Consider the following 57671-nt stretch of genomic DNA (forward strand, 5'->3'; position numbering starts at 1 on the left):
CACCATCAGCCACACTACCTGCTCAGCCGGCAAGCGCCGATGCCGAATACTGGCTGCATCCGTACTCAGGATCGCTTGCTCGATCCACTCGTATGGCAAATGCTCGCCCAGCCTCTTCCAGTCCGGAGACTCGAGATGGTTGGCCAGGAAGTGAAGGGTATCGTCGAGCATCGCGACGAAGGGTAACAGCGATGCCCGGCGTTTACAACAGCAAAATAAAAATGCCGTTCAGTCTTAACTGAACGGCATTAGGCCGAGCGCGGTGCTTTTTGCACGCAAAAACCATCGCTGCGCAAGACCTTTAAAGCCTCGCGAAACCGACCATAAAAGCACCAAATCTTTCCAATAAGCGCGCTCGATGTTAGTGCTCACTCACGCCGTAGGGCAACGCGGACGGGGGCTGTGAAATGTCAAGGTCGCAGGGCGAAAAAAATGCCAAATAAATTAGATTTTCATGGCCCTTAAGCTATTGCAACGGGATGGGTACGGCACTACAATTAGTGTCATTCGATAGCAATGCACTAGATGTAGTGGTACCCGAGATCCTCAACCCGATTGTTCCAAAGCGCTCATAAGGCCTTGATCTTGCGTTATAAAAACCTTTTTTGACTGTGTTTCCCCTACCCGGCGGCACGCTCGGAAGGGGTATTTTTTTTGCTTTTTTGATTTGTTCGCGAACCGGTACCAACGGTTTTACCCATAACAATCGGCGGCGGCAAAACTGCACGTCGTTCCTGGAGAGACTCTATGCAAACTTCCCAAGACATTTCCATCACCAACCACGTCACACCAGGAGCGACGGGCACGGCAACGCAGTCCGGCGCAGCCATCGTCGCCAACGGCGACTACCGCATCATCCGCCGTAATGGCGCCGTGGTCGCGTTCGAGCCATCGAAAATCCAGGTCGCCATGACCAAAGCCTTCCTCGCCGTGAACGGCGGGCAGGGCGCAGCTTCCGCGCGTATCCGCGAGCTGGTCGAGCAGCTGACCGACAACGTCGTCTCGGCACTGGTGCGCCGCCAGCCTTCCGGCGGCACCTTCCATATCGAAGACGTGCAGGACCAGGTGGAACTGTCGCTGATGCGCTCGGGCGAGCACGATGTCGCGCGCGCCTACGTGCTGTATCGCGCCAAGCAGATGGAAGAACGCAAGGCCTTGAAGCTGTCGCAGGTCGGTTCGCTTGAGGTGGCGGCCCCGCAGATCCACGTGCTGGAAAACGGCGAGCGCCGCGTGCTGGACATGAACCAGGTCCGCGACCTGATTAACGCCGCCTGCGTCGGCCTGGAAAAGCACGTCGACGCCGACGCCATCCTGGCCGAAACGGTCAAGAACCTGTACGACGGCGTGCCGGTCGAAGAACTGCACAAGTCGGCTATCCTGGCAGCGCGCGCGCTGATGGAAAAAGACCCTGCGTACTCGCAGGTGACCGCACGCATCCTGCTGCACACGATCCGCAAGGAAGTCTTCGGCAAGGAAGTCGCGCAGGCCAAAGCCGCCGCCGCCTATGTCGAGTACTTCCCGCAGTACATCGCCAAGGGCATCGAAAACGAACTGCTCGACCCTGAACTGGCCAAGTACGACCTGGCCAAGCTGGCCAAGGCGCTGGTCGCCGACCGCGACCTCCAGTTCGGCTACATCGGCCTGCAGACCCTGTACGACCGCTACTTCCTGCACGTGCGCGATGTCCGCATCGAGATGCCGCAGGCGTTCTACATGCGCGTCGCCATGGGCCTGTCGCTGCGCGAAGAAAACCGCGAAGCGCGCGCCATCGAGTTCTACAACCTGCTGTCGTCGTTCGACTTCATGAGCTCGACCCCGACCCTGTTCAACTCGGGCACCCTGCGTTCGCAGCTGTCGTCGTGCTACCTGACCACGGTGTCGGACGACCTCGAAGGCATCTACGACGCGATCAAGGAAAACGCGCTGCTGGCCAAGTTCGCCGGCGGCCTTGGTAACGACTGGACCCCGGTGCGTGCGCTCGGCGCCCACATCAAGGGCACCAACGGCAAATCGCAAGGCGTCGTGCCGTTCCTGAAAGTGGTCAACGACACCGCCGTCGCGGTCAACCAGGGCGGCAAGCGCAAGGGCGCGGTCTGCGCCTACCTGGAAACCTGGCACATGGACATCGAGGAATTCCTCGACCTGCGCAAGAACACCGGCGACGACCGCCGCCGCACCCACGACATGAACACCGCGAACTGGATTCCCGACCTGTTCATGAAGCGCGTGATGGAAAAAGGTTACTGGACCCTGTTCTCGCCATCCGAGACGCCTGACCTGCACGACAAGGTCGGCAAGGCCTTCGAACAAGCCTACCTCGGCTACGAAGCCAAGGCTGCCGCCGGCGACATGCGCGTCTTCAAGAAGATCGAAGCGCTCGACCTGTGGCGCAAGATGCTGTCGATGCTGTTCGAAACCGGCCACCCATGGATCACGTTCAAGGACCCATGCAACATCCGTTCGCCGCAGCAGCATGTCGGCGTGGTCCACAGCTCGAACCTGTGCACCGAGATCACCCTGAACACCGGCCCGGACGAAATCGCCGTCTGCAACCTCGGTTCGGTCAACCTGCCTGCCCACATGAAGGATGGCAAGCTGGACAAGATCAAGCTCGAGAAGACCGTGCGCACCGCGATGCGCATGCTCGACAACGTCATCGATATTAACTACTACGCCGTCGAAAAGGCGCGCAACGCCAACATGCGCCACCGTCCGGTCGGCATGGGCATCATGGGCTTCCAGGACTGCCTGCACATGATGCGCATACCGTATTCGTCGATGGAAGCGGTGGAATTCGCCGACAAGTCGATGGAAGCTGTCTGCTACTACGCCTACCTGGCATCGACCGAGCTGGCCGAAGAGCGCGGCCGCTACGCGTCGTACGAAGGTTCGCTGTGGGACCGCGGCATCCTGCCGCAGGACTCGGTCAAGCTGCTGGCCGAAGAGCGCGGCGGCTACCTGGAAGTCGATTCGTCCGAATCGATGGACTGGACCGTGGTGCGCGAGCGTATCAAGCAGTTCGGCATGCGTAACTCGAACTGCGTGGCGATCGCCCCGACCGCGACGATCTCGAACATCATCGGCGTATCGGCATGTATCGAGCCGACCTTCCAGAACCTGTATGTGAAGTCGAACCTGTCGGGCGAGTTCACCGAGATCAACGCCTACCTGGTGCGCGACCTGAAGGCGCGCGACCTGTGGGATGAAGTGATGATCTCCGACCTGAAATACTTCGACGGCTCGCTGGCCAAGATCGACCGCATTCCTCAAGACCTGCGCGACATCTACGCCACCGCGTTCGAAGTATCGCCAAGCTGGCTGGTGGAAGCAGCATCGCGCCGCCAGAAGTGGATCGACCAGGCCCAGTCGCTGAACATCTACATGGCTGGCGCATCGGGCAAGAAGCTGGACGAGACCTACAAGCTGGCCTGGCTGCGCGGCCTGAAGACCACCTACTACCTGCGCACCATCGCGGCGACGCACATGGAGAAGTCGACTTCCCGTACCGGCGCGCTGAACGCGGTGAATGTCGACGGCGGGATGTCGGCCAGCGCGATGGCGGGGGCGGCTCCAGCGCTGGCGGCAGCGCCAGCGGCCGAGGTCGAAGACGGCGCCGCGTGCTACCTGCGTCCGGGCGACGACGGTTTCGAGGAATGCGAAGCCTGCCAGTAATAAGAGTTAAAGTAACCCCGTCGTTCCCGCGAAAGCCTAGGCGGCCCCGCGGTAACCCATAGACGGTTTTTAGGATAACAATGTATTGAGGCCGTCGCATCGCGGCAGCCCAACAGAGGAATACGACTATGTTGTCATGGGATGAAGAAACAACGCCAGCAGCCCGTCCGGTGCCGATGGGCGCCGCCGAGCCAGAGGCCGATGCTGCCCTGGTCGCCAAGCGCGTCAGCGCGGACGACAAGCGCATCATCAACGGCAAGACCGACGTTAACCAGCTGGTGCCGTTCAAGTACAAATGGGCATGGGACAAGTACCTGGCCGGCTGCGCGAACCACTGGATGCCGCAGGAAGTCAACATGCAGCGCGACATCGAGCTGTGGAAAAACCCGAACGGCCTGACCGACGACGAGCGCCGCCTGGTGAAGCGCAACCTCGGCTTCTTCGTGACCGCCGACTCGCTCGCCGCCAACAACATCGTGCTGGGCACCTACCGCCACATCACGGCGCCGGAATGCCGCCAGTACCTGCTGCGCCAGGCGTTCGAAGAGGCGATCCACACCCACGCCTACCAGTACATCGTGGAGTCGCTGGGCCTGGACGAAGCCGAGATCTTCAACGCTTACAACGAAGTCAAGTCGATCCGCGACAAGGATGAATTCCTGATTCCATTCATCAACACGCTGACCGACCCTGCCTTCACCACCGGCACCACCGAAAACGACCAGAAGCTGCTGAAGTCGCTGATCGTGTTCGCTTGCCTGATGGAAGGCCTGTTCTTCTACGTCGGCTTCACCCAGATCCTGGCGCTGGGCCGCCAGAACAAGATGATGGGCGCGGCGGAGCAGTACCAGTACATCTTGCGCGACGAATCGATGCATTGCAATTTCGGCATCGACCTGATCAACACGATCAAGATGGAAAATCCGCAGCTGTGGACGCCGGCGTTCCGCGAAGAGATCAAGCAGCTGTTCCTGAAAGCGGTCGACCTGGAATACGCGTACGCCGAAGACACCATGCCGCGCGGCGTGCTCGGCCTGAACGCGACGATGTTCAAGGGTTACCTGCGCTTCATCGCGAACCGCCGCGCAACCCAGATCGGCCTCGAGACGCTGTTCGCCCAGGAAGAAAATCCATTCCCATGGATGAGCGAGATGATCGACCTGAAGAAAGAGCGTAACTTCTTCGAGACCCGCGTCACTGAATACCAGACCGGCGGCGCGCTGAACTGGGAATAAACCTGCTCTATATAAGAGGGTGCTCGCACCCTCAGCCGAAAGCCCGCCGAGTGCGGGCTTTTTTACGTGTGCGAAATTCGCGCGACGTGCATATATTGCATTTTTTGCAAAGATATCGGACACTGCGGGCGACGGCGTCTGTACGCGCCGGCGACATCGACCATTTACAGGACTCGGATAAACTTGACATCCTCCCCCTCCCTAAAGGAAGGGGATTCCCACTACTGGCGTCTGATGCCCCAGACGGAAGCCGGGCTGAAACGAGCCAGCTTCTTATTCAATCCGCAGGATATCTTTCGACCTCGCCGACGGCGACTGCGGATTGGGGAAACGGTACCAGCGAATCATGCCCCGGCGCGTAATCGCATACTGAAACACTTATGGAATTTGACGATGCCCCAACAACAAAGTTCAAGAGATTTTTTAACCTGGATGGCTGCGAGCGCTACGCGCCCGACTCCTTTCACTCCCCGCCGTCAACGGCGGGGTTTCTCGGAGCAAATCTGATGAAAAAGAAATCGACCTTAGGCCTCGGCGCAATCGCGCTTGGAATGCTGATCGCGGGCCAGGCTGTGGCTGCCGATGAATACCACGCGTTGCTGAAGGGCCGGAAGTTTGCTGAAGTCGAAAGAGCCACCACTGCAAAGCTGGCGAAAGACCCGGCTGACGCGAATGCGATGATCGCGCGCACCAGGGCGATTCTTGGAATGCGCGACGGCCGCTATGAAGAGGCGGCGGCGCAGGCCGAGAAGTGCATCGCCAGACATCCGGACAATGGCGGCTGCCACCTTGCGCTCGGAAAAGCGCTGGGCAGTAAAGCGGTGGCCGGCGGGATTACCTCGGCCATCGGATATGCCGGCACTATTCGCGACGCATTCAAAAAAGCCGTCGACATTAACCCGCGCGATTATGAAGCGCGCTTCGCGCTGCTCGACTATTACATGATGGCCCCGTTCATCGTCGGCGGCGGAACCGGAAAAGCGGAAACGCTTGCGCGCGAAACCGCGACCCTGAATGCCGAAGCCGGAAAGCTGATGACCGTTAGTCTCGACCTGAAGGAAGATAACGTCGCCAGCGCCGAGGCGGGAGCGCTCGCACTCAAGCCGGGGCTTGACGATGCCATCCAGCAGCGCCATGAGGAGCAGCTGATGGCGATCGGCGCTACCCATTTGAACGGCAAGAAGTATGGCGACGCGACGCGGGTCCTCGGCGAAGCGCAAAAGCGCTACCCGGATAGTCCGTTGATCGCCTTCGTGGTCGCGCGCGTGCATCAGGAGCAGGGCAAGCATCGCGAGGCGCTCGCGATTTTGGATCAGGTCGTTATCAAGACTCCGCTGCCGCACGTCCACTACCGGATGGCAAAATCGCTGCAAGCAGTCGGCGACAAGCCGAAGGCGGCTGCGGCTTTTGAAAAGGCGCTGTCGTTTAAAACCGGGCTTGCAAAAACCATGCGGACCGATGCCGAAGAACAGCTCAAGACCTTGAAAATTTAACGGCCGCGATGACGTCGCATGTGCGCGCGCGAATTCATGCGCGCACATTGCGTCGTCAAGTTGTGGAAAAATCCCAACGGTTTGAGCAATGACGATCGCTCACGTCACCCGCGCATATGCCGTGCGCAAAAGCGCAAACGTGTCGCGCAAAAAGCTGACGCCGACGGCAAACGAGGTCGAATTTTTTCGGCAGGTTCGTTGGTTGCGATGACGTCGGCGATACCGGAACGGCGATGATCAGCGGTGTCGCTGATGATGCCAGGTCAGATCATCCCGCGCCGGAAAATGCGAGCAGGTTTACTGCCCAGCGCTGGTTTACTTTCGGGCCTGGCCGCACTACAAAGCACTCATCAAATCGTCGCTGCATCTTCGCTCTCGGCGATCATTCGAAAGCGCGTCCGCGCCCGCCTCTCAAAATTTTTTCGTGACTAATCAATGCATTGCGATTTCGCGCGCGCGAAACGAAGGTCGCGCCAACGCTGATTCGCGATCATGAATTTGCCGGTTCAACTCGGGCATTGGGCCTCGGACTCAGGTGCACCTTGTGCTGTCGTGCGGTGGTTCGCAGCGGTCGGGAATAGCCCCTCGCGCGTGGCTTCGGATGCGCCCGAAGTGAACCCGCGGGGGGTGTTCGCGTGCGTGAAAACGGTGACGCCAGTGCGCGTGAAATGCGCGGCGAAAAATGCGCATGCGGTCATCGCGATGCGCGCATGCGGACGCGCTTTGACGCGCGAATAAAGCGATTCTTTAATCCGCGCGAGCCGATGTCGCGCATCGCATTTTAAGAACCCGCACGAAACTTCGGTGCGCCAGTTGCGCACTGACAAGGTTTTCGTGTACTTTACGTGATTGAATTTGTCAAAACGTGAATGTGTGTTTTTGAACCACGCGCGATGGCAAACAAACCGATCAAAAATGGGACGCTGACTCCAACAGATATGCACTTAAAACATGCCGCGAAAACTAAGCCGCACTGCCCGATTTTTTCGGGCATGGCGGCTTTTTCGTTTCGCGCATCTGCAAGTGCGTGATGCGGGCAGCGTTCCGGAACAAAGAATTTGTCGTATCTGAAGTTTAGATTTTTTACCGTCCCGGCAAGAGTGGACGGAAACGACTATGGCTGAAGTGCTGCAATCGTGAGGAGCTGCAGCAGTTCAGCTGGTGCCGAATTCATTAGCGCAAACACAGAACCAGTTTGTGCCGATGAATAATTCGCCTGGCCTGACTATCGGTCGGACGGGTTTAAATCTTGTAAGTTGAATCTATCCCATCGAAGATGAAGGAGAACTCAAATGGCAACAGCCGCTAAGAAATCCGCAGTAAAGAAGCCGGCCGCAAAAGCCGCCGCCAAGCCAGCAGCGAAAACTGCAGCGAAACCAGCCGCCAAGAAGGCAGTAGCCAAGCCCGCAGCTAAGCCAGTTGCAAAGAAAGCAGCAGCTAAGCCAGCAGCTAAGCCAGCAGCAAAGAAAGCAGCAGCTAAGCCAGTAGCGAAAAAAGCTGCAGCTAAGCCAGCAGCGAAAAAAGCAGCAGCTAAGCCAGTCGCTAAGAAAGCAGCAGCTAAGCCAGCAGTTAAGAAGACCGCAGCTAAAGCAGCAGCTAAGCCAGTCGCTAAGAAAGCAGCAGCTAAGCCAGCAGCGAAAAAAGCAGCAGCTAAGCCAGTAGCTAAGAAAGCAGCAGCAAAGCCAGCAGCTAAGAAAGCAGTAGCAAAGCCAGCAGCTAAGAAAGCAGTAGCTAAGCCAGCAGCAAAGAAGACCGCTTCGAAAGCAGCAGTCAAGCCAGCAGCTAAGAAAGCAGCAGCTAAGCCAGCAGCGAAAAAAGCAGCAGCTAAGCCAGCAGCGAAGAAAGCAGCAGCCAAGCCAGCAGCGAAAAAAGCAGCAGCTAAGCCAGCAGCGAAGAAAGCAGCAGCCAAGCCAGCAGCGAAGAAAGCAGCAGCTAAGCCAGCAGCCAAGAAAGCAGCAGCAAAGCCAGCAGCCAAGAAAGCAGCAGCAAAGCCAGCAGCCAAGAAAGCAGCAGCTAAGCCAGCAGCTAAGCCAGCGGCTAAGCCAGCAGCGAAGAAGGCGGCAGCAAAGCCAGCAGCTAAGAAAGCAGCAGCTAAGCCAGCAGCAAAAGCAGCAGCTAAGCCAGCAGCAAAAGCAGCAGCCAAGCCAGCAGCCAAGCCAGCAGCTAAGCCGGCAGCGAAAGCAGCAGCTCCTGCAGTTAAGCCAGCGGCTCCAGCAGCCAAGCCAGCAGCTCCAGCGGCAAAGCCAGCAGCAGCTCCTGAAAAGGCAGCAGCACCGGCGCCAGCAGCTCCGGCACCAGCAGCGAAAACTGTCCTGGCTCCAGCAGCAGCATGGCCGTTCCCGACCAGCAGCCGTCCGTAATAGCCAGCTGTGCCTGGATAAGGCAAAATACCGCTGTGTGACACGTTTCACACAGCGGTTTTTTTTTGTGCTCCGCGAACAGGTTCACACCGCCACGCGCCTGCGCGGTCTGCAAACAATCAAGGAGTCCTTGTGCTTGTAATTCTTAAGTTGATCGTCGATGCGGTCGCCACCATTCTGGGCGGCATCCTGTTGCTGCGCTTCTGGATGCAGGCGATCCGCGTGCGTCCACCCGCCTCGGTGGCGCAATTCACCTTTACCCTGTCCGACTGGCTTGTGCGCCCCTTGCGCCGCATCGTGCCGGGTGTAGGCGGCTATGACTGGGCGAGCCTGATCGGCGCCTTCCTGGTGATTCTGCTGGCGACTTCGGTGGTGCTGCTCACCGGCGCTTCGGGCGAAGCGATGTTCCTGCTCGCGCTGTACCGCTTCTTCACATGGATCATTTATGGCTTCATCGCACTCCTGATCATCGAGGCGATCTTCAGCTGGGTGAACCCGCATGCCCCCCTGGCGCCGTTCGTGCGCGCCTTGAACGACCCGCTGCTGCGTCCACTGCGCCGCGTGGTGCCGCTGGTAGGCGGGCTTGACCTGTCGCTGCTGGTGGCCCTCATACTGCTGCAGATCGCCCAGGTTGTGCTGGGCATGGTATTCGGCTTCCGGTGAGCCGTGCGTGGTGCTCCGCGCTCCCTGGCGGAGTGCGGCTGGCGGTACAGATCCAGCCGAATGCGAAGAAGACCGAAGTAATCGGCGTGCTGGACGACGCGCTCAAGCTCAAGCTCAAGCTCAAGCTGCAGGCGCAGCCGATCGAGGGCAAGGCGAATGAGGCGCTGGTGCGGTATCTGGCCGAGGCGCTGTCGGTGCCGCGCAGCGCGGTGACCATCACGCATGGGCAGGCAAACAAACGCAAGCTGATTGAGGTCAGGTCTGAGACGTTGACGGTGGATGCCGTTGAAATGCTGTTACTTTTATTGATTCCGTAGGGGGGGGGCGCCGAGTCCTGCGCCCTGGTCCGCCCTACGGGTTCGGGCCGGTTACGGGTGCTTGTACCCGAACGCCGCCTCGAACTTCTGAGCGATTTCCTGCGCCGTGAACGAGTGGTTCTGCCCACCCTGATGCGCAATCTTGATCGCGCCCAGCAGGCTGGCCAGGCGGCCAGTGGTCGGCCAGTCCCAGTCGTTGGTAATCCCGTGCAGCAGGCCGGCGCGGAACGCGTCGCCGCAGCCGGTCGGGTCGACCACCGCCGCCGCGGGCACGCATGGAATCTCGAAACGCTCGCCCTTGGCGTAGATCTCCGAACCCTTCTCACCGCGCGTCACGATCAGCGCTTCCAGGCGCTCCGCGATCTGCGGCAAGGCCAGGCCGGTACGGTCCATCAGCATTTCGAATTCGTAGTCATTCGCCGCGACATAGCTGGCTTCGTCGATGAACTTGATCAGTTCTTCGCCGCTGAACATCGGCAACTGCTGGCCCGGGTCGAACATGAAGGGCACATTCAGGCTCGCGCAGTCGGCGGCGTGCTTGAGCATGCCGTCACGGCCGTCCGGCGCGATGATGGCGACGCGCACCGCACCGACGTCGGCGACGTTGTTCTCGTGCGAGAACTGCATCGCACCCGGGTGGAAGGCGTTGATCTGGTTGTTGTCGAGGTCCGCGGTGACGAAGCACTGGGCCGTGTAGGCGTGCCCGATGGTGCGGATCGCGCGCGTTTCGATGCCAAGCTTGCCGAGGCGGTCGAGGTATTCGCCGCCGTCCTGGCCGATGGTGGCCATGATCAGCGGGTCGCCGCCCAGCATCTTCAGGTTGTATGCGACGTTGGCCGAGCAGCCGCCGAATTCGGTGCGCAGGGTCGGGACCAGGAACGATACGTTGACCTTGTGCAGTTGGTCGGCCAGCAGCGTTTCGCCGAAACGGCCGTGATATTGCATGATTTTGTCGAACGCGAGCGAGCCGCAGATCAGCGAGGTCTTGGTCATGGATGAAGCCTTATGGGTAGAAAACGGCAATGCGATAGCCAGATGCTTTGACCTGGCTGAGTTCAAAATAGAGCCGGACCGGCTGCTCGCTGCGCGCCCCGAAGCCCTTGGCCGGCGCGACGTCCTTCGGCAGGTATTCGGCGGGTGCGAAGACGCGCCGCAGCACGGTCTTGTTGTCGGCGTCGGTCAGGGCGAGTTCGATATTCGGCCAGGCCTGGGCCAGGCGGCCCTGGTTGTGCAGCGATGTAGTGAGCAGGAAGGTGTCGCCGGAGATCGTCTCCAGTTCGCCCGTTTCGATCGCCAGTTCGTCGATCTGCGCAGGCAGTTCGACACGGCAGCCGAATATGGCGCAGGTGGCGACCAGCGCCGGCTTCAGTTGCGGGAACTGGGCCGCGAGCGAATTGCGGAAGGTGGTCATCGCCTGGATCAGCAGCGCGACTACGAGGACTGCGGAGCCGAAGCCCATCAGGATGCGGTGCGAGCGGCTGGACTGCTCCTGCAGTCGGCCGAGGCGCACGAATTCGGGTTCTTCGTGTTCTGGTTCGACCGGTTCCGCCATTGGTGCGGGACGAGGTGCTGGCGGCCGAGGCGTTTTGCGGCCGGCCTTGCGCGGAGCAGGGCGGGGAAGCGCCGGCGGTTCGACAGCTTCCTGCGGTTCTCCCGGCGCGGATTCACGCATCAGCAGTACTGCCGGGTCAGGGCCTTCGGTTTCGTCGGGCAGGGCCGTTGCGACGATTTCTTCGTCTGCGACTAATTCGGGTTGCTCGTCTTCCGCGGCCAGGTGCGGCGGGCGCAGGCGCACCTCTGCTTCAGGATGAGGCTCAGGTTCAGGCCCAACCTCCGAATCCGGCTCCGGCTCCGGTTCGGATTCCGTAACGGGTTCGGCTTCGGGCTGCGGCACAAGCGCGGCCGATTCGATCGCCGTATCGAAATCCAGCGTGTAGAACTGTTCGACGCTCTCCGCCGGTACTGGCTCTGGTGCGGACGGTTCTTCGGCGGCGGGGATGTCTGCTTCCGGCGGCGCCTCAGCTTCAGCTTCAGCTTCAGCTTCGACGGGGACTTCTACAGGGGGAGGTAATGGAGGTTCGACGGCGGCCGGTGCTGGTTCTGGCGCAGGCGCGTCCAGGTTGACCAGCATGGCATTACCGTCGAATACTTCTTTGCATGCGCCGCAACGCACGATACCCCCACGCAGCTTGAGCTGGTCCGCAGCGACCCGGAAGGTCGTGTGGCAATGGGGGCAGCGGGTGGCGAGCGCCATGCCCTTACTCGCCAGTTGAACGTGCCGGCGGTACGATGTCGCTTCCCATCCGGCCGTGCAGGGCGACCCAGCCATCCTGTTCGGCCCAGACGCCCAGCTTGATGAACGGCGCGTAGGCTGCAGCCACTTCCTCGGCCTGGCGCGCGAGCACGCCCGACAAGATCAGCGCTCCGCCAGGCGCGACGCGTCCAGCCAGCATCGGCGCCATCAGCTTCAATGGGCTCGACAGGATATTGGCCACCACCGTGTCGAAACGGCCGGTTGCATGTTCAGGCTTTGCGGTCGCCAGCTGGTCCGGCAGGTACCAGGTGATCTCGCAGTTGTTGCGCACTGCGTTGTCCCTGGCCGACTCGATCGCTTGCGGATCGATGTCGACGCCGGCCACATCGCCCGCGCCCATCTTCTTGGCCACCATCGCGAGGATGCCGGAACCGCAGCCGTAATCGAGCACGGTCTTGCCGGGAGCAGGGTGCGCTTCCAGCCATTCCATGCACAGGCGCGTAGTCGGATGGCTGCCGGTGCCGAACGCCAGGCCCGGGTCCAGTTCGAGGATCAGGCCGTCCGGATCCGGCGCCTCGTGCCAGCTCGGGACAACCCAGATGTTCTTGCCGATGTGGATAGGCGCGAACTGCGACTGCGTCAGGCGCACCCAGTCCTCGTCCGCCACCGCGCGGGTGGTGAACGGAGGGGCTTTATCGAGCTTGATGGCGGCTGCCGCTTCCGCGACGATCGCTGCCTGGTCGGCGTCGACGTCGGTCAGCGCAACCACGCGGCTGTGTTCCCAAGCCGCTTCCGTCGGCTCCATGCCAGGTTCGCCAAACAGCGGCTTTTCCTGGTCGGTGCCTTCGTCGGCGTCTTCCACCGAAACCGACAGCGCGCCCGCTTCCATCAGGGCGTCGGACAACGCCTCTGCGTGTTCGCGTGCGATCTCGATGACGACTTCGGTCCAGCTCATGCTTCTGCCTTGACTTCCGATTTGGTCGCGATGCTGCCTGCTTTCGGCAGGTCCGGCTTGTTGGCCAGCTTCTGTTCGAGGTAGTGGATGTTGGTGCCGCCTTCGATGAAGCGCGCATCGACCATCAGTTCGCGGTGCAGCGGGATATTCGTGAGGATGCCCTCAACCACCATTTCGGACAGCGCGATCTGCATGCGGCGGATCGCCTGGTCGCGCGTGGCGCCGTAGGCGATGACCTTGCCGATCATCGAGTCGTAGTGCGGCGGAACGTAGTAGCCGGCGTACGAGTGCGAGTCGACGCGGATGCCAGGGCCGCCCGGCGGATGCCAGGCATTGATGCGGCCAGGGGACGGCGTGAACTTGAACGGGTCTTCCGCGTTGATGCGGCACTCGATCGCGTGGCCCGACAACATGATGTCGCGCTGCTTGAAGCGCAGCTTCTCGCCGGCCGCGATGCGGATCTGTTCCTGGACGATGTCGATCCCGGTGATCATCTCGGTGACCGGATGCTCCACCTGGACGCGGGTGTTCATTTCGATGAAGTAGAACTCGCCGTTCTCGTACAAGAACTCGAACGTGCCGGCGCCGCGGTAGCCGATCTTGCGGCAGGCTTCAGCGCAGCGGTCGCCGATCTTTTCGATCAGTTTGCGCGGGATGCCCGGCGCTGGTGCCTCTTCGATCACCTTCTGGTGGCGGCGCTGCATCGAGCAGTCGCGTTCGCCCAGCCAGACGGCGTTCTTGTGTTCGTCGGCGAGGATCTGGATCTCGATGTGACGAGGATTCTCCAGGTACTTCTCCATATAGACTTCTGGATTGCCGAAGGCGGTGCCGGCTTCGGTCTTGGTCATCGCGACAGCGTTCAGCAGGGCCGCTTCGGTGTGCACGACGCGCATGCCGCGTCCGCCGCCGCCGCCGGCCGCCTTGATGATGACCGGGTAGCCGACCTTGCGCGCGGTCTGGATGATTTCCTTCGGGTCGTCCGTCAGGGCGCCTTCCGAACCTGGCACGCATGGCACGCCGGTGCGGATCATCGCCTGCTTGGCCGAGACCTTGTCGCCCATCAGGCGGATCGAGTCGGAACGCGGGCCGATGAAGACGAAGCCGGATTTTTCGACGCGCTCGGCGAAGTCGGCGTTCTCGGACAAGAAGCCATAACCCGGGTGGATCGCTTCGGCGTCGGTCACTTCGGCCGCGCTGATAATCGCCGGCATGTTCAGGTAGCTCAGGCTCGATTGCGCAGGACCGATGCAGACCGATTCGTCCGCCAGCTTCACGTATTTGGCGTCTTTGTCCGCTTCGGAGTGGACGACAACCGTCTTGATGCCCATCTCGCGGCAGGCGCGCTGGATGCGTAGCGCGATTTCGCCGCGGTTGGCGATTAGGATTTTTTCAAACATAGGTTCGGTGTTTCTGTGAGTGCCGGCCTGAGCCGGGAACAACATGGGAACGTCAGGAATGGCTGCGGCACCGGGTGCCGCACGCGCTGCTTCCTTAGCCGATCACAAACAATGGTTGACCGAATTCGACTGGCTGGCCGTTTTCGACCAGGATCTTGGTCACGGTGCCCGAGAAGTCCGAATCGATTTCGTTCAGGAGCTTCATCGCTTCGATGATGCAAAGGGTTTCGCCTTCCTTGATGGTCGAGCCGACTTCGACAAACGCGGCTGCGCCTGGTGCGGACGAACGGTAGAAGGTGCCGACCATCGGCGACGTCACGACATGGCCGGTTTCGACGGCGGCGACCGGCGCTGCGGCGGCTTCAACCGGCGCGCCGGCGTGCATCGGGGCCGAGTACTGCTGATGCATCTGGTGCGGCTGCATCATGACCATCTGGTTCTGTGGGTTTGCGGACGACTTGACGATGCGAACTTTGCTCTCGCCCTCGGTCACTTCGAGTTCGGCGATGTCCGACTCGGCTACGAGGTCGATCAGTGTCTTGAGTTTTCGTAAATCCATGTGAAACCCCTTGGAATTATTGTGTAATTAAGAGTATGCGGTGCGCCCTGGTCGGGCCGCCCTCGCAAATGCGTGAAGATGGCGAAGATTAACGCTTTTTAAGCGCAAAGTCGATGGCAAGGCGATATACATCCGTGCCCAGCCCACAGATCGTTCCCTGCGCTATGGCCGACAAAAATGAGTGATGACGAAACTCTTCGCGTTGGTAGATATTCGAAATATGCACCTCGAGAAAGGGGATCGCCACGCCCGCCAAGGCGTCGCGCAGGGCGACGCTGGTATGCGTCAGGCCGCCCGGATTGATGACGATCATGTCGACGCCGTCCGTTTTTGCGGCGTGAATACGGTCGATCAGCGCACCTTCGTGATTACTTTGATAGCAGGAAAGCGTCGCTCCCGCCGCGCCCGCCTGGGCTGTCGCTGCGCTTTCGATGTCGGCCAGTGTTGCGGCGCCGTACACCTCAGGCTCCCGGGATCCCAGCAGGTTCAGGTTGGGACCGTTGAGCAGGAGTAGCTTTTTTGCCATGTATAAAGGTCGTTTTCTGCGAAAGTCAGGCATTTTGCCGCCAACGATGGTCATTGGCAAGCGATAAAATTGCCCTTCTGAAATCGTACGGTCGTGCGTTTAAGAGCCAAGTGCGGCCAGGTCGGCCTTCAGTTCTTCGAACTTCAGGCGGCCAAGATAGGTCTTGCGGACCTGTCCGTCAGGCCCGATCAATACAGTGTACGGCAAGCCACCGCTGGCGTTACCGAATTCACGCGCCAGTTCGGTGCCGCGCAAGCCGGATACATACAGCGGGTAGGAAATTTTGAATTTCTCGGCAAATTGAGCAATGTTCGCGGCCGAATCGATGCCGATGCCAATGATGTTGATATTGTTCTTCACGCTGTCCTTGGCCAGCTGGTCCAGTTCCGGCATTTCTTCGACGCAGGGGGCGCACCACGGCGCCCAGAAGTTCACCACCAGGGCCTTGCCCTTCCACTGCGCGAGTGCCTGGCGCTGGCCTTTGGCGTCGTCCATCGACTCGGCAAACAGCGCACTGACTGGCGTATGCGGGCGGCCATCGGTCGGCGCGATGCTGGTCGTGACAGGGCTGGGTTGCTTTTTTTGTACGCCGACATAGGCGCCCATGGCGGCAAAGGTGGCGGCGATAATGCCGTACACGAGCAGGTTCTTCTTATTGATCATTTATTGTTCATTCAAATCGGATGAGGCTTCAATCAGGGCGCGCACCGCGGCGGCATCGGCGCGCGGCAAGCGACCGTCGGGACGCGGCTTGCGCGCGCCGCGCAGGTCGTTCAGGTCATACACTTCCGCGTGCACGCCTTCGCGCTTCCACATGAAACTGATGGTCTCGACCGGATCGTGGCGCGCGCCCTTGAAGTGCGGGGTTTCAGAGAGTTCTATATTGACGTCGCGGTTCAGCAAGAAGATTTCGACGTCTTTCGCGCTCTCAACGAACAATTGTAAATGAATATCGTCGTGCTCCCCGGCAGTACCGTTCAGCACGGGGCCGGTCAGGTAGGGCGAGAACGCGGACAGCGCCTCCATCACCTGCAGCGCGGCCTTGCGCAATTCGAGCAGGCGGACAGGCTGGGTGGCGGACTGGAACAGGGCAATGTATTGACGGACTTCTTCCTCGACCTCGAGGTTGTCGGGCATCAGGTTGGCCGCAGGCCGCTCGTCGCCCAGCACCTGGGTGGCGGCTTTGCGCTTGGCCGTGCCGTAGTCGGCGCCGTCCTGCGCGATCATGCGCGCAGCGACGGCAGCAATTTGCGAGCGCAACTGCTGGAGATCGTCGTTCTGGTTAGGCATCATGACGAGATCATACTCTTGAACGGAAAATGCCACCTTGTCAGGTAAAATCGCGTATTCCGACTTTTGCCACCACTACATAACATGCATATTCACATCCTCGGTATTTGCGGCACCTTCATGGGGGGGCTTGCAGTTTTGGCAAAAGAGGCGGGCCATAAGGTCACCGGCTGCGACGCCAACGTCTATCCACCGATGAGCACCCAGCTCGAAGCGCAGGGCATCGAACTGATCACCGGCTTTGGCCCGGAACAGACTCAACTGAACCCCGACCTGTACGTGATCGGCAACGTGGTTTCGCGCGGCAACCCGCTGATCGAAGAGATATTGAACAAAAGCCTGCCGTATGTATCTGGCCCGCAGTGGATTGGGGAACATATCCTGCGCGACAAATGGGTGCTGGCCGTTGCCGGCACGCACGGCAAGACGACTACCTCGGCGATGCTGGCCTGGATCCTGGAAGACGCGGGCTATTCCCCGGGCTTCCTGATCGGCGGCGTACCGATGAACTTCGGCATCTCGGCACGCCTGCAAGGCGCCACGCCGTCCGACTTCTTCGTCATCGAAGCGGACGAGTACGACACCGCCTTCTTCGACAAGCGCAGCAAGTTCGTCCACTACCACGCAAAAACCGCGGTACTCAACAACCTCGAATACGACCACGCCGACATCTTCCCCGATATCGGCGCCATCGAGACCCAGTTCCACCACCTGGTGCGCACCGTGCCGGGTGTTGGCCGCCTGGTCGTCAACGGCGATGAAGCGTCAATCGCGCGCGTGATGAAGCGCGGCTGCTGGAGCGACAAGGAATCGTTCGGCGGATCCGAAGGCGTCAACTGGACGATGGTCGAGCACCCGTCGGACGGTTTCGACGTCCTGTTTAACGGCGACGTGGTCGGCACCGTGCATTGGGGCCTGACTGGTAAACACAACCGCTCCAATGCGCTGGCCGCGATCGCAGCCGCCCGCAACGTCGGCGTGCCGCCCGCGCAGGCGGCCGAATCGCTGGCGCGCTTCGAGAGCGTCAAGCGCCGCATGGAAGTACGTGGCGTGGTTGACAACGTCACCGTGTACGACGACTTCGCCCACCACCCGACCGCGATCGCGACCACCGTCGCCGGCCTGCGCCAGAAGCTGGGCGCGTCGGGACGCATCCTGGCGGTGCTCGAGCCGCGCTCGAACACGATGAAGCTGGGCGCGATGAAGGATGCGCTGCCGGGCAGCCTGAAGGACGCCGACCTGGTGTTCGGCTTCGGCAGCCAGCAGGCGCTGGGCTGGAGCCTGGCCGACGCGCTGAAACCGCTGGGCGGCATCGCGCACAGCTTCGACCAGCTCGACTTCCTGCTCAAGGCCATTGTCGACGCGGCCCAGCCGGGCGACCACATCCTCGTGATGAGTAACGGCGGCTTCGGCGGCATCCACCAGAAGCTGCTGGAAGCGCTGGCATGATTTTGTACTTGCACGGGTTCCGCTCGTCGCCGCGCTCGTTCAAGGCGCGCGTCGTCGGCGAACGGATGAAGGCCCTCGGACGCGCCAATGAACTGATTTGCCCGCAGCTGCCGGCGTCGCCAAAAGAGGCGATGGCGCTGGTGCTCACGCTGGTCGAACGCTATCCGGCGGAACAGCTGGCGGTCATCGGTTCCTCGCTTGGCGGTTTTTACGCGACCTGGCTGGCCGAGCGCCTGGGCTGCCGCGCCGCGCTGCTGAACCCTGCCGTCGACCCGCTCAAGAACCTCGAGAAGCACGTCGGCGTGACCACCGAATACCACTCCGACAAGCCGTTCGAGTTCAAGCGCGAGTACATCGACGAGCTGCGCGAGCTGAAAATCGAGCGCCTGACGCAGCCAGGACGCTACTTCCTGCTCGCGACGACCGGCGACGAAGTGCTGGATTACCGCGACATGGTGGCGCGCTACGACGGCGCGCAGCAGCATGTCATTGAAGGAAGCGACCACGCGATTTCGGAGTTTCCGCAGTATGTGGACGAAGTGCTGGAATTCTGCCTGGCGGAAGCCGGCCGGTGAGGAGCGGTTCGCTGCGCCGGGCCACATGGCACCGGCACATTAACGGTGTCGCCGCACCCGCCGCCGTGCGCGACTGGCTGGTCACGCAAGGCTCGCTGACCGCGCGGCTGGTCGCACACAGCGAAGCGTTCCGCGTGCAGCGCCTGCACCAGAGTTCGGGCCTGTGCCTGGCCGATGAAGCGCGCGCGATCGGCATGCAGCGGCCGGGCCGGGTGTGGGAACGCGAAGTGCTGCTGCGCTGCGACGGCGTGCCGGTGGTGTTCGCGCACACGGTGGTGCCGGCGGCGAGCACCGCGTCCGACTGGCCGCTGTTTTCGGCGCTGGGCGAACGCTCGCTTGGCAGTACCCTGTTTTACGACCCGCTGGTCACTCGCGGCGAACTTGAATTTGCGCGGATACGCGCCGGCCATCCCCTGCTCAAACGCGCGCGCGCGGTGCTGGGAGGGATGGACGACCCTGTTTACTATGCGCGCCGCTGCCTGTACCGCCGCCGCAATGGAACGCTGCTGGTGACCGAGGTGTTCCTTCCCCCGGTAACCAGTCTGGCGCCCACAAAACACTACAAATAAAAGGCATCATGAATTTATTCTTCGAAGAGTCCGGCGATTTCAAGGCCGGCACCGTGCTGTCCCATGCGGGAGAGGCCTACCAGGTTGAACTGGCCAGCGGCAAGCGCACCAAGGTCAAGGCCAAGGACGTGCTGCTCCAGTTCGAAAAGCCCGACCCCGCAGAACTGATGGAACAGGCCAGGGTCGTGGCGCAGGACGCCGACCTCGAATTTTTGTGGGAAGTCGCGGGCCAGGAAGAATTCGGCTTCGCCGAGCTGGGCGCCGAATACTTCGGACACGCGCCGCTGCCGGTCGAGGCGGCAGGACTGATCCTCGCGCTGCACGGCTCGCCGATCTACTTTTACAAGAAAGGCCGTGGGCGCTACAAGGCCGCCCCGGAGCAAGCGCTGCGCGCGGCGCAGGCCGGCATCGAAAAGAAAAAACAGCAGCTGGTCATCCAGGCCGCCTATGTCGACGAACTCAAGGCCGGCAAGCTGCCGCAGGCGATGCAGCCGATGGTCAACCAGTTGCTGTTCAAGCCGGACAAGAACACCATCGAGTTCAAGGCGCTGGAAGCGGCGGCCGACGAACTGCACACGACACCGCAGCGGCTGATGCTGCAGGTCGGCGGCATCCCGTCGCCGAAGGACCTGCACATGGCGCGCTTCCTGTTCGAGAACTTCCCGCGCGGCGCCGGCTTCCCGGCCGTGCCGGCGCCGTCCGCGCCGGGCGGCCTGCCGGTCGCCGACGTGGCCGCGTTTTCGATCGACGACGTCACCACGACCGAGATCGACGACGCCTTCTCGGTACGCACGCTGGACGACGGCTCGGTGGTGGTGGGCATCCACATCGCCGCCCCGGGCCTGGGGGTCAAGCCGGACGACGCGATCGACAAGATGGCGCGTTCGCGCATGTCGACCGTGTATATGCCCGGCGATAAGATCACCATGCTGCCGGACGATATCGTCAACGCCTTCACGCTCGCCGAGGGCAAGAACTGCCCGGCGGTGTCGCTGTACGCGACGCTGAACCCCGCCGACTGGACGGTGCTGTCGACCGTCACGCGCGCCGAGCTGGTGCCGATCAAGAGCAACCTGCGCCACAACGACCTCGATGACCTGGTCAACGAAGAGACGCTGGCCAGCGGCGAAGGCGAGTACCCGCACAAGGACGAGCTGGCGCTACTGTGGAAATGGGCGCTGCAGCTCGAACAAGGCCGCATGAAGAAGCGCGAAGGCTTCGGCCTGAAGCCGGAGCAGAACAACCGTGTCGATTTCAACTTCTACGTCGACGACGATGTGGTCTCGGTGGTGCGGCGCAAGCGCGGCGCACCGCTCGACAAGATCGTCGCCGAGCTGATGATCTTCGCGAACAGCACCTGGGGCAAGCTGCTGCACGACAGCGGCGTACCCGGCATCTACCGCTCGCAGGGCGGCGGCACCGGTCCTGGCTGGGCCGCCAAGATGCAGGTGCGGATGGTGACGCACGCGGCGCCTCACCAGGGGCTGGGTGTCGACCAGTACGCGTGGAGCACCTCGCCGCTGCGCCGTTATACCGACCTGGTCAACCAGTGGCAGATCCTCGCGTGCGCCGAGCACGGCGTGACGGCGCCGCTGGTGGCGCCGTTCAAGCCGCGCGATGCGAATTTGTTTGCGATTGTGTCGGCCTTCGATGCAGCGTACGCGGCGTACAACGACCATCAGCAGAACATGGAACGCTACTGGTGCCTGCGCTGGCTGGGGCAGGAGGAAGCCAGGCAGGTGGACGCGGTGGTGCTGAAGGAAGAAGTGCTGCGGCTGGTCGATATTCCGCTGATTATTCGTCTGCCGGGCATGCCGCAGGTGGCGCGCGGCGCGCAGGTCAAGATCGATATCCTGCGCTGGGATGAAATCGACCTGTCGATTGAGGCGAGGCTGCTGGAAGTGGCTGCGGTCGCGCCGGCCGAAGTCGACCTCGATTTCGAGGAGGATGAAGGGCCGGATGCGGGCGAAGCCGCAGTCGAAGAAGTGGTTGAGGCGGAAGGCGTCGTCGCCGTCGTCACGACCGACCCGGAGCCGGAAGCCACATAGCGACGGCGGTGGAAATCAGTTGTGTCCCGCCACCACACACGGGTTAGAATTGCGCTTTCTCAGTTTCAAGCGAAGCACCGCGTGAAGTATTTTCGACAACATAGCACACTGACTATCGCGCTTGCGATTTCGGTCGCGGTCCATGCAGCCCTGCTCGCAGTACGCTTCGTTGCGCCGGACGCGTTCCGGCTGGAGCCGACCGATCCCGGCCTCGAAGTCATCCTCGTCAACGCCAAGCACAATAAAGCGCCCATCAAGGCGCAGGCGCTCGCACAGGCCAACCTCGATGGCGGCGGCAATGCCTCGGAAGGCCGCGCCAAGTCGCCGCTGCCAGACCTGCGCCGCATGGAAACGGGCGAAAGCGTCAAGGCCACCCAGCGCCGCATCGCCGAACTGGAACAGGCGCAGAAAAACCTGCTGACCCGCGCGCGCGATTCAAGTTTCAACGTCGCCCCGGTCACGGAGCGCGACAAGCCGGATCCGAACCGCACCGGCGCCGACCTGTTAGAAAGCAGCAAGGCGATCGCCCGCACGGCCGCTGAAATCACCCAGCGCATCGAAGACGAAAACAAGCGCCCGCGCAAAACCTTCATCACGCCTTCGACCCGCGAAGTCGGCTACGCGATGTACTACAAGACCATGCAGCGCAGGGTCGAGGAAATCGGCACGCTTAACTTCCCGCAGGCGCAGGGCCGCAAGCTGTATGGCGAACTGGTGGTCTACATCCCGATCTTCCAGGACGGGACCATCTACCAGAAGGACGGCGGCGCGCGCATCGAGAAAAGCTCGGGCAACCCGGAACTCGACAAGGCGGCGCTGGCCATCGTGCGCCGCGCCGCGCCGTTCGGACGCTTCCCGCCCAACATGCTCTCGTCCGACAAGGACGACCTGTGGGTGATCATCACGCGCTTCAAGTTCACGCGCGAAGAGCGCATGGAAGCCGACCTGCGCGGAGGCGCGCAGTGAGCGACCGCTACTGCGTCATCGGCAACCCCATCGCGCACAGCAAGTCGCCCGACATCCACGCCGCTTTCGCAGCGCAGGCCGGGCAAGTCCTCACCTATGAATGCTGCCTCGCGCCGCTCGACGGCTTTGCCGACACCGTCCGCGCGCTGATCGCGCAGGGCTACAAGGGCGCCAACGTGACCGTGCCGTTCAAGCTCGACGCCGCGGCCAGCGCCACCAGCCTGACCGAACGCGCGCGCGCCGCCGGCGCTGTAAACACCCTGAGCTTCGTCGATGGCGGGATCGTCGGCGACAACACCGACGGCGCTGGACTGGTCAACGACATCACCCGCAACGCCGGCGTGCCCGTTGCCGGCAAGCGCGTGCTGCTGCTTGGCGCGGGCGGCGCGGCGCGCGGCGTCATCCTGCCGCTGCTCGAGCAGGGCCCCGCCGAACTGGTGATCGCCAACCGCACGCGCGCCACCGCCGATGCGCTGGTCGCGGAATTCGGCTCGCCGCTGCTGCGCGCCTGCGGCTTCGGCGACATCGCCGAGCCCTTCGACATCGTCATCAACGCCACCTCGGCCAGCCTGGCCGGCGACCTGCCACCGATCCCGGCAGAAACTTTTTGCCAAGAAACACTTGCTTTGGATATGATGTACGGAAAGCAGCCTACTGTTTTCATGCAGTTTGCCAGCCGCCACGGCGCCCAGGTGCGCGATGGCCTCGGCATGCTGGTGGAGCAGGCTGCGGAAGCGTTCACGGTGTGGCGCGGGGTGCGCCCCGAGACGCCGGCAGTCCTTGAACAATTGCGTACATCACTATAACTAAAACAACGTATGGCCAAAGCTAGAGGGGGCAAGGCGCGCGCCAAAGCGGGCCGGCCCTGGATCAAATGGCTGATTTTCGGCCCGCTCATCATCGTCCTGCTCATCCAGCTGTACTTCTTCCTGATGATCTGCTGGTGGACCGTGTTCAATCCATCGTCGACCAGCATGATGCGCACCCAGATGTCATCGCTGCAGGAGACCAACTCGAAGGCCAGGCTACGCCACCAGTGGGTGCCGTACGAACGCATCTCGAATAACCTGAAACGCGCGGTGATCGCGTCGGAAGACGCCAACTTCAACGAACATGACGGCGTCGACTGGGCCGCGCTGCAAAAGGCCTACGAGAAGAACACGCGCCGCCACAAGGTGGTCGGCGGCGGATCGACCATCACGCAGCAGCTGGCCAAGAACCTGTTCCTGTCCGGCTCGCGCAGCTATGTGCGCAAGGCGCAGGAGATGGTGATCGCCTTCATGCTGGAGACGGTGATGAGCAAGGAGCGCATCCTCGAAATCTACCTGAACGTTGTGGAATTTGGACGCGGCGTGTTCGGCGCCGAAGCGGCGGCGCGCTACTACTTCAAGACCAGCGCGGCGGGCCTGGGCACCGCGCAGGCGGCCAGACTGGCGGTCATGCTGCCCAACCCGCGCTACTACGACCGGCACCGCGACACCCGCTATCTCGGGCGGCGCACCAGCACGATCCTGATCCGGATGAACTCGGCGGACCTGCCTTAAGCGTTTATTGGCAAAAAAGCAGCTTCCCCGCGTCAAAATTTTCGTTTCGGGGTGGTAGGGGCAGGGGCTAACGGGTACACTTGCGCTGTTCCGAAACGCGGCCGAGAAAAGCGCATGATCAACGTATTTGTCCTACAGAATGGCCGCCTCAACCAGGTACCCATCGAGACCCGCGAGGATCTCGAAAACGTCGCGCCCGTCTGGGTCGACCTGACCGACCCGACCGACGACGAGCGCGCGTGGGTCAAGGCGATCTACGGCGTGATTTTGCCTGGCGAAGACGAAGTCAAGGACATCGAAGCGTCGGCCCGCTACTACGAAGCGGAAAACGGCGACCTGCACCTGCGCACCGACTTCCTGCTCGAAGAAGACGACGGCCCGTCGCGCGTGGTCACGGTGGCGTTCATTCTGGCGCGCAAGATGCTGTTCTCGGTGCACACCGACGACCTGCCGGTGTTCCGGCTGGTGCGCATGCGCGCCCGTTCGCGTCCCGGCTCGATCGCCGACTACATGGACGTGCTGCTCGACCTGTACGCCACCGACGCCGAGTACTCGGCGGACGCGCTCGAAGGCATCTACCAGGACCTCGAAGAAGTCAGCCGGCGGGTACTGCAAAAGAACTTCACCGACCAGGACGCGGCCGACGCGCTGAACGCGATCGCACGCGAGGAAGACTTGAACGGCCGGATCCGCCGCAACATGATGGACACGCGGCGCGCGGTCAGCTTCCTGATGCGCGGGCGCCTGCTGAACGCCGACCAGTTCGAAGAAGCGCGCCAGATTTTGCGCGACATCGAATCGCTGGACGGCCACACCTCATTTCTGTTCGACAAGATCAACTTCCTGATGGACGCCACGGTCGGCTTCATCAACATTAACCAGAACAAGATCATCAAGATCTTCTCGGTCGCCTCGGTCGCCTTCCTGCCGCCGACCCTGATCGCCAGCATCTATGGCATGAACTTCAAGCGCTGGTTTCCCGAGCTCGACTGGGCCTGGGGCTACCCATGGGCGCTGGGCCTGATGCTGACCTCCGCGATCGCCCCCTTCCTGTACTTCCGCCACCGCGGCTGGCTGAAATAATTCCAGGCATCAGAAGTGCCAAAAAATTGGCACCAAGAAAATCGGGGTCCGTCCCCGGGGTCTGTCCCCGGGGACGGACCCCGATTTAGTTTGCAACAAAAATGGGGTGCTTTGCCCCAAGTTTTTTAGGCGAGCTTGGCGAATACGCGGCGGGCGGCGCCGATCGTTTCTTCGATGACGCTGTCGTCATGCATCGCCGAGACGAAGCCGGCCTCGAATGCCGCCGGCGCGAAGTACACGCCTTCGTCGAGCATCGCATGGAAGAAAGCGTTGAATTTGCTCTTATCGCCAGCCATCATCTCGGCGTAGCTGGTCGGGACTTCGGCACTGAAGTAGATGCCGAACATGCCGCCGACCGAGTCCGCGCAGAAGGTGACGCCGGCTTCTTTCGCCGCTTCCGCCAGCCCCGCGGCCAGCTTGGCGGTCTGCTCGGACAGGCGGCTGTAGAAGCCCGGCTGCTGGATCAGCTTGAGCGTGGCCATGCCCGCGGCAACGGCTACCGGGTTGCCCGACAGCGTGCCGGCCTGGTACACCGCGCCGATCGGCGCCATGTTCTGCATCAGCTCCGCACGGCCGCCGAAGGCCGCCACCGGCAGCCCGCCGCCAATGACCTTGCCCAGCGCGGTCAGGTCGGGCTGGATGTCGTACAGCTCCTGCGCGCCGCCCAGGCCCACGCGGAAGCCGCACATGACTTCGTCGAAGATCAGGACCGCGCCGTGGCGCGTGCACAGGGTGCGCAGCGCTTGCAGGAATTCCGGCGTCGCCTTCACCAGGTTCATGTTGCCGGCGACCGGTTCGACGATCACGCAGGCGATGGTGTCGCCCATCGAGTCGAACGCGTCTTCGATCTGCGCGACGTTGTTGTAGTCGAGGACCAGCGTGTGCTTGACGAAGTCTTCCGGCACGCCCGCCGAGGTCGGGTTGCCGAAGGTGAGCAGGCCGCTGCCGGCCTTGACCAGCAGCGAGTCGGCGTGGCCGTGGTAGCAGCCTTCGAACTTGATGATCTTGTCGCGGCCGGTGGCGCCGCGCGCCAGGCGCAGTGCGCTCATGGTCGCTTCGGTGCCCGACGAGACCAGGCGTACCTGCTCGATCGACGGCACCAGGCGGCAGATTTCTTCGGCCATGTCGACTTCGCCTTCGGTCGGCGCGCCGAACGACAGGCCGCGCGCGGCTGCTTCCTGCACCGCTTTCACCACTTCCGGATGGGCGTGGCCGACGATGGCAGGGCCCCACGAGCCGATGTAGTCGATGTAGCGCTTGCCGTCGGCGTCCCAGAAGTACGGGCCTTCGGCGCGGGTGATGAAGCGCGGGGTGCCGCCGACCGAGCGGAAGGCGCGCACCGGCGAGTTGACGCCGCCCGGCGTGGTTTTTTGTGCGCGTGCAAACAGCGTGTCGTTCCTGGAGGTGTGCTCAGTCATGGCTTACTCGATCGGTGTTGAGGTTGGGTTCATGGCCGCCGCTTGCGCGGCGTTGAAGAATTTGTTGGGTACCAGCTTGCCCATGCCGAAGCGCTGCGCGTGCGCCAGAGCGCCGGCGGTGAACGCGAGGGCGGCCGGTGTGGCTTGCAGCGGATCGGCGCCGGACGCCAGCATGGCGGCCAGGGTGCCGGAAATGGTCGAGCCGGCGCCGATGAACGGGCCGGGCAGGGTCGGCGTGCTGTAGCGGGCGATCTCGCCGTCTTCGCCGTACAGGGTGTCGGACAGCCTGCCGCCGGCCGATCCGGTGCCGGTGACCAGCACATAGCCGCAGCCGGTGCCGGTCAGTTCGGCAACGTCCTCAGCCAGTGTGCCGGGCCCGTCGCGCCAGGTTTCGGCCATGCGCGCCAGTTCGACCTGCGACACCAGCAGCAGCGCCGCCTGCGGCACCAGAATCTGGCGCACCGCGGTCAGCATGTCGTCGTCGAGCAGGCCCGAATCGGGAAGGCTGGACAGGAACGGATCGAGCACCATCGGGATGTCCGGGTAGTCGGAGACGATTTCGGCGACCGCGGCGACCTGTTCGACGCTGGCCAGCGCGCCGACCTTGAAGGCGCCGATCGGCATGTCTTCGAGCAGGACACGGGCCTGGTCGATCACCCAGTCGGCGTCGATTTCATGCATGTCGTCGACGTGCGCGGTGTCGGCGATCAAGAGGGCGGTGGTGACGGAAAGGCCATGGCAGCCGTGCGCGGAAAAGCACGCGAGGTCGGACTGGATGCCGGTGGCGCCGGATGGATCGGACACGCCGAAGCAAAGTATGAGTGGAGACGATTGGTTTTGCACGGCCAGTAGATTAAGATACCTGATTCGGCATTTTACTAGATAGAAGGATCAACAACGTGAGTAGCAAAGAATCAAGCGGCGCTTTCCAGGCCTGGATGTGCCTGATCTGCGGCTGGGTCTACGACGAAGCGGCCGGCGCACCCGAAGAGGGCATCGCTCCCGGGACCCGCTGGGCCGACGTGCCGATGAACTGGACCTGTCCTGAATGCGGCGCCCGCAAGGACGACTTCGAAATGACCGAAATCTGAGCGCAGGGCTGCGCTTGCGCCCTTGCCTTCCGAAAAGTTTATTCTACGCAACAGATAGTCGCACAAGGGGCAAACCCTATGCTATCGTTGCGACTCCGCCGAGTGAACTTTATATGACGACATCGCCGCAACCGACAGCCCTGAAAATCATGGTAATCGACGATAGCAGTACGATTCGCCGATCGGCCGAGATTTTCCTTACCCAGGCTGGGTACCAGGTGGTATTGGCCGAAGACGGCTTCGACGCCCTCGCCAAGATCAACGACCATCACCCGGCCCTGGTGTTTTGCGACATCCTGATGCCGCGCCTCGACGGCTACCAGGCCTGCGCGCTGATCAAGAAAAGCGCGCGCTTCCACGCTACCCCCGTTGTGATGCTGTCCTCGAAAGACGGCCTGTTCGACCGCGCCCGTGGCGCCATGGTCGGATCGAGCGCCTACCTCACCAAACCATTTAGCAAAGACAGCCTGCTGTCGGCGGTGCGCGAGCACACGGCTGGCGCCTTGTCGCAGGCTTGACCCAACACCAAATCCGGAGCGCCCTTTGGCCATTCAAAAAATCCTCATCGTCGATGACTCACCCACCGAACGCTACTACCTGACCGATATCCTGGTCCGCAACGGCTTTACCGTGACCACCGCCGAAAACGGCGAGGAGGCGCTGGCGAAGATCAAGGCCGACAAACCGGAGCTGATCCTGATGGACGTGGTCATGCCCGGCGCGAACGGCTTCCAGGTCACCCGCGCCATTTCGCGCGACCCGGAGCTGGCCGATGTGCCGGTCATCATCTGCAGCAGCAAGGACCAGGAAACCGACCGCATCTGGGGCATGCGCCAGGGCGCCAAGGATTACCTGGTCAAGCCGGTCGATCCCGAGCTGCTGCTGGCGCGTATCGCCAGCCTCGGCGCCTGATCGTATGAGCGGCGAGGGGTTTCCGGTACCGGGCGACGCGCGCCGCGGCGAAGCCCGGCCCGACGCGGCCGGACGGCGCGCGCGATTGCGCCAGTACCAGCAGCAGCTGCTCGAACGCATGCAGGCCGCGCGCACCAGCGGCGCCACCCGCCTGCACCAGCTGGGCGTGATGATCGGGACTGAACGCTTCCTGGTCGACCTGACCCAGACCGGCGAGATCGTGCCGCTGGCGCCGATCTGCACGGTGCCGCTGACCCAGCCCTGGTACCTCGGCCTGTCCAACATCCGCGGCAACCTGGTGGGCATCATCGATTACGCGCGCTTCCTCGACGCCGGCACCACCGCCGTGGCGCCCGACAGCCGCGTGCTGACCTTCGCGCACGGCCTTGGCTTCAACTGCGCGATCCTGGTCAACCGCGTGTACGGCCTGCGCCAGGCCTCCGAAATGCAAGTGGCGGGCGACCGCCTGCTCGACACCGATAACAATGAATGGATGCTGCTGGACCTGGCCGAACTGGTGCAGGACCCGCGCTTCCTGCACGTAGCCGCAGCAGCCTGAAATCAAGACCTTTACAAAAACTGACAAGGCCGCATCGATAGCGGCCGCACACTAGGGATGGGGGCAGTAAATGGGATTTGCGTGGAAGGGGCTTGGCCCTGAAGAGAAGCAGGATGGCGCCGCCGCAGTAGCGGGGCCTGACACCGAATTCGGCATCGAGCCGGCAGCGCCGGTGGCGCAACGGGACGCGCAGCCTGGCGCGCCGGACGACGCCAGCCCGCTCAGTATCGGTGGCGCGATCCGCCGCAAGCGCGGCGCCATTGCCGACGACGATACGCAAGACCAGCCGCTGCCGTTCATCGGCCACCTGTCGCTGTCGCGCCAGCTGCGTATCCTGCTGATGGTGTTCGGCGCCGGCATCCTGGTGACCATCCTCGCGCTGTGGCGTAACGCCGCCAGCAACGAGGTGGCGTCGGCCCAGACCCAGATCGCGTCCGACGCGCTGATGCACTCGCAGCGGATCGGCAAGGCCGCACCGAACGCGGTGCAGGGTAACGTCGACGCCTTCAAGCAGCTCGAGGAAAGCCGGGCCCTGCTCACACGCGACCTCAACCTGCTGTCGCGCGGCGGTTCGTTCGCCGGCAGCACCATTCCCGCGGCGCCGGGCAGCAAGAACAAGTCGCTCGCAGCGGTGCGCACCAAATGGGTAAGCTCGGACAACGCGGCCGGCACCATCCTGAAAATGAAGCCGGAGCTGACCAGTTTTGAAATAACCTTCAAGCAGCTCGATGTGCTGTCGCCTGAACTGCTGTCGATGTCCGACGCCCTTCTGAACCAGAAAGTACAAGGCGGCGGCAGCGCGCGCGAACTGGCCGCGATCGGCCGCATGATGATGCTGACCCAGCGCATGGCGCGCAGCTCGGGCGAATTCCTGACCTCGGGCGGCATCCGCTCGGATACCGCGTTCCAGCTGGGACGCGACACCACCACCTTCCGCCTGATCGTCGACGGCTTCCTGAACGGCAGCGCGCCGTTGCAGCTGGCGCCGGTGCGCGACCCGGAGATGCGTGAAAACGTCATGCGGATCAAAGCGAAGTTCGACACCTACCAGGGCCTGGTGGCTTCGGTGCTGGAAGACCTGCCGAAGTTCGCTGCGGCGAAGGCGGCCGAACAGTCGATCTTCTACGAGAACGAAGAAGTCCGTAAGCTGCTCACCAACCTGCAATCGAGCTTCCGTAGCGACCAGGACTCGGCCAACGCCTGGCTGGTCCTGTTGATGCTGTCGGCGCTGTTCACGCTGGCCACCGCGGCCGCAATCAGCCGCGTGATGCTGCAGGATTCGCGCAACCGCACCCGCGGCGCCGACCGCCGCCGCGAGGAAGCTGAAGCGATGCGCCTGACGGCGCAGGCCAAGGAAGAGGAAGCGAAAGCGACCAATGAACAGAACCAGGCCGCGATTCTGCGCCTGATGAACGAACTGCAGGAAGTGGCCGACGGCGACCTGACCGTCCATGCGACGGTGTCGGAAGACATCACCGGCGCGATCGCCGACTCGGTCAACTACACGGTGGAAGAACTGCGCGGGCTGGTCGAGCGCGTGACCGCCACCGCCGAACAGGTGACGACGGCGTCGGGCAACGCTCAGCAGATTTCCACCGAACTGCTGAGCGCCACCGAGCAGCAGTCGCGCGAGATCCAGGATGCGTCGAACACGGTCCTGAAAATGGCCGGCGAGATCAACGACGTGTCGCGCTCGGCGAACGAATCGGCCGACGTGGCGCGCCAGTCGGTGGCCGCGGCCCAGCAGGGTTCGACCGCGGTGGAGAACGCCATCAAGGGCATGCACGAGATTCGCGAGCAGATCCAGGAAACCTCGAAGCGCATCAAGCGCCTGGGCGAATCGTCGCAGGAGATTGGCGAGATCACCGAGCTGATTTCGGACATTACCGAACAGACCAACGTGCTGGCGCTGAACGCGGCGATCCAGGCCGCATCGGCCGGCGAAGCGGGACGCGGCTTCTCGGTGGTGGCGGAAGAGGTGCAGCGGCTGGCGGAACGCTCGGCCGAGGCGGCCAAGCAGATCGGCGCGCTGGTGCGCACCATTCAGACCGACACCCACGACGCGGTGGCGGCAATGGAGAAGTCGACCCAGGGCGTGGTCGAGGGAGCCAGGCTGTCGGATGCGGCGGGCGCCGCGCTGTCGGACATTTCGGGCGTGTCGAACCGCCTTGCGGAGCTGATCCAGGGGATCTCGTTCGCCACCGAGCTGCAGGCCACGTCGGCGAACGGCGTTGCCCACAACATGCAGCACATCCTGTCGGTAACCGAACATACCCAGGACGGCACCCAGCAGACGGCCCAGTCGATTCGCCAGCTCAGCTTGCTGGCGCAGGAGCTCAAGAACTCGGTATCGCGATTCCGCATCGCAGCCTGACCCGCACACTGAAAGTCCAAGGCAAGCATGACCATGACTGATTTTTCGCACGCGCCGCATTTCGATACCGGACCGCTGTCCTGGGTCATGAGCGAGATCCGCGACGCGCTGGTGCGTTCGCGCGACGCGCTGCTGGACGCGGCATCGCGCGGCGCCGACGCCCAGGGCACCTCGCTGCAGCACGCGCGCGCCCACCTGCACCAGGCCCACGGCGCCCTGCAGATGGTCGACGTCGACGGCGTCGGCACGCTGACCGCCTGCGCCGAAGAGGCGCTGCAGCGCTTCCGCGACGGCGCGCTGGCGTGCGATCCTGCCAGCGCCAAAGTGGTCGCCGACCTGTACCAGGCAGTCATCGAATACCTTGAAGAGCTGCTGTCGGGCGCCGCGCCGCAGCCGGCGCGCCTGTTCCCTTATTACCGCGACGTCCAGCAACTGCTCGGCGCCGCGCGCATCCATCCGGCCGACCTGTTCCATGCCGACCTGTCGGCGCAGGTCGACCTGGCGGCCGCCGCACCAGCTGCAGCGCCGGATTACGCGGCCTGCCGCGCGCGTTTCGAAAAGGCGCTGCTGCCGTTCCTGAAAAGTACCGATGACGAGGCGCGCCGCATCCACGCCGCGGCGATGCGCGACGCCATCGGAGACATCGCCGACGGCCAGCAGGACGTGCACGCACGCGCCTTCTGGCTGGCGATGCACAGCGTCGCCGCGCTGGCCGCCAGCGGCCAGCTGGCCGGCGATTTGTACGTCAAGCAGCTGTTCGGCCTGATCAACCTGCAGATCCGGCGCCTGTCGCAAGGGCAGGGCAGCCTGCCCGAAGCGATGCTGCGCGACGCGCTGTTCCTGATCGCCGCCGCGCCCGAGCCGTTCGACGGCGCCACAGCGCTGCGCCGCGCCTACCGCCTCGACGGCATGGTGCCGCCCGACTACGACGCGCGCCGCTACGGCCGCATCGATGCGCAAGCGCTGAAGGAAGCGCGCGAAGCGCTGGCCCAGGCCCAGGCCACGTGGGACCGCGTCGCCAATGGCATCGACCCGGCGGCGGAAAGCGCATTCGGCAACGCGCTCGCGGTGCTGGAAGACGCCAGCGCGCGCCTCGGCGCCACCGCGCTGGCGCAGCTGCTGCGCGAGCTTGGACGGGTAGCCACGGATTCGGTTGCCGCCGGACGCAGCGACCAGTTCACCCTCGAGATGGCGGCGGCGCTGCTGTTCGTCGAACATGGCCTCGACCAGGTCCGCCAGCTGCCCGGCGATTTCGATGCGCAGGCCGAAGTGGTCGGCGCGCGCTTGCTGGCGCTTGCCGCCGGCGAAACGCCGCCCGCGGCGCCAGAGTGGCAGGGCAACCTGGCGCGCCAGATCCAGCAGGGCCAGACGGTGGCCGTGCTCGCCCACGAAATGAAGGCCGGGCTGCGCCAGCTCGAGAAGGTGCTCGACGATTATTACGCGGATGCTTCGAGGCGTCCGACGCTGGCCCAGGCCGATCCGGTACTGCACCAGCTGCATGGCGCGCTGGCGATCCTCGACCAGGACCACGCGATGCGCGCCGCCTCGCACGTACGCAACGCCGTGCGCGCGCTGGCTTCGGGCGATGGCGACCCGGCCACGGAAGCGGCGTCGCTGCAGAATATCGCGCAGAACGTTGGCGCGCTTGGCTTCTTCACCGACGTGCTCGGCCAGAACGTCGACACCGCGAAAGAGCGTTTCGAATTCGACGAGCAGGACGGCATGTTCCGCGAGGTTCCGTTCGAAAAAGCCGCCGCCGCGGCGACGCCGTTCGACCAGGAGGAAGCCGCGCCGGCGGCTGGCCTGCCAGTCGTCGAAGAGCCGGCGCCCGCCGCTCCCCCAACTGCAGAGGAACAGGGCGAGGCCTCCATCGAGGCCGAGCTGCTCGAGATCTTCATCGGCGAAGCGCACGAAGTGCTGGCGTTTGTCGCCGCCACTTTGCCGGCGGTTCGCAGCGCACCGGCCGACCAGGAAACCCTGACGCTGTTGCGGCGTTCGTTCCACACCTTGAAGGGCAGCGGCCGGATGGTCGGTCTCGACAGTTTCGCCGACGCCGCCGCAGGCATCGAGCGCGTGATGAATGTCTGGCTGTCGGAGGCGCGCGAAGCGAGCCCTGACTTGCTGGCGCTGCTTGACAACGCGACGGTTGAAATGACGGCGTGGGTGGACGAGCTGGTGCAAACCGGTTCGTCGCGCCGGGATGGCGACGAGCTGACCGAGGCGGCAGCCCGCGTGCAGGATGGCGGACAATTCGCAGCACCGCAGGCGCCGGTCGAAGAGCCGCCTGTTCCAGCCCCGGTGCAGGACGTGCGCGCGCTATCCACCGGCAACGTCATCGATTTCCCGGGCAATGTGAGGCCGGTTGCCGCCCCGCCCGAAGAGAATACACGGCGCATCGGCGACCTGGCGATTGCTCTGCCGCTGTATAACATCTACCTGGCCGAGACCGACGAATTGATGCGGGTGCTGACGCGCGATTTCAGCCAGTGGCGCCATGAGCCGGACCGCGCGGTAACGGCCGAAGCGCTGAAGGCTTCGCACACGCTGGCCGGCACCTCGGCCACCGTCGGTTTCGCCGCACTGTGCGAACTGGCGCATGCGCTCGAAATGGTGCTTCAGGCGCTGGCGCCACCGGCGCCCGCGCTCAACGCCGGGCAGCGCGCGCTGCTTGATGAAACCCTCGATTGCGCCGGCCATATGCTGCAGCGCTTTGCGCAAGGCGCGCTGTCGCAGGCGCAGCCAGAGCTGGTTTCGCGCCTGGACGCGATGCGCGAGCAACTTGACGCGCCCTCAGATGCGCCAGCAGACGGCGAACTCTCGGAGCGCCTCGACGCGCTGTTTGCCACGACGCTGGAAGAGCTGCTCGACCCGCCGCCGATGCGCGCCGACTCGACCCCGCGCGACGCCGACACCGCCGCGCCGGAATCGGCGATCGAAGCCGAGGACATGTACGACGCCGCCTTCGACGACGCCCTCGATGCGCCGGAACTGGCGCAGGCCGCGCCGCCGCCGGCGCTGGGCAGCAACGACGAAATCGCGGACGAAGAGCTGGCGCTCGAACTGATTTCAGAGTCCGAGCCGCGCCTGGAGCAGGTATCGGGCGACGCGTCGTTTGCCGACGAGATCGACCAGGAGCTGCTTCCGGTCTTCCTCGAAGAGGCGAGCGACCTGCTGCCGCAAATCGGCCAGGGACTGCGCCAGTGGCAGCAGAACCCGCAGGACAGCGCCGCGGTGCAAGGCGTATTGCGCGCCCTGCACACGGTGAAGGGCAGTGCGCGCATGGCCGGTGCGATGCGCCTTGGCCAGCACACGCACGATATCGAAACGCAGATCGAGAACATGGTGCACGCGGCGACCAGTACGCCGGCGGCATTCGACGAATTGCTGGTCAACTTCGACCAGGCGATGGTGCTGTTCGAACAGCTGCAGCAGCCGGCCGCGCCGGCCGCCGCGGGCGTCGATTCGGTTGCGGCGCCGCTGGTTCCGCCGACTGACGAATCGCTTGCCGCGCAGGCGCGTACGCCGCTGGTGCGGGTGCGCGCCGACATCCTCGACCGCCTGGTTAACCAGGCCGGCGAAGTGTCGATCACCCGTTCCAAGCTGGAGAACCAGGTCGGCACGCTGAAGACGTCGCTGTCCGATTTCGCGGACAACCTGACGCGCTTGCGCCAGCAGCTGCGCGAAGTGGAAATGCAGGCCGAATCGCAGATCGCATCGCGCATGTCGATTGCCGGCGAACGCGAATTCGACCCGCTCGAATTCGACCGCTTCACCCGCCTGCAGGAACTGACCAGAATGATGGCCGAAAGCGTCAGCGACGTGGCCTCGTTCCACGACAGCCTGACGCGCAGCGTCGATGCGGCAACCGCCGACCTGGCGGTTCAATCGCGCCTGACGCGCGACCTCCAGCGCGACCTGATGCGAGTGCGCATGGTGCCGTTTGCGAGCCTGTCGGAACGCCTGTTCCGCGTGGCGCGCCAGGCGGCCAAGGAAGTCGACAAGCGGGTCAACCTCGACATCCGCGGCGGTGCGGTGGAAATCGACCGCAGCGTGCTGGAACAGATGGCCGCGCCGTTCGAACACCTGCTGCGCAACGCCATCGTGCACGGGATCGAATCGCGCGACCGGCGCGCCGCCGGCGGCAAGGCCGAAACCGGCGAACTGCTGGTTCAGGCCAGCCAGCAGGGCAATGAGGTGGTCATCCAGTTCAGCGACGACGGCGCCGGCCTCGACCTGGCCCGCATCCGCGCCAAGGCGCGCGAAAGCGGCCTGCTCGGCGCCGGCATCGAAGTGAGCGACGAAGAAGCCGCCGACCTGATTTTCGAACCCGGCTTTACCACGGCGGATTCGCTGACCGAGCTGGCCGGGCGCGGCGTCGGCATGGATGTGGTGCGCGCCGAGAGCCAGGCGCTGGGCGGACGCATTGCGATCGTGTCGGAGCCAGGCAAGGGTGCGCGCTTCACCATCCACCTGCCGCTGACGCTGGCGGTAACGCAGGTGGTGCTGACATCCAGCGCCGGCAAGAGCTATGCGCTGCCGTCGGTGCTGGTCGAGCAGGTGCTGCAGGTGAAGGAAGCAGCACTGGCGGAAGCCCATGCGGCAGGCAGCATCGAGTACCAGGGACAGCGCGTCGCGCTGCACTACCTGCCGGCCTTGCTCGGCGACGCTTCGGCCCAGCCGGCGTCGCAGCGCTCATACCCGGTGCTGGTGCTCAAGAGCGGCTCGGAGCGGGTCGCGGTGCACGTCGACGAAGTGCAGGGCAACCGCGAGGTCGTCATCAAGAACATCGGGAAGCAGCTGGCCCGCATGGCGGGCATCGCAGGCGCCACCGTGCTGGGATCGGGCGACATCGTGCTGATCCTGAATCCGGTCGCGCTGGCGCACCACGGCGCGCACCACGCGCTGCTGGCCGGGCGACCTGCGCATGCGGCAGTGCCGGAGGCCGTGTCGCGCAAGCCGGTCATCATGGTGGTCGACGATTCGCTGACGGTGCGCAAGGTAACCCAGCGCCTGCTGGAGCGCGAAGGCTTCCAGGTCATGCTGGCCAAGGATGGCGTCGATGCGCTGGAACACCTGCAGGAAATCCGTCCCGACCTGATGCTGGTCGATATCGAGATGCCGCGCATGGATGGCTTCGACCTGACCCGCAACGTGCGCGGCAACGTGGCGACGCAGTCGGTCCCGATCATCGTGATCACTTCGCGCACCGCCGACAAGCATCGCAACTACGCGCTGGACCTCGGCGTGAATGCCTACTTCGGCAAGCCGTTCCAGGAAGACGCGCTGCTGGCTGCCATCAACGGCCTGCTCAAGCGCGAACTCAAGGCCGGGTAACTGCCGCCTTCACCACGTCGAAGCGCGCCAGGGTCTTCTTGCGCGCTTCGTCGTGCGCCACGACCGGCGCGGGATAGCCGCGCGCCGCACCCTTGCGCTCATGCAGCCACGGCGCATGGATCTCCCTGCGGCTCATCGAGGCGAGCTGCGGCACATAGCGGCGTATGAAATCGCCGTCCGGGTCGAAGCGCTCGGACTGGGTGACCGGATTGAAAATGCGGAAGTAGGGCTGGGCGTCGCAACCGGTGGACGCCGCCCACTGCCAGCCGCCGGTGTTGGACGCCATCTCGTAGTCGATCAGCTTGCGCGCGAAATAGCGTTCGCCCCAGCGCCAGTCGATGCCGAGGTCCTTGACCAGGAAGCTGGCGGTCACCATGCGCAGCCGGTTGTGCATGAAGCCGGTCTGGTTGATCTGCGCCATGGCCGCATCGACCAGCGGGTAGCCGGTGCGGCCGTCGCACCAGGCGGCAAACAGTGCGTCGGCCGCGGGACCCGACTCCCATTCGATGGCGTCGTAGGCGGGCTTGAACGAGCGCTCACCCACATGCGGATGCCGGAACAGGATCATCGCGTAGAACTCGCGCCAGACCAGCTCCGACAGCCAGGCCGGGGCGCCCGCGCCGCCACCGCCGTAGCCCAGCATCGCCTGCACCGTGCGCACCAGGTGGCGGATCGAGATGGTGCCAAAGCGCAGGTGCACCGACAGGCCCGAGGTGCCGGCGACGGCAGGATAGTCACGCGCCGCCGCATAATGTTCGATACGTTCGAGGAAGCCGTCGAATATGGCGGCCGCGCCATCCATGCCGGTGGCGACATGGGTATCCACCGGGTCGAAGCCAAGCTGCGCGAGGGAGGGCAGGGGCGATGAATCCGGCGGCGCCGCGAACTGGCTCGCGTACGGCTCGACCGCGAACGGCGCCAGGCTGTCCGGATGCGCGGCCAGGCGCTTGAGCCACGCGTTCTTGTATGGCGTGAATACCGGGAACGGCTTGCCGGCCAGCGTCAGCACCTCGTCCTTTTCGAAGATCACCTGGTCTTTGTAGCTATGGAAAGCGCGTCCGTCGGCTTCAAGCCGCGCGGCAACTTCCAGGTCGCGTGCGATCGCACCGGGTTCGTAATCGTTGTTGGTGAACACGGCGTCTACGCCCAGCCCGGCTGCCAGCGCCGGGATCGCCTCGACGGCGTCGGCATGGCGCACGATCAGCGCGCCGCCCATTTCGCGCAACCCGGCATCGAGCGCGGCAATGCTTGCATGGATGAAACTGACGCGCCGGTCGTCACGCGCAAGCTGCTCGAGCATCGTCGTGTCATAGACAAAAACGCAATACACCTGCGCGGACGAGGTCAGAGCGTGATGCAGCGAGGCATGATCGTAGGCGCGCAAATCGCGGCGGAACCAGACCAGGGATTTGTTGAAGGTCATTTATTCGTGTGCAGGGTCAAAGTATTGCTGTTTTCGGGGCGCGACGCTGGACGCTTCCAACGGTGACGAACGCAAATCAGTGTAAACTATCGAAAAGAGCATGGTTGTAGTTCGTTTGTTGCAATAAACACCAGAGATCGAGCCTGGAGAGAGTGATGCGTATGAAGAAGAGCAAAGTCGGCAAATCTCTGCCCATCCCCGGGCTTGCGCAGCATCCGTCCGGCGACGAGGAACTGACCGCCATGGCGCTATCGACGCTCGACCTTGCAAATCATTTTCTGATTGCCATGCCCTCGATGCAGGATCCCATCTTTGGCGGCGCGGTGGTGTACGTTTGCGAACACAACGACAAAGGCGTGCTGGGCGTGGTCATCAACAAGCCGACCGAGATGACGATGGATGTGCTGTTCGAACGCATCGACCTGAAGGTGGCCGACAGCGTGCAGTCGCAGATGGCCAGCGAGCCGATCATGTTCGGCGGCCCGGTCCAGGACGACCGCGGCTTCGTGCTGCATACGCCGGGGGCGCGCTATTCGTCGTCGCTGGCCGTTACCGAAGACGTCGCTTTCACCACGTCCATCGACGTCCTGGAAGCTGTTGCCGCCGGCGACGGCCCGCAACGCCTGCTGGTGTCGATCGGCTACGCCGGCTGGAGCCCTGGACAGCTGGAGGACGAGATCAGCCGCAACGGCTGGCTCACCGTCGGCGCCGACGCCAAGGTCATGTTCGACCTGCCGATCGAGCAGCGCTACACCGCCGCCATCAGGCTGCTGGGCATCGACCCAATGATGCTCGCCTCCGAGGCCGGCCATGCGTAATGGTTGAGCTCGTTTTTGGATTCGACTTCGGCATCAAGCGGATTGGGATGGCGATGGGCAATACCCTGACGGGGCAGGCGCAGCCGCTCGCCGTCGTCAAGGCCATCGACAACGCCGCCCGCTTCCAGCAGATCGGCGCTTTGATTTCCGAGTGGCGCCCGGCCCGCCTGGTCGTCGGCGAGCCGCGCCATCCCGACGGCGCCGAGCACGAGATGACCCTGCGTTGCCGCCGCTTCGCCAACCAATTGCATGGCCGCTTCAACCTGCCGGTCGAGCTGGTCGACGAGCGCTACTCGTCGGCCGTGATCGCGTCCAGGCGCGGCGAGATCATCGACGCGAAAGCCGCCTCCATCATTTTGCAACAATACTTTGACGATCATGCCAACCACAACAACTGAACAGTTCGACGCGGAAGCGCTGTACCGCGCGCTGCTGCAACAGGTGCGCGCCGCATTGCCCGGCCTGCCCAGCCTGGCCATCGTCGGCATCCACTCGGGCGGCGCATGGCTGGCCGAACGGCTGGCCGACGACCTTGGCCTGCGCGAGCGCCTCGGCTTCATCGACGTCTCGTTCTACCGTGACGACTACGCCAGGATGGGCCTGCACCCGGACGTCAAGCCGACCCAGATCGGCTTCTCCGTCGACAGCGCGACCATCCTGCTGGTCGACGACGTGCTGTACACCGGCCGCACCACGCGCGCCGCGATCAACGTGCTGTTCGACTACGGCCGCCCGGCGCGCATCGCGCTGGCGGCGCTGGCCGACCGCGGCGGACGCGAACTGCCGGTGGCGGCGGACTTCGTCGCCAGCCGCGTGACGCTAGCCGCGCAGCAGTCGCTGGCGCTGGCGCGCGGCCAAGACGGCAAACTTACCCTGACCATTGAAGACGACAATGCTTAACCCGCAACTGAACAAGAACGGCGAACTCCAGCACCTGCTGACGATCGAAGGACTGCCCAAGTCCATCGTCAACCACATCCTCGACACCGCATCGAGCTTTGTCGGCATCTCGGACCGCGAAGTGAAGAAGGTCCCGCTCATGCGCGGCAAGAGCGTGTTCAACCTGTTCTTCGAAAACTCGACGCGCACCCGCACCACCTTCGAGATCGCCTCGAAGCGCCTGTCGGCCGACGTGATCAACCTGAACATCCAGGCATCCTCGGCCAGCAAGGGCGAGTCGCTGCTCGACACGATCGACAACCTGGCCGCGATGAGCGCCGACATGTTCGTGGTGCGCCACTCGCAGTCGGGCGCGCCGTACCTGATCGCCAAGCACCTGAACGACACCAGGCAGGGCCACGTCCACGTGGTCAACGCCGGCGACGGGCGCCATGCGCACCCGACCCAGGGCCTGCTCGACATGTACACGATCCGCCACTACAAGAAGGACTTCACCAACCTGCGCGTAGCGATCGTCGGCGACATCCTGCACAGCCGGGTGGCGCGTTCCGATATCCACGCACTGACCACGCTGGGCGTGCCGGAAGTGCGTGCGATCGGCCCGTACACGCTGCTGCCGGGCGGGCTTGACCAGATGGGCGTGCGCGTCTTCACCAGCATGGAGGAAGGCCTGAAGGACGTCGACGTCATCATCATGCTGCGTCTTCAGAACGAGCGCATGGCCGGCGCGCTGCTGCCGTCGGCGCAGGAGTACTTCAAGAGCTACGGCCTGACGCCGGAGCGGCTGGCGCTGGCCAGGCCGGACGCGATCGTGATGCACCCGGGTCCGATGAACCGCGGGGTCGAGATCGATTCGGCGGTGGCGGACGGTCCGCAGGCAGTGATCCTGCCGCAGGTGACTTTCGGGATCGCGGTACGGATGGCGGTAATGAGTATTTTGGCAGGCACACACGGATGAAACTACATATCAAGAATGGCCGGTTGATCGACCCGGCCAACGGCATCGACGCGGTAAGCGATTTGTTCATCGACGGCTTTGTTGTCGCCGCGACCGGCACGGCACCGGCAGGCTTCGCAGCCGACCGGGTCATCGACGCAACCGGCCTGGTGGTCGCTCCCGGCCTGGTCGACCTGTCCGCGCGCCTGCGCGAGCCGGGCTACGAATACAAGGCGACGCTGGAATCCGAAATGCAGGCGGCAGTGCAGGGCGGCGTGACCAGCCTGGTGTGCCCGCCCGACACCGACCCGGTGCTGGACGAGCCGGGCCTGGTCGAGATGCTCAAGTACCGCGCGCGTAACCTGAACCAGGCGCACGTGTACCCGCTGGGCGCGCTGACGATGGGCCTGGAAGGCAAGGCGCTGACCGAGATGGCCGAACTGACCGAAGCCGGCTGCATCGGCTTCGCGCAGGCCGAGCATCCGATCGAGGACACCACCGTGATGCTGCGCGCGATGCAGTACGCGAAAACCTTCGAGTACACCGTCTGGCTGCGCCCGCAGGACGCGCACATCGGCCGCGGCGGCATCGCCCATAGCGGGCCGCTGGCGTCGCGCCTCGGCCTGTCGGGCGTGCCGGTGATGTCGGAGACGATCGCGCTGCACACCATTTTCGAGCTGGTGCGTTCGACCGGCGCGCGCGTCCACCTGTGCCGCATGTCGTCGGCCGCAGGGCTGGAGCTGGTGCGCGCCGCCAAAAAGGAAGGCCTGCCGGTCACCTGCGACGTCGGCGCACACCATGTGCATATGACCGATGCCGATATCGGCTTCTTCGATTCGAAGGCGCGCGTGGCGCCGCCGTTCCGCAGCCAGCGCGACCGCGATGCGATTCGCGCCGGCCTGTTCGATGGCACCGTCGATGCGATGTGCTCCGACCATACGCCGGTGGACGACGATGAAAAGCTGCTGCCGTTCGCGGAAGCGTCGCCTGGCGCTACCGGCCTTGAACTGCTGCTGTCGCTGGCGCTGAAGTGGGCCGACGAATATGCCGCCGGCCAGCATGCGGAAGCTGGTTCGCCGTCTGCCCTGTCGCGTGCGATTGCGCGTATCACTACCGATGCGGCGCGCGTGGCCGGCTTGAACGCCGGCAGCCTGGCGCCGGGCGTGGTCGCTGATGTCGTGGTGTTCGACCCAGGTGCGCGCTGGAAGGTCGAAGCGTCAGCGCTGGCCAGCCAGGGCAAGCACACCCCGTTCGTCGGCTACGAGCTGACCGGACAGGTGCGCACCACGATCGTCGCGGGCCACATCGCTTACGAACGCCGGCTCACCTAGCCGTCATTCCCGCTTGCGCGGGAACGACGGCGCTCTCTGTATCGGTGCTGTTTGAATCTTCGTCTTACCTGCCGTCTCGCCTGCATCCTGCTGCACCTGCTGGAAGGGCTGGCGACCTGCGCCATCGTCTTCCCCTGGGTCGGAGCTGGCCGCCGCTACGCGCGCATCCAGAACTGGTCGCGCCGCCTGCTGGCGATCTGCAACGTCACCGTCGCCGCGCCTTCGGGCGCGCCGGCACTGCATCACGCGCTGATCGTCGCCAACCACGTGTCCTGGCTCGACATCTTCGTCATCAATTCGGTCCATCCATGCCGCTTCGTCGCCAAGCAGGAGATCCGGGAATGGCCGGTGCTCGGCTGGCTGGCCGAACAGGCCGGCACGGTGTTCATCGCGCGCGGCAGCCGGCGCGACCTGCGCCACGTGTTCAAGGGGATCGTCGCCGCACTGCGGATGGGCGCGCGCGTGGCGTTCTTCCCCGAAGGGACCACGGCGCCGCAGGGCACCGTGCTGCCGTTCCACGCCAACCTGTTCGAGGCGGCGGTGGATGCGAAGGTGCAGGTGCAGCCGTATGCGCTCAGGTATCTCGACGCGACCGGCGCGCTGCACCCGGCGGTCGACTTCGTCGGCGACATGACCTTCGCCCGGAGCGTGATGGCGATCCTGGCGTCAGGCGCGATCCGCGCCGAGCTGGTTCGCCTGCCGCCAATCGACGCGGCCGGCGCGCACCGGCGCGAGCTGGCGGAACAGGCGCACGACGCGATCAGCGGCGCGCTCGCCTGATTACTTCTTCTTCTTGCCGCTGTGCGGCTTGTATTCAGGGCAGCTGACCTGCAGCAGGCGGCGGTCGTCCAGGCACACCGCGGTCAGCTTGCCGCCCCAGACGCAGCCGCTGTCCAGTCCAATCACGTCGTCGCGCATCAGCAGGCCGAGCGCCGACCAGTGACCGAACACCACCGTCACGTCGCTGGTCTTGCGGCCGGCCAGGTCGAACCACGGCAGCAGTCCCGATCCGGCCGGCGCGCCGGCGCTTTCCTTCTGCTTGAAGTCCATCGCGCCGTCTGGCGTGCACAGGCGCATGCGGGTCAGCGCGTTGACGATGCAGCGCAGCCGCGCGATGCCGGTCAGCGATTCGTCCCAGCGATCCGGCTCGTTGCCGTACATCTGCCCGAGGAAATCGATCCAGCCGTCGCCGCGCAGGACGGTTTGCACCTCCGCGGCCAGCGCCATCACGTTTTCGGCGGTCCATTGCGGCAGCACGCCGGCGTGCACCAGCAGGCAGCGGCCGGACATCATCGCCAGCGGGCGCTGGCGCAGCCAGGCCATCAGCTCGTCGCGGTCCGGGGCGGCCAGGATGGCGTCGAGCGTGTCCGATGGCGACACGGCCTGCGCGCCCGCGGCCACCGCCAGCAGGTGCAGGTCATGGTTGCCGAGCAGGGCTTCGACTCGGCCGCCGCTGGCCTCCTGCAGCGCGCGCACGCGGCGCAGCGCGCCCAGCGAGTCCGGGCCGCGGTTGATCAGGTCGCCGACGAAGAGGATGCTGGCGTCGCCCTGCGCATCTGCGTGGATCTGATCAAGCAGCAGCTGCGCCTCGTGGGCGCATCCCTGCAAATCGCCGATGGCGTAAGTGTTCATTCCTGTTTGCCCATTGGCCGGTCCGCGCTGGCGGACATAATGAAATTACTAAGAAGAGCGCAAGTTTCGCATAGAATTATGCCTTCGGATCAATAACCCAGGCGGGACACTTCATGATATTCGTTACCGGCGGCGCCGGTTTCATCGGGTCGAATTTCGTCCTCGACTGGCTCGCGCAGTCGGACGAAGGCATCGTCAATGTCGACAAGCTGACCTATGCGGGCAACCTCGACAACCTCGCGTCGCTGCGCGGCGACCAGCGCCACCGCTTCGTGCGCGGCGATATCTGCGATGGCGGCGCGCTGCTGGCGCTGCTGGAACAGCACCGGCCGCGCGCGATCGTGCATTTTGCCGCGGAAAGCCATGTCGACCGCTCCATCCACGGCCCGGCCGAATTCATCGCCACGAATGTCAACGGCACCTTCGCTTTGCTTGAAGCCGCGCGCGCCTACTGGAACGGCCTGACGGGCGAGGAAGAGAGCGGCTTTCGCTTCGTGCATATTTCCACCGACGAGGTATATGGAACGCTTGGCGATAACGATGCGCCATTTACCGAAACGACGGCTTATGCGCCAAACAGCCCTTATTCAGCGTCGAAAGCAGCGTCCGACCATCTGGTCCGTGCCTATTTCCATACGTACGGCCTGCCGACGGTCACCACCAATTGTTCGAACAATTACGGTCCCTGGCAGTTCCCGGAAAAACTGATTCCGCTGGTGATGGCGAATGCACTCGCCGGCAAGCCACTGCCGATTTACGGCGACGGCGGCCAGATCCGCGACTGGCTGTATGTAAGCGACCACTGTGCCGCGGTCCGGCGCGCGCTGGAAGCGGGCCGTCCGGGCCAGGTGTATAACGTCGGCGGCTGGAATGAAATGAAGAATATCGATGTGGTGCGCGCGCTGTGCGATATCCTCGACCAGGTTGCTCCGAAGGCAGGCGGCAGTTATGCCAAACAGATCACCTTTGTGCCGGACCGGCCGGGCCACGACCGCCGCTATGCTGTCGATGCCAGCAAAATCGAACGCGAACTCGGGTGGAAACCGATTGAGACATTCGAGACCGGCATACGCAAAACCGTGCAATGGTATCTGGATCACCAGGATTGGGTGGCTGACGTGCAGTCGGGCGCTTACCTTTCGTGGGTCGAACAAAACTACGCAAACCGGGAGGGCAATTGATGTCACGCAAAGGGATTATCCTGGCCGGCGGCTCCGGCACACGCCTGTATCCGGTGACATTGAGCGTATCGAAGCAACTGCTGCCGGTCTACGACAAGCCGATGATCTACTACCCGCTGACCACGCTGATGCTGGCCGGGATACGCGACATCTTGATTATCTCGACGCCGCAGGACACGCCGCGTTTCCACGCGTTGCTGGGCGATGGTTCGCAATGGGGAATCAGCATCAGTTATGCGGTCCAGCCGGCGCCGGAAGGGCTGGCCCAGGCGTTTATCATCGGGCGCGATTTCATCGGCGGCGACCCGTCGGCGCTTATCCTTGGCGACAATATCTACTATGGCCACGGACTCGACCAGAAGCTGAATATCGCCCATGAGCGCCGTGACGGCGCCACCGTGTTCGCCTATCACGTGCTCGATCCGGAGCGTTATGGCGTGGTCGAATTCGATGACGCGCAGTGCGCCGTTTCCATCGAAGAAAAGCCGCAGCAGCCGAAGTCGAATTACGCGGTCACCGGGCTGTATTTTTACGACAACCAGGTGTGCGATATCGCCACTTGTATCAGGCCATCGGCGCGCGGCGAGCTGGAAATCACCGATGTGAATCAAGCTTACCTCGACGCGGACCAGCTGTCCGTCGAAGTCATGGGGCGCGGCCTGGCATGGCTCGATACCGGCACCCATGAATCGCTGCTGGAGGCGTCGCAATTTATCGCCACGATAGAAAAACGGCAGGGGCTGAAGATCGCGGTGCCCGAAGAGATCGCCTACCGCAAGGGTTATATCGATGCGCAGGCGCTGGAACGGCTGGCCGATCCGTTGAAGAAGAACGGCTACGGCCAATACCTGCTGCGCGTGCTCAACGATAAGGTCTTCAGATGAAAGTAACACCTACCTCGATTCCCGAAGTCCTGGTATTCGAGCCGACCTTGTTCGGCGACGATCGCGGCTTTTTCTATGAGAGCTACAACGCGCGCCAGTTCTCGCAAATGACAGGCCTGTCGGTTAATTTTGTCCAGGATAACCACTCGCGCTCGGCAAAGAACGTTTTGCGCGGCCTGCATTACCAGGTCCGCCATCCGCAGGGCAAGCTGGTACGGGTGACATCCGGGGCGATTTTCGATGTGGTGGTGGACATCCGCGCTTCATCGCCATTCTTCGGCCGCTGGATCGGCGTCGAGCTGTCGGCCGACAACCGCCGCCAGTTATGGGTGCCGCCCGGTTTCGCCCACGGCTTCGTGGTCACCAGCGAGTCCGCCGAATGCCTGTACAAGACCACCGATTACTGGTCGCCGGAGCATGAGCGGTCGATCCTGTGGAACGACCCGGCGCTGGCGATCGACTGGCCGATGGCCGGCGAACCGATGCTGTCGGGTAAGGACAGCCATGGCAAGCTGCTGGCCGACGCCGAAGTGTTCCCATGAAGATATTGTTGACCGGCGCCGGCGGGCAGGTCGGATATGAGCTGGAACGCAGCTTGCAGGGGCTGGGCCAGGTCACGGCGGTCGGCCGCGCGCGCATCGACCTGTCCGACCTCGACCAGGTGCGCGACGTGATCCGCTCGGTCAGACCGGGCCTGATCGTGAATGCGGCCGCGTATACGGCAGTCGACAAGGCTGAGTCCGAGCCGGCACTGGCGCGGCGGATCAATGCCGAGGCGCCGGAAGTCATGGCGCTGGAGGCGCGCAAGCTGGGCGCGGCGATGGTGCACTACTCGACCGATTATGTGTTCGACGGCCGCAAGGCGGGCGCCTACGTCGAAACCGATGTGCCCAATCCCATCAATGTGTATGGACAGACCAAGCTGGAGGGCGAGCAGGCGGTGGCCGCCGCCGGCATCGACCACCTGATCCTGCGCACCAGCTGGGTGTACGGGATGCACGGAAAGAATTTTTTGTTGACCATGCTGCGCCTGGCGCAACAACGCGACGCGCTGCGCATCGTCTGCGACCAGCACGGGGCGCCCACCTGGAGCCGTACAGTGGCCGATGCGACCGCTGTGTTGCTTGCGCGCGCACAAGAGGGCGGCGACAGCTGGTGGAAACAGCATGGCGGGCTGTATCACCTGGGAAGCGGCGGCCAAACGACCTGGTGCGGATTTACCGAAGCGATTATCGAGCAGCGGCAATTGGCATGTCATGTCGTGCCGATCACCAGCGCCGACTATCCCTTGCCAGCGCGCCGTCCCGAAAACTCGGTGCTTGATTGCGCGCGTTTACAGGCGCTGTGCAGCTTGCCGCACTGGCGCGATGCGCTTGCCTTATGCCTGAAATAAGTGAGCCCGGGGAAGTTCATTATTTCGAAATGTAAATATCCTCGGATATATCTCATGCAGCACGCACAATCTCGGTGCTTTATTGAAAAGAAATTGCTTGTTGTTCAATAAAAGAGTTTGCCAAACCGTCAAGGCGGTGCTTGCCGATCCGGTACAATTACGGGGTTTTCGCGGGCAGTCGCTATTTACTAACCGGGCAGGGCGCGAGCTTGCCTGGAGCCAGATCCTATAGAATAATAAAATCGATAATGTTTTCATTCCTCGTGAGTTTCGTCGCCTCGGCGCTCCTGACCCTGCTGGTGATTAAGCAGGTGAAGCTGCACGGGCGTGCACTCGACACCGATTTCCTCGGTGTTCAAAAGGTCCATTCGCATGCGGTAGCGCGAATCGGCGGCCTGCCTATCTTTCTCGCGGTGCTGACCAGCGCCGCCATTTCTATCTGGCGGGTGCCGGAAATGTCGGAATGGCTGCTGAGCCTGCTGTTATGTTCGTCGGTCGCCTTTGTCGCCGGGATTGTCGAAGACTATACCGGTAATGTCAGCGCCTCGCGCCGGCTGCTATTGACGATGGTGGCGGCGATGCTCGGCTACTTCCTGCTCGATGCAAAGCTCGCGCGCATCGACTTGCCATTCGGCTCGCTGGCGTTCGACTATATCTGGCTCGCCTTGCCCTTCACGCTGCTTGCGGTGGCCGGGATTGCGAATGCGGTCAATATCATCGACGGCTTCAACGGGCTGGCCAGCGTGGTCACCATTTGCATGCTGATTTCGCTCGCCTATGTGGCGTTCCAGGTGGGCGATGTGTTTGTGCTGGTGGCTGCGCTGATGGTCGCCGGCGCGACTGCGGGCTTCCTGATCTGGAATTATCCGGTGGGGCTGATTTTCCTCGGCGACGGCGGCGCGTATTTCATCGGATTCATGCTGGGCGAGCTGGCCTTGCTGCTGGTGATGCGCAACCCCCAGGTGTCGACCTGGTATGCCGCTTTGCTGCTGATTTACCCGGCCTTTGAAACCTTATTCTCCGTCTATCGCCGCATGTTTGTGCGCGGAAAGTCGCCTGCGATGCCTGACGGAATACACCTGCACAGCCTGATTTTCAGGCGCATCGTGCAATGGGCGGTGGGGCGGAAAGAGGCGCGCGCCCTGATGAGGCGTAACTCGCTGACGTCGCCCTACCTGTGGACTTTTTCGCTGATGGCGGTAATACCTGCGACCGTTTTCTGGCGAAATACCGGTATTCTTATTTGTTTCTGTTTATTGTTCGTAATCAGTTACATTTGGCTGTATGCGCGTATCGTTCGATTCAAGTCGCCACGGTGGCTCATAATGAACAAGAAGGACTAGCATTCGTCCCGAATTGTAGTATATTGCGACAATTGGTGATATTTCACTTATTCGTTCAAACCACAACTAAGGAACCATGATGGATCTGTCAAATATGTCGGTTGGTGATTTGCGCAACCTGCAGGATAAAATCAAGCTGGAAATGAAAAAGCGCGAGCACCAGGAAGTAGCCAAGGCGCGCGAACAAATCATGGCTATCGCGCAAAGTGTCGGCGTGCCTTTGAAAGACCTGATCGGCACGGGCGCGCGCGGTGGTAAAACCGGCAGCGTCGCGGTACGTTATCGCCACCCGGATAATTCGGCCCAGCAGTGGACCGGCCGCGGCCGCCAGCCGAAATGGGTCAAGGAATGGGTTGAAGGCGGGAAGTCGCTCGACAAGCTGCGCGTTTAAGCAATCCCGAAGTAGCGGCACGATCCGCGGGCGCATTTCCCAAGCGCCCCGCTTGCCGCTACAATATGCTGTGTTCTATTCAATCCAATTCCCTTCGCTTCCGACGCTTTCCCTTGTAGCCAGCACCCGCGATTGCGCCGGGTAGCGCAGGGTCCGCGCGCCGCGTTCAATTCAAAGGTAAAAACAAACATGGTTTCTCTGTCCAAGACGATCTTCAAGGCCTACGACATCCGCGGCGTGATCGGCAGCACCCTCGACGCCGGCATCGCGCACAAGATCGGTGTCGCCTTCGGCAAGGCGGCGCTGGCCAAGGGCGAGCGCAAGGTCGTTATCGGCCGCGATGGCCGCCTGTCGGGCCCGGAGCTGTCGGCGGCCCTCGCGGCAGGCCTGCAGCATGCCGGCGTCGACGTGATCGACCTGGGCATGGTCGCCACGCCGATGGTCTACTTCGGCACCAATGTGTTGAATGCGGCCTCCGGCATCATGGTCACCGGCAGCCACAACCCGCCCGACTACAACGGCTTCAAGATGGTGCTGGCCGGCGAAGCGATCCACGGCGACACCATCCAGGCGCTGTACGACAGCATCGCCGCCGGCGACGGCCCGGCGGCCGCTGCGGCGGGCAGCTACAGCACCCACGATATCCGCACCGCCTACATCGAACGCATCCTGGAGGACGTGAAAATTTCGCGGCCGATGAAGATCGCGGTCGACTGCGGCAACGGCGTTGCCGGCGCCTTTGCCGGCGACCTGTATCGCGGCATGGGCTGCGACGTGATCGAGATGTTCTGCGAAGTGGACGGCACCTTCCCGAACCACCATCCCGATCCGGCCCACCCTGAAAACCTGCAGGACCTGATCCGCGTGCTGCGGGAGACCGACGCCGAGATCGGCCTGGCCTTCGACGGCGACGGCGACCGCCTCGGCGTGGTCACCAAGGACGGCCAGATCATTTATCCGGACCGCCAGATGATGCTGTTCGCGGCCGACGTCCTGTCGCGCAATCCCGGCGCCGAGATCCTGTACGACGTCAAATGCACGCGCCACCTGGCGCCGTGGATCGAACAGCATGGCGGCCGTCCGCTGATGTGGAAGACCGGCCATTCGCTGGTCAAGGCCAAGCTGCGCGAAACCGGCGCGCCGCTGGGCGGCGAGATGAGCGGCCATATCTTCTTCAAGGACCGCTGGTACGGCTTCGACGACGGCCTGTATTCGGGCGCGCGCCTGCTCGAGCTGCTGACCCGCGTGGCCGATCCGTCGGCGCTGATGAACGCGCTGCCGCAGTCGGACAGCACGCCGGAACTGCACCTGCACCTGCAGGAAGGCGAGAACGTCGCGCTGATCGAAAAGCTGCGCACCGGCGCGACCTTTGACGGCGCCGAGCGCATCATCACGATCGACGGCCTGCGCGTCGAATACGCCGACGGCTTCGGCCTGGCGCGTTCGTCCAACACGACGCCGGTGGTGGTCATGCGCTTCGAGGCGGAGTCGCCGCAAGCGCTGCGCCGCATCCAGGCCGAGTTCCGCCGCGTGATCGTGGCCGCCAAGCCCGACGCCCAACTGCCGTTCTGAGCGCAGCGTGGCGTTGAACATACTGCTGGTGCGGGTCTCGTCGCTGGGCGACGTCCTGCATAACTTGCCGATGGTGGCCGACATCCTGCGCCATCACCCTGACGCGAACATCGACTGGGTGGTGGAGGAGGGCTATGTCAGCCTGGTGCGCCTGAACCCGCACGTGCGCAAGATTATCCCGTTCGCGCTGCGGCGCTGGCGCAAGAGCCTTGGCGACAAGGCCACGCGCGCCGAGCTCAAGGCGTTCTTCGCCACCCTGCGCGAGCAGCGCTACGACTACGTCTTCGACACCCAGGGCCTGCTCAAGACCGGCATCATCATGGGCGCTGCGCGGGTCAACCGTGGCGGCCAGAAGGTCGGCCTCGCCAACGGCAGCGAAGGATCGGGCTACGAAGGCATTTCGCGCATCTTCCACAGCAAAAGCATCCCGCTCGACCCGCGCACCCACGCGGTAGCGCGCGGACGCCTGGTCGCCGGCGCGGCGCTCGGCTATCCGGTCGACGTGGAACCCGACTTCGGGCTGCCGGGCCCCAGCACGGCCAAGCGCCCGCAATGGATGCCTGCCGAGGATTACGCCGTGTTCTTCCATGGCACAGCGCGCGACGCCAAGAAGTGGCCTGCCGCGAACTGGATCGACACCGCCAACGCGCTGGCGCCAATGCCGGTGCTGCTGGCATGGGGCTCGCCCAATGAAAAACGCGAGGCCGAGGCGATTGCCGGTGGCGCACCGAATGCGGTGGTGCTGCCGAAGCTGTCGATGGACGAGGCGATCGCACTGGCGCGCAACGCGGGCCTGGCGATCGGCGTCGATACCGGCCTGACGCATATCGCCGCCGCCTTCGTGCGCCCGACCATCGAACTGTACTGCGACTCGCCGAAGTGGAAGACCGAGGGCAACTGGTCGCCGCGCATTGTCAACCTGGGCGACAAAGGTGCGCCGCCATCGGTGCCCGAGGTACTGGCCGCAGTGGGGCGGCTGAAGGGCCAGCCTTGACGCGCGGCGCGTATTCGGCGCTGTGGCTGCTGGCGCTGCCGTTCGTGCTCGGGCGGCTGTGGTGGCGCAGCCTGCGCGAGCCCGGCTACCGCCAGCACCTCGGCGAGCGCCTCGGATTCTATGGAAGGCGCGGCGCCGGCTGGCATACGCTCTGGGTGCACGCGGTATCGGTCGGCGAAACGCGTGCGGCCGAACCGCTGATCGACGCGCTGATGCAGGCCTATCCCGACAGCCGCATCGTCCTGACCCACATGACGCCAACCGGCCGCGCGGCCGGCAAGGCGCTGTACGCAAAGCATGGCGCGCGGCTGGTGCAAAGCTATCTTCCCTACGATATCGAATGGCTGGCGCGGCGCTTCCTGCGTTTTTTCACGCCGCGCATCTGCATCCTGATGGAGACCGAGGTGTGGCCCAACATGATCGCGGCCTGCCAGCGGCTCGACGTGCCGGTCGCGCTGGTCAACGCCCGCTTGTCGGAACGTTCGCTGCGGCGCGGCCAGCGCTTCGGCGCGCTGATGATGCAGGCGGCGCGCGGCATCACCCTGGTGGCGGCGCAGACCGAGGCCGACGCTGGCCGCGTGCGGGCGCTCGGCTCGCCGAAGGTGGATGTCACCGGCAGCATCAAATTCGACGTGGTGGTGCCGCAGGCGGCGCTCGACACCGGCGCCTGGCTGCGCGGGCGCGTCAAATGCCGTCCCGTGCTGCTGTGCGCGAGCACGCGCGAGGGCGAGGAAGCCCTGATCCTCGACGCGTGGCAAGGCATGGCGTCGCGTCCCGACGGCATGCTGCTGGCGATCGTGCCGCGCCATCCCCAGCGCTTCGACGAAGTTGCCGGACTGGTCGCGGCAAAGGGTTTGTCGCTGCAGCGCCGTTCGCAGCTTGGCGACGCGCAGGTGGACGCCGACGTGCTGCTGGGCGACTCGATGGGAGAGATGTTCGCTTATTACGAGGCCTGCGATTGCGCCTTCATCGGCGGCAGCCTGCTGCCGCTGGGCGGGCAGAACCTGATCGAGGCATGCGCGCTGGCGCGCCCCGTCATCGTCGGCCAGCACACCTTCAATTTTGCGCAGGCGACCGAGGAGGCAATCGCCGCCGGCGGCGCCTTGCGGGTGGCGGATGCGGGCGCGATGCTGGAACAGGGAGCCCGCTTGCTGGCGGACCGTGGCGCGCGCGCCACGATGGGACAACGCGCCGCGGCCTTCGCAGGGGCGCACAAGGGGGCGACCCTGCGCACGCTTGAACTGTTGAGGCCATTAATTCACTAACATTTTGTTACCATATCCCCCATAAAAAGAGCAGGGGAAGTTCATGTCAGGGTATAAGCAATCGAAAGTGGCCGGCGCCGAGCCGCTTGCAACGTCCGGGCCGCGCAGCGCCATCCATGTTGCGGTTGCGCCGGCTCGCCGTCCTGAGGCGCGCATACCGGTCATGCATGACGATCCGGCCGGAGCACCGATGGTGTTCACGGTGCAGTATTCCCTGTCGGAGTACTCGGGCTTCATGTGGGAGCATGGCGGCTACCTGATTCGCCGCCGCCGCCTTGGGGCCTTGCGCACCTACCTGATGCTGCTCAAGACCACCGGGTCGGCGGCGCTGCATTTCGCGGCCGCGGGGCGCGGCAAGCTGGTCTATGAATTCACCGTCGACGACCACGGCATCGTGCGCAGCTGCTCGCGCGGCGTGACCCTGATCGCGTGGGATGACGTGATCCGCATCCGGCGCTACCGGCGCGGCTACCTGATGGTGCTCAAGCGCGGCACCTTGCCGATTCCTTACCGCTGCCTCGGCGACGCCGAGCGGTCCGGGATGGAGCGCTACACCGAGACGCTCAAGATCGCCGCGCAGGCGGGGAACGACCTGACAGGCGTTCCGGCTTAATCGAACAATACGGGCAATTCCTGCGAGCGCTGGCGCAAGGCCGCGCGAGCGCCGTCGTAATCCGGATACACCGAACCCACCTGCGCCCAGAAGCGCGGGCTGTGGTTCATTTCCAGCAGGTGCGCCAGTTCGTGCGCCACCACGTAATCGATCAGCGGCAGCGAGAAGTGCACCAGGCGCCAGTTCAGGCGGATGTCCCCGCCCACCGTGCACGAACCCCAGCGGGTGCCGGCTGACGACAATGCCATCGAGGCGTAGCGCACGCCCAGCTTTTCGGCATACACGTCGAGGCGCTCGGCGAACAGCCGTTTGGCCTCGCCCTGGTACCAGATTTTCACGCGCTCCTGCAGCTGCCATTCCGACAGGCCGGGCACCACGCCCAGGCGGAGTGTGCGCGCCTCGCCATCGAACACGCAATGGCTGCGCGCCGCGTCCTCGATGCGCAGGGTGATGTCGGCGCCCAGGAATGGCAGCAGGGCGCCGTCGATCCAGCGCACCGGCGGACGTTCTTCGCGGGTGGCGCGGCGTTCGCCCCGTTCGTGCAGCTTGTTCAGGATCCAGCGCTGCTTGGCGCGGATGGCGGTGTCGATTTCGGCCAGCGTGATGCGGCGCGGCGCGGTGACGCGCAGGCCGTTATCGTCGATCATGAAGCCGATCGAGCGGCGCGTCGAGCGGCGCAGTTCGAATTCGAGCGAGTGCGCACCCAGCTGGATGCGGCGCAGCGGCGGTGCGTCTGGCGAGCGTGGCGGCGTTGGAATGGCGGGCCGCGGCGGAACCGGCGGCGCCTTGAACAGTGGTTGCGGAGCAGGAGAAGGGCTTTTCGCGGCCGGTTCGAGCGCCGCGAAAAAGTCCTGCGCAAATAATTCGAGTTGGTGCCCGTTGATCTTTGGTGACGTCATGTTCTGCTGCGGTGTGGATGCGCGGATCAGGGCGCCCATTTCGCTTAGCCAGCGTTGTAGACGTGGGGTGAAATGACGCGCATTTCTGATTCTATCCAATTTTCCACCTCTTCCATCATGCTGTCGGCCGTGTGGCCATCCGGGGATATTGGTTTTCCGATCGATACGGTGATGATACCGGGCCGTTTCAGGAATGAGTTCTTCGGCCAGCACTCGCCAGAATTATGCGCGATCGGCACGACGACCGTATTGGTTTCGATGGCAAGGCGAGTGCCTCCGCTTTTGTACTTGCCCTTCTGGCCGACCGGTATCCGTGTCCCCTCGGGGAACATGATAATCCATTGGCCATCCACCAGCCTGCGTTTGCCCTGGGCTACAACATGCTTGAATGCGTATTTCCCCTGGCTGCGGTCGATCGGGATCATGCGCAGCAGCGCCATGCCCCAGCCGAAGAACGGGATATACAAGATCTCTTTTTTGAAGACGTAGACGAGGGGGCGCGTCAGGCTCGGGAGCAGGAAGATCGTCTCCCATGCCGACTGGTGCTTCGACAGCACGATGGCCGGCGCGTCCGGCAGGTTGTCGTAGCCCTTGAACTGGTAGTGGATGCCGCAAATGACCTTGGCGCACCAGATGACGAAGACGTTCCAGCGCGAGGTCACCCAGAAGCGTTTGTTGTATGGCAGGGGCGCGGCCAGCATGCAAACCCACACCCATATCACGGTGGCCAGCACCAGCACGACGGTGAACAACAGGGAACGCAGGAACAGGGTGAAGTTACGCAAGATGTCTCCGGGATGATTGTGATGTTATGCAGCGCTGGCGGCAGGCGCGTTGGCGTCCTTGAGCAGCGCGTCGACCATGCTGGCCAGGTCGGGGAAGGCCTGGGTGCCAGGAGGCAGTCCGCCCGTCTCCAGCGTCTTCTGGCCCTTGCCGGTCAGGACCAGGTAGGGCACGCAGCCGCTGACGAAGCCGGCCTGCAGGTCGCGCAGCGAGTCGCCGACGGTCGGCACGCCTTTCAGGCCGACCTTGAAGCGCTTCGAGATCTCCTCGAACATGCCGGCCTTCGGCTTGCGGCAGTCGCAGTTGTCGATCGCCGCGTGCGGGCAGAAGAAGATCGCATCGATGTCGGCGCCGACCTGCTGGGCGCTGGTGTGCAGCTTGTGGTGGATGGCATTGAGGATCGACATGTCGAACAGTTCGCGCGCAATGCCCGACTGGTTCGACGCGATCACGACGCGATAGCCGGCCTGGTTCAGGCGGGCGATCGCTTCGAGCGAGCCGGGGATCGGAATCCACTCGGCCGGCGACTTGATGAATTCGGGCGAGTCATGGTTGATGACGCCGTCGCGGTCGAGGATGATCATCTTCATGACTGCGGCTCCAATCACGATGCCAGCTTCGAAATGTCGGCCACGCGGTTCATCATGCCGTGCAGCGAAGACAGCAGGGCCAGGCGGTTGTTGCGCAGCGCCGCGTCTTCGTCCATCACCATCACGTCGAGGAAGAACGCGTCGACGTCGTCGCGCAGGCGCGCCAGCGTCTTGAGGGTGCCGCTGAAGTCGCCGGCGGCAAACGCCGCGTCGACGTCCGGACGGACTCGCTTGATCGCTTCGAACAGATTGCGCTCCGCCGCTTCCTTCAGCAGGTCTTCCGACACGGCGCCGATGGCGGCGTCGGTCTTCTTCAGGATGTTGGTGATGCGCTTGTTGGCAGCGGCCAGCGAAGCGCTTTCCGGCAGCGCGGCAAACGCCTGCACCGCCTCAAGGCGCTGGACGATGTCGTCGAGGCGGTCCGGATTTTGCGCCAGCACCGCTTCCACTTCGTTCGGCGTGAAGCCGCGCTCGCGCAGCATGCCGCGCAGGCGGTCGATGACGAAGGCGCTGACTTCCGCCGACGGGTCCTTGAAGGCGGCGCGGGTTTCGAACTGCGCCGCGGCAAACGCCAGCAGTTCGCTGATGCCGACCGCCAGGCGCTTCTCGATCATCATGCGCAGCACGCCGAGCGCGTGGCGGCGCAGCGCGAACGGATCCTTGTCGCCGGTGGGCTGCAGGCCGATGCTCCAGATGCCGACCAGGGTTTCCAGCTTGTCGGCCAGCGCGACGGCGGTGCCGGTCGGGGTCGACGGCAGGGTGTCGCCGGCAAAGCGCGGCTGGTAGTGTTCGGACGCGGCCAGTGCGACTTCCTCATGCTCGCCGTCGTGGCGCGCGTAGTAGCTGCCCATGATGCCTTGCAGCTCAGGGAATTCGCCCACCATGTCGGTCAGCAGGTCGGCCTTCGCCAGCAGCGCGCCGCGTTCGGCCAGCAGCATGTCGTAGCCGAGGCGTTTGGCGATGGCGCCGGCCAGCGCGGCCAGGCGCATGGTGCGCTCGGACTGCGTCCCCAGCTTGTTGTGGTAGACGACGTTGGCCAGCAGCGGCAGGCGCGCCTCCAGCGTCTTCTTCTTGTCCTGCTCGAAGAAGAACTTGGCGTCGGCCAGGCGCGGGCGCACCACGCGCTCGTTGCCGCCGATGATGTGCTGCGGCGAATCGGTCGCGATGTTCGACACGATCAGGAAGCGCGAACGCAGCTTGCCGGCGGTGTCGGTCAGCGCGAAGTATTTCTGGTTGGTCTGCATCGTCAGGATCAGGCATTCCTGCGGCACGGCCAAAAACTCTTCTTCGAAACGGCATTCGTACACTACCGGCCATTCGACCAGCGCGACCACTTCGTCGAGCAGCGATTCAGGCATCAGCACTTTGTCGGCGCCGGCTTTTTCGAGCAGCGAAGCACGAATGCGGTCCTTGCGCGCGGCAGGGCTGGCGATGACGCGGCCTTCGGACTCCAGCGTCGCTTCGTAGTGCTCCGCGTGCGCGATGGCGATGTCGCTGCCATCGGTGAGGAAGCGGTGGCCGAGCGTGATGTTCGATGCGTTCAAGCCAAGCGCCGCCAGCGGGAGCACCTGTTCGCCATGCAGCGCGACCAGCTTGTGCGCCGGGCGCACGAACTGCACGGTATCGCCGCCGGGACGCTGGTAGCTCATCAGCTTAGGAATCGGCAGCTTAGCCAAAGCGTCGGTCAGCGCGGCCTGCAGGCCGGTGGCCAGCGCGCTTCCCTGCGCGGTGTGGGTGTAGAAGAAGCTCTCGGCCTTGCCGTCGGCGGCGCGTTCGAGGCGGTCGACGGTGACGTCGGCAAAGCCCATCGCGGCCAGCTTCTTGGCCAGCGGCGCGGTCGGATTGCCGTCGGCGTCGAGCGCGACGCTGACCGGCAGCACCTTGTCGCGGATCGACTTGTCGGGTGAAGTGCCGCGCACCTTGGTGATCGATACCGCCAGCCGGCGCGGCGTGGCGTAGGTGGTGGCGTCGCTGCCCTCGTCGAGGAAGTCGCGCGACTTGAGGCCGTTCACGATGGCGGCGGCAAAGGCGTCGCCCAGTTTGACGAGCGCCTTTGGCGGCAGTTCTTCGGTCAGCAGT

The 57671-nt window shown here is 63.7% G+C and carries 54 protein-coding genes (1 of these 54 running past the window's edge); 35 read left to right on the top strand and 19 right to left on the bottom strand.

Going from position 1 to position 57671, the window contains the following annotated elements:
• A partial coding sequence (locus HHL21_RS07995; protein ID WP_206085698.1) for a transposase domain-containing protein occupies positions 1–171 on the bottom strand: 171 nt, incomplete at its 3' end.
• 576 nt (positions 172–747) lie between these two features.
• Here HHL21_RS07995 and HHL21_RS08000 point away from each other — a divergent pair.
• The 3 genes from HHL21_RS08000 (at position 748) to HHL21_RS08010 (ending at position 6400) form a co-directional block, all read left to right on the top strand.
• Positions 748–3672 (top strand): ribonucleoside-diphosphate reductase subunit alpha, encoded by a 2925-nt coding sequence (locus HHL21_RS08000; RefSeq protein WP_169464740.1) that lies wholly within the window; start codon positions 748–750, stop codon positions 3670–3672.
• Between the two features lie 128 nt (positions 3673–3800).
• Complete coding sequence (locus HHL21_RS08005) at positions 3801–4907, top strand: ribonucleotide-diphosphate reductase subunit beta (RefSeq protein ID WP_169464741.1); 1107 nt, start codon at positions 3801–3803, stop codon at positions 4905–4907.
• A 380-nt stretch (positions 4908–5287) separates the two neighbouring features.
• A complete protein-coding gene (locus HHL21_RS08010; RefSeq protein WP_169464742.1) occupies positions 5288–6400 on the top strand; it encodes a tetratricopeptide repeat protein in 1113 nt (370 codons plus the stop codon).
• Positions 6401–7688: 1288 nt separating this feature from the next.
• Here the strand turns inward: HHL21_RS08010 and HHL21_RS08015 are convergent.
• Both HHL21_RS08015 and HHL21_RS08020 read right to left on the bottom strand, forming a co-directional pair.
• Positions 7689–8555 (bottom strand): hypothetical protein, encoded by an 867-nt coding sequence (locus tag HHL21_RS08015; RefSeq protein WP_169464743.1) that lies wholly within the window; start codon positions 8553–8555, stop codon positions 7689–7691.
• A gap of 41 nt (positions 8556–8596) precedes the next feature.
• The gene (locus HHL21_RS08020) at positions 8597–8848 is read right to left on the bottom strand and encodes a hypothetical protein (RefSeq protein ID WP_169464744.1); all 252 of its coding nucleotides are present in this window, start codon (positions 8846–8848) and stop codon (positions 8597–8599) included.
• A gap of 44 nt (positions 8849–8892) precedes the next feature.
• On the opposite strand from HHL21_RS08020, the gene HHL21_RS08025 reads away from it, so the two are divergent.
• Entirely contained in the window at positions 8893–9423 is a 531-nt protein-coding gene (locus HHL21_RS08025; RefSeq protein WP_370659686.1) for a YggT family protein, read from the top strand.
• Complete coding sequence (locus HHL21_RS08030) at positions 9420–9740, top strand: DUF167 domain-containing protein (protein WP_169464745.1); 321 nt, start codon at positions 9420–9422, stop codon at positions 9738–9740. The genes HHL21_RS08025 and HHL21_RS08030 overlap by 4 nt, the downstream gene beginning before the upstream one ends.
• Positions 9741–9791: 51 nt before the next feature.
• Here HHL21_RS08030 and HHL21_RS08035 read toward each other — a convergent pair whose 3' ends face one another.
• From HHL21_RS08035 to HHL21_RS08070, 8 genes are all read right to left on the bottom strand, one after another.
• Positions 9792–10733, bottom strand: coding sequence for a carbohydrate kinase family protein (locus tag HHL21_RS08035; protein ID WP_169464746.1), 942 nt, complete (start codon positions 10731–10733; stop codon positions 9792–9794).
• A 10-nt stretch (positions 10734–10743) separates the two neighbouring features.
• On the bottom strand, positions 10744–11994 hold the full coding sequence (locus HHL21_RS08040) for a DUF3426 domain-containing protein (protein ID WP_169464747.1): 1251 nt from the start codon (positions 11992–11994) through the stop codon (positions 10744–10746).
• 4 nt (positions 11995–11998) lie between these two features.
• Positions 11999–12949: a 50S ribosomal protein L11 methyltransferase gene (prmA, locus tag HHL21_RS08045; RefSeq protein WP_169464748.1), complete on the bottom strand. Its 951-nt coding sequence runs from the start codon at positions 12947–12949 to the stop codon at positions 11999–12001.
• Positions 12946–14346: an acetyl-CoA carboxylase biotin carboxylase subunit gene (accC, locus tag HHL21_RS08050; RefSeq protein ID WP_169464749.1), complete on the bottom strand. Its 1401-nt coding sequence runs from the start codon at positions 14344–14346 to the stop codon at positions 12946–12948. The genes prmA and accC overlap by 4 nt, the downstream gene beginning before the upstream one ends.
• 94 nt (positions 14347–14440) lie before the next feature.
• Entirely contained in the window at positions 14441–14905 is a 465-nt protein-coding gene (accB, locus tag HHL21_RS08055) for an acetyl-CoA carboxylase biotin carboxyl carrier protein (RefSeq protein WP_169464750.1), read from the bottom strand.
• Between the two features lie 88 nt (positions 14906–14993).
• A complete protein-coding gene (aroQ, locus tag HHL21_RS08060; RefSeq protein WP_169465143.1) occupies positions 14994–15431 on the bottom strand; it encodes a type II 3-dehydroquinate dehydratase in 438 nt (145 codons plus the stop codon).
• A gap of 99 nt (positions 15432–15530) precedes the next feature.
• Positions 15531–16091 (bottom strand): TlpA family protein disulfide reductase, encoded by a 561-nt coding sequence (locus tag HHL21_RS08065; RefSeq protein WP_169465144.1) that lies wholly within the window; start codon positions 16089–16091, stop codon positions 15531–15533.
• Between the two features lie 3 nt (positions 16092–16094).
• Positions 16095–16724 carry a hypothetical protein gene (locus HHL21_RS08070; RefSeq protein WP_169464751.1) on the bottom strand — a complete coding sequence of 210 codons (630 nt, stop codon included), beginning with the start codon at positions 16722–16724 and terminating at the stop codon, positions 16095–16097.
• An 81-nt stretch (positions 16725–16805) separates the two neighbouring features.
• Here HHL21_RS08070 and mpl point away from each other — a divergent pair, with 81 nt between their 5' ends.
• The 8 genes from mpl to corA all read left to right on the top strand — a co-directional run bounded on the left by mpl (position 16806) and on the right by corA (position 24955).
• The gene (mpl, locus tag HHL21_RS08075) at positions 16806–18170 is read left to right on the top strand and encodes a UDP-N-acetylmuramate:L-alanyl-gamma-D-glutamyl-meso-diaminopimelate ligase (protein WP_169464752.1); all 1365 of its coding nucleotides are present in this window, start codon (positions 16806–16808) and stop codon (positions 18168–18170) included.
• A complete protein-coding gene (locus HHL21_RS08080; RefSeq protein WP_169464753.1) occupies positions 18167–18745 on the top strand; it encodes a YqiA/YcfP family alpha/beta fold hydrolase in 579 nt (192 codons plus the stop codon). The genes mpl and HHL21_RS08080 overlap by 4 nt, the downstream gene beginning before the upstream one ends.
• Positions 18742–19314: a chorismate--pyruvate lyase family protein gene (locus tag HHL21_RS08085; protein ID WP_169464754.1), complete on the top strand. Its 573-nt coding sequence runs from the start codon at positions 18742–18744 to the stop codon at positions 19312–19314. The genes HHL21_RS08080 and HHL21_RS08085 overlap by 4 nt, the downstream gene beginning before the upstream one ends.
• Before the next feature lie 8 nt (positions 19315–19322).
• Entirely contained in the window at positions 19323–21362 is a 2040-nt protein-coding gene (locus tag HHL21_RS08090; RefSeq protein ID WP_169464755.1) for a ribonuclease catalytic domain-containing protein, read from the top strand.
• An 81-nt stretch (positions 21363–21443) separates the two neighbouring features.
• Positions 21444–22328, top strand: coding sequence for an energy transducer TonB (locus tag HHL21_RS08095; protein ID WP_169464756.1), 885 nt, complete (start codon positions 21444–21446; stop codon positions 22326–22328).
• Positions 22325–23134: a shikimate dehydrogenase gene (gene aroE / locus HHL21_RS08100; protein ID WP_169464757.1), complete on the top strand. Its 810-nt coding sequence runs from the start codon at positions 22325–22327 to the stop codon at positions 23132–23134. The genes HHL21_RS08095 and aroE overlap by 4 nt, the downstream gene beginning before the upstream one ends.
• Positions 23135–23146: 12 nt before the next feature.
• Positions 23147–23872 (top strand): monofunctional biosynthetic peptidoglycan transglycosylase, encoded by a 726-nt coding sequence (mtgA, locus tag HHL21_RS08105; RefSeq protein WP_169464758.1) that lies wholly within the window; start codon positions 23147–23149, stop codon positions 23870–23872.
• A gap of 114 nt (positions 23873–23986) precedes the next feature.
• Positions 23987–24955 carry a magnesium/cobalt transporter CorA gene (gene corA / locus HHL21_RS08110; protein ID WP_169464759.1) on the top strand — a complete coding sequence of 323 codons (969 nt, stop codon included), beginning with the start codon at positions 23987–23989 and terminating at the stop codon, positions 24953–24955.
• 125 nt (positions 24956–25080) lie between these two features.
• Here corA and hemL read toward each other — a convergent pair whose 3' ends face one another.
• Together hemL and thiD are read right to left on the bottom strand one after the other, a co-directional pair.
• Positions 25081–26373, bottom strand: a complete 1293-nt coding sequence (gene hemL / locus HHL21_RS08115; RefSeq protein ID WP_169464760.1) for a glutamate-1-semialdehyde 2,1-aminomutase — start codon at positions 26371–26373, stop codon at positions 25081–25083.
• A gap of 3 nt (positions 26374–26376) precedes the next feature.
• The gene (gene thiD / locus HHL21_RS08120; RefSeq protein ID WP_370659687.1) at positions 26377–27177 is read right to left on the bottom strand and encodes a bifunctional hydroxymethylpyrimidine kinase/phosphomethylpyrimidine kinase; all 801 of its coding nucleotides are present in this window, start codon (positions 27175–27177) and stop codon (positions 26377–26379) included.
• 134 nt (positions 27178–27311) lie between these two features.
• On the opposite strand from thiD, the gene HHL21_RS08125 reads away from it, so the two are divergent.
• From HHL21_RS08125 to HHL21_RS08150, 6 genes are all read left to right on the top strand, one after another.
• Positions 27312–27464 carry a rubredoxin gene (locus HHL21_RS08125; RefSeq protein ID WP_020652007.1) on the top strand — a complete coding sequence of 51 codons (153 nt, stop codon included), beginning with the start codon at positions 27312–27314 and terminating at the stop codon, positions 27462–27464.
• Positions 27465–27577: 113 nt separating this feature from the next.
• Entirely contained in the window at positions 27578–27982 is a 405-nt protein-coding gene (locus HHL21_RS08130) for a response regulator (protein WP_169464762.1), read from the top strand.
• Between the two features lie 25 nt (positions 27983–28007).
• Complete coding sequence (locus tag HHL21_RS08135) at positions 28008–28376, top strand: response regulator (protein WP_169464763.1); 369 nt, start codon at positions 28008–28010, stop codon at positions 28374–28376.
• Between the two features lie 4 nt (positions 28377–28380).
• On the top strand, positions 28381–28935 hold the full coding sequence (locus HHL21_RS08140; protein ID WP_169464764.1) for a chemotaxis protein CheW: 555 nt from the start codon (positions 28381–28383) through the stop codon (positions 28933–28935).
• Between the two features lie 70 nt (positions 28936–29005).
• Positions 29006–31309 carry a methyl-accepting chemotaxis protein gene (locus tag HHL21_RS08145; protein ID WP_169464765.1) on the top strand — a complete coding sequence of 768 codons (2304 nt, stop codon included), beginning with the start codon at positions 29006–29008 and terminating at the stop codon, positions 31307–31309.
• Between the two features lie 27 nt (positions 31310–31336).
• On the top strand, positions 31337–36643 hold the full coding sequence (locus HHL21_RS08150) for a hybrid sensor histidine kinase/response regulator (RefSeq protein ID WP_370659688.1): 5307 nt from the start codon (positions 31337–31339) through the stop codon (positions 36641–36643).
• On the opposite strand, the gene HHL21_RS08155 is transcribed toward HHL21_RS08150, so the two are convergent.
• Positions 36630–38066 (bottom strand): cryptochrome/photolyase family protein, encoded by a 1437-nt coding sequence (locus tag HHL21_RS08155; RefSeq protein ID WP_169464767.1) that lies wholly within the window; start codon positions 38064–38066, stop codon positions 36630–36632. The two genes, HHL21_RS08150 and HHL21_RS08155, sit on opposite strands and share 14 nt — an antisense overlap.
• Positions 38067–38227: 161 nt before the next feature.
• On the opposite strand from HHL21_RS08155, the gene HHL21_RS08160 reads away from it, so the two are divergent.
• The 6 genes from HHL21_RS08160 to HHL21_RS08185 are packed head-to-tail and all read left to right on the top strand — an operon-like array spanning position 38228 to position 42832.
• Positions 38228–38884 (top strand): YqgE/AlgH family protein, encoded by a 657-nt coding sequence (locus HHL21_RS08160; protein WP_169465145.1) that lies wholly within the window; start codon positions 38228–38230, stop codon positions 38882–38884.
• Positions 38884–39282: a Holliday junction resolvase RuvX gene (ruvX, locus tag HHL21_RS08165; protein WP_169464768.1), complete on the top strand. Its 399-nt coding sequence runs from the start codon at positions 38884–38886 to the stop codon at positions 39280–39282. Before HHL21_RS08160 ends, ruvX begins: the two co-directional genes overlap by 1 nt.
• Positions 39263–39784 carry a bifunctional pyr operon transcriptional regulator/uracil phosphoribosyltransferase PyrR gene (gene pyrR, locus HHL21_RS08170; RefSeq protein ID WP_169464769.1) on the top strand — a complete coding sequence of 174 codons (522 nt, stop codon included), beginning with the start codon at positions 39263–39265 and terminating at the stop codon, positions 39782–39784. Before ruvX ends, pyrR begins: the two co-directional genes overlap by 20 nt.
• Positions 39777–40742 carry an aspartate carbamoyltransferase catalytic subunit gene (locus tag HHL21_RS08175; RefSeq protein ID WP_169464770.1) on the top strand — a complete coding sequence of 322 codons (966 nt, stop codon included), beginning with the start codon at positions 39777–39779 and terminating at the stop codon, positions 40740–40742. The genes pyrR and HHL21_RS08175 overlap by 8 nt, the downstream gene beginning before the upstream one ends.
• The gene (locus HHL21_RS08180) at positions 40739–42052 is read left to right on the top strand and encodes a dihydroorotase (RefSeq protein ID WP_169464771.1); all 1314 of its coding nucleotides are present in this window, start codon (positions 40739–40741) and stop codon (positions 42050–42052) included. Before HHL21_RS08175 ends, HHL21_RS08180 begins: the two co-directional genes overlap by 4 nt.
• Positions 42053–42103: 51 nt before the next feature.
• A complete protein-coding gene (locus tag HHL21_RS08185) occupies positions 42104–42832 on the top strand; it encodes a lysophospholipid acyltransferase family protein (protein WP_169464772.1) in 729 nt (242 codons plus the stop codon).
• On the opposite strand, the gene HHL21_RS08190 is transcribed toward HHL21_RS08185, so the two are convergent.
• Positions 42833–43684 carry a symmetrical bis(5'-nucleosyl)-tetraphosphatase gene (locus HHL21_RS08190; protein WP_169464773.1) on the bottom strand — a complete coding sequence of 284 codons (852 nt, stop codon included), beginning with the start codon at positions 43682–43684 and terminating at the stop codon, positions 42833–42835.
• Positions 43685–43797: 113 nt separating this feature from the next.
• On the opposite strand from HHL21_RS08190, the gene rfbB reads away from it, so the two are divergent.
• The 10 genes from rfbB to HHL21_RS08240 all read left to right on the top strand — a co-directional run bounded on the left by rfbB (position 43798) and on the right by HHL21_RS08240 (position 53320).
• Positions 43798–44865: a dTDP-glucose 4,6-dehydratase gene (rfbB, locus tag HHL21_RS08195; protein ID WP_169464774.1), complete on the top strand. Its 1068-nt coding sequence runs from the start codon at positions 43798–43800 to the stop codon at positions 44863–44865.
• Complete coding sequence (gene rfbA, locus HHL21_RS08200; RefSeq protein ID WP_169464775.1) at positions 44865–45749, top strand: glucose-1-phosphate thymidylyltransferase RfbA; 885 nt, start codon at positions 44865–44867, stop codon at positions 45747–45749. The genes rfbB and rfbA overlap by 1 nt, the downstream gene beginning before the upstream one ends.
• Entirely contained in the window at positions 45746–46291 is a 546-nt protein-coding gene (rfbC, locus tag HHL21_RS08205) for a dTDP-4-dehydrorhamnose 3,5-epimerase (RefSeq protein ID WP_169464776.1), read from the top strand. The genes rfbA and rfbC overlap by 4 nt, the downstream gene beginning before the upstream one ends.
• Positions 46288–47142: a dTDP-4-dehydrorhamnose reductase gene (gene rfbD, locus HHL21_RS08210; RefSeq protein ID WP_169464777.1), complete on the top strand. Its 855-nt coding sequence runs from the start codon at positions 46288–46290 to the stop codon at positions 47140–47142. Before rfbC ends, rfbD begins: the two co-directional genes overlap by 4 nt.
• A 248-nt stretch (positions 47143–47390) precedes the next feature.
• On the top strand, positions 47391–48485 hold the full coding sequence (locus HHL21_RS08215) for an MraY family glycosyltransferase (protein WP_169464778.1): 1095 nt from the start codon (positions 47391–47393) through the stop codon (positions 48483–48485).
• A 79-nt stretch (positions 48486–48564) separates the two neighbouring features.
• Positions 48565–48876, top strand: coding sequence for an H-NS histone family protein (locus HHL21_RS08220; protein WP_169465146.1), 312 nt, complete (start codon positions 48565–48567; stop codon positions 48874–48876).
• Between the two features lie 189 nt (positions 48877–49065).
• Positions 49066–50448 (top strand): phosphomannomutase/phosphoglucomutase, encoded by a 1383-nt coding sequence (locus HHL21_RS08225; RefSeq protein WP_169464779.1) that lies wholly within the window; start codon positions 49066–49068, stop codon positions 50446–50448.
• 13 nt (positions 50449–50461) lie between these two features.
• Complete coding sequence (waaC, locus tag HHL21_RS08230; protein ID WP_169465147.1) at positions 50462–51442, top strand: lipopolysaccharide heptosyltransferase I; 981 nt, start codon at positions 50462–50464, stop codon at positions 51440–51442.
• Positions 51439–52707 carry a lipid IV(A) 3-deoxy-D-manno-octulosonic acid transferase gene (gene waaA / locus HHL21_RS08235; protein ID WP_169464780.1) on the top strand — a complete coding sequence of 423 codons (1269 nt, stop codon included), beginning with the start codon at positions 51439–51441 and terminating at the stop codon, positions 52705–52707. The genes waaC and waaA overlap by 4 nt, the downstream gene beginning before the upstream one ends.
• Before the next feature lie 43 nt (positions 52708–52750).
• The gene (locus HHL21_RS08240) at positions 52751–53320 is read left to right on the top strand and encodes a YcxB family protein (protein ID WP_229496221.1); all 570 of its coding nucleotides are present in this window, start codon (positions 52751–52753) and stop codon (positions 53318–53320) included.
• Here the strand turns inward: HHL21_RS08240 and HHL21_RS08245 are convergent.
• The 4 genes in view from HHL21_RS08245 to glyS are tightly spaced (at most 44 nt apart) and all read right to left on the bottom strand, a layout consistent with a single transcriptional unit that may run on beyond the window.
• The gene (locus tag HHL21_RS08245; RefSeq protein ID WP_169464781.1) at positions 53317–54219 is read right to left on the bottom strand and encodes a M48 family metallopeptidase; all 903 of its coding nucleotides are present in this window, start codon (positions 54217–54219) and stop codon (positions 53317–53319) included. The genes HHL21_RS08240 and HHL21_RS08245 overlap by 4 nt on opposite strands.
• Positions 54220–54263: 44 nt before the next feature.
• Positions 54264–55004, bottom strand: a complete 741-nt coding sequence (locus HHL21_RS08250) for a lysophospholipid acyltransferase family protein (protein WP_169464782.1) — start codon at positions 55002–55004, stop codon at positions 54264–54266.
• A 24-nt stretch (positions 55005–55028) separates the two neighbouring features.
• Positions 55029–55592 carry a D-glycero-beta-D-manno-heptose 1,7-bisphosphate 7-phosphatase gene (gene gmhB, locus HHL21_RS08255; protein WP_169464783.1) on the bottom strand — a complete coding sequence of 188 codons (564 nt, stop codon included), beginning with the start codon at positions 55590–55592 and terminating at the stop codon, positions 55029–55031.
• Positions 55593–55606: 14 nt separating this feature from the next.
• On the bottom strand, positions 55607–57671 hold the 3' portion of the coding sequence (gene glyS / locus HHL21_RS08260; RefSeq protein ID WP_169464784.1) for a glycine--tRNA ligase subunit beta. 23 nt of this gene lie beyond the right edge of the window; only the last 2065 of its 2088 coding nucleotides appear in the window; its start codon lies off the right edge, out of view; it ends in the stop codon at positions 55607–55609.

The organism is Massilia polaris (genome assembly GCF_012927275.1).
Classification (GTDB): Bacteria; Pseudomonadota; Gammaproteobacteria; order Burkholderiales; family Burkholderiaceae_D; genus Telluria_A; species Telluria_A polaris.

Excerpts from the sequence above, each read along its gene's own strand:
- HHL21_RS08000 (WP_169464740.1), top strand. The coding sequence starts at position 748 with ATGCAAACTTCCCAAGACATTTCCATCACCAACCACGTCACACCAGGA.
- HHL21_RS08005 (WP_169464741.1), top strand. The coding sequence starts at position 3,801 with ATGTTGTCATGGGATGAAGAAACAACGCCAGCAGCCCGTCCGGTGCCG.
- HHL21_RS08010 (WP_169464742.1), top strand. The coding sequence starts at position 5,288 with ATGGAATTTGACGATGCCCCAACAACAAAGTTCAAGAGATTTTTTAAC.
- HHL21_RS08035 (WP_169464746.1), bottom strand. The coding sequence starts at position 10,733 with ATGACCAAGACCTCGCTGATCTGCGGCTCGCTCGCGTTCGACAAAATC.
- HHL21_RS08040 (WP_169464747.1), bottom strand. The coding sequence starts at position 11,994 with ATGGCGCTCGCCACCCGCTGCCCCCATTGCCACACGACCTTCCGGGTC.
- prmA (WP_169464748.1), bottom strand. The coding sequence starts at position 12,949 with ATGAGCTGGACCGAAGTCGTCATCGAGATCGCACGCGAACACGCAGAG.
- accC (WP_169464749.1), bottom strand. The coding sequence starts at position 14,346 with ATGTTTGAAAAAATCCTAATCGCCAACCGCGGCGAAATCGCGCTACGC.
- accB (WP_169464750.1), bottom strand. The coding sequence starts at position 14,905 with ATGGATTTACGAAAACTCAAGACACTGATCGACCTCGTAGCCGAGTCG.
- aroQ (WP_169465143.1), bottom strand. The coding sequence starts at position 15,431 with ATGGCAAAAAAGCTACTCCTGCTCAACGGTCCCAACCTGAACCTGCTG.
- HHL21_RS08070 (WP_169464751.1), bottom strand. The coding sequence starts at position 16,724 with ATGATGCCTAACCAGAACGACGATCTCCAGCAGTTGCGCTCGCAAATT.
- mpl (WP_169464752.1), top strand. The coding sequence starts at position 16,806 with ATGCATATTCACATCCTCGGTATTTGCGGCACCTTCATGGGGGGGCTT.
- HHL21_RS08080 (WP_169464753.1), top strand. The coding sequence starts at position 18,167 with ATGATTTTGTACTTGCACGGGTTCCGCTCGTCGCCGCGCTCGTTCAAG.
- HHL21_RS08090 (WP_169464755.1), top strand. The coding sequence starts at position 19,323 with ATGAATTTATTCTTCGAAGAGTCCGGCGATTTCAAGGCCGGCACCGTG.
- mtgA (WP_169464758.1), top strand. The coding sequence starts at position 23,147 with ATGGCCAAAGCTAGAGGGGGCAAGGCGCGCGCCAAAGCGGGCCGGCCC.
- corA (WP_169464759.1), top strand. The coding sequence starts at position 23,987 with ATGATCAACGTATTTGTCCTACAGAATGGCCGCCTCAACCAGGTACCC.
- hemL (WP_169464760.1), bottom strand. The coding sequence starts at position 26,373 with ATGACTGAGCACACCTCCAGGAACGACACGCTGTTTGCACGCGCACAA.
- HHL21_RS08125 (WP_020652007.1), top strand. The coding sequence starts at position 27,312 with ATGTGCCTGATCTGCGGCTGGGTCTACGACGAAGCGGCCGGCGCACCC.
- HHL21_RS08130 (WP_169464762.1), top strand. The coding sequence starts at position 27,578 with ATGACGACATCGCCGCAACCGACAGCCCTGAAAATCATGGTAATCGAC.
- HHL21_RS08140 (WP_169464764.1), top strand. The coding sequence starts at position 28,381 with ATGAGCGGCGAGGGGTTTCCGGTACCGGGCGACGCGCGCCGCGGCGAA.
- HHL21_RS08145 (WP_169464765.1), top strand. The coding sequence starts at position 29,006 with ATGGGATTTGCGTGGAAGGGGCTTGGCCCTGAAGAGAAGCAGGATGGC.
- HHL21_RS08150 (WP_370659688.1), top strand. The coding sequence starts at position 31,337 with ATGACCATGACTGATTTTTCGCACGCGCCGCATTTCGATACCGGACCG.
- HHL21_RS08155 (WP_169464767.1), bottom strand. The coding sequence starts at position 38,066 with ATGACCTTCAACAAATCCCTGGTCTGGTTCCGCCGCGATTTGCGCGCC.
- HHL21_RS08160 (WP_169465145.1), top strand. The coding sequence starts at position 38,228 with ATGAAGAAGAGCAAAGTCGGCAAATCTCTGCCCATCCCCGGGCTTGCG.
- ruvX (WP_169464768.1), top strand. The coding sequence starts at position 38,884 with ATGGTTGAGCTCGTTTTTGGATTCGACTTCGGCATCAAGCGGATTGGG.
- pyrR (WP_169464769.1), top strand. The coding sequence starts at position 39,263 with ATGCCAACCACAACAACTGAACAGTTCGACGCGGAAGCGCTGTACCGC.
- HHL21_RS08175 (WP_169464770.1), top strand. The coding sequence starts at position 39,777 with ATGCTTAACCCGCAACTGAACAAGAACGGCGAACTCCAGCACCTGCTG.
- HHL21_RS08180 (WP_169464771.1), top strand. The coding sequence starts at position 40,739 with ATGAAACTACATATCAAGAATGGCCGGTTGATCGACCCGGCCAACGGC.
- HHL21_RS08190 (WP_169464773.1), bottom strand. The coding sequence starts at position 43,684 with ATGAACACTTACGCCATCGGCGATTTGCAGGGATGCGCCCACGAGGCG.
- rfbB (WP_169464774.1), top strand. The coding sequence starts at position 43,798 with ATGATATTCGTTACCGGCGGCGCCGGTTTCATCGGGTCGAATTTCGTC.
- rfbA (WP_169464775.1), top strand. The coding sequence starts at position 44,865 with ATGTCACGCAAAGGGATTATCCTGGCCGGCGGCTCCGGCACACGCCTG.
- rfbC (WP_169464776.1), top strand. The coding sequence starts at position 45,746 with ATGAAAGTAACACCTACCTCGATTCCCGAAGTCCTGGTATTCGAGCCG.
- rfbD (WP_169464777.1), top strand. The coding sequence starts at position 46,288 with ATGAAGATATTGTTGACCGGCGCCGGCGGGCAGGTCGGATATGAGCTG.
- HHL21_RS08215 (WP_169464778.1), top strand. The coding sequence starts at position 47,391 with ATGTTTTCATTCCTCGTGAGTTTCGTCGCCTCGGCGCTCCTGACCCTG.
- HHL21_RS08220 (WP_169465146.1), top strand. The coding sequence starts at position 48,565 with ATGGATCTGTCAAATATGTCGGTTGGTGATTTGCGCAACCTGCAGGAT.
- HHL21_RS08225 (WP_169464779.1), top strand. The coding sequence starts at position 49,066 with ATGGTTTCTCTGTCCAAGACGATCTTCAAGGCCTACGACATCCGCGGC.
- HHL21_RS08240 (WP_229496221.1), top strand. The coding sequence starts at position 52,751 with ATGTCAGGGTATAAGCAATCGAAAGTGGCCGGCGCCGAGCCGCTTGCA.
- HHL21_RS08245 (WP_169464781.1), bottom strand. The coding sequence starts at position 54,219 with ATGACGTCACCAAAGATCAACGGGCACCAACTCGAATTATTTGCGCAG.
- gmhB (WP_169464783.1), bottom strand. The coding sequence starts at position 55,592 with ATGAAGATGATCATCCTCGACCGCGACGGCGTCATCAACCATGACTCG.